This is a genomic window from Streptomyces sp. P6-2-1 (genome assembly GCF_050613165.1).
Classification (GTDB): domain Bacteria; phylum Actinomycetota; class Actinomycetes; order Streptomycetales; family Streptomycetaceae; genus Streptomyces.
Genome location: NZ_CP192513.1, coordinates 6,361,417 through 6,416,849, shown reverse-complemented (window position 1 = coordinate 6,416,849; position 55,433 = coordinate 6,361,417). Strand labels below are relative to the sequence as shown.

53 protein-coding genes, 1 pseudogene and 1 riboswitch (2 of these 55 only partly in view) are annotated in these 55,433 nt (G+C 73.6%); of the genes and pseudogenes, 18 read left to right on the top strand and 36 right to left on the bottom strand.

The features are described from left to right. From ACQYWQ_RS27075 to ACQYWQ_RS27055, 5 genes and pseudogenes are all read right to left on the bottom strand, one after another. Positions 1-323, bottom strand: partial view of a DsbA family oxidoreductase gene (locus tag ACQYWQ_RS27075; RefSeq protein ID WP_431038231.1) — the 5' portion only. The gene continues 316 nt to the left of window position 1, outside the view; the window shows 323 of its 639 coding nt (coding positions 1-323); it begins with the start codon at positions 321-323; its stop codon lies off the left edge, out of view. A gap of 138 nt (positions 324-461) precedes the next feature. After that, complete coding sequence (locus ACQYWQ_RS27070; RefSeq protein ID WP_431038229.1) at positions 462-884, bottom strand: winged helix-turn-helix transcriptional regulator; 423 nt, start codon at positions 882-884, stop codon at positions 462-464. Further along, the gene (locus tag ACQYWQ_RS27065; RefSeq protein ID WP_431039370.1) at positions 881-2,014 is read right to left on the bottom strand and encodes an MBL fold metallo-hydrolase; all 1,134 of its coding nucleotides are present in this window, start codon (positions 2,012-2,014) and stop codon (positions 881-883) included. The genes ACQYWQ_RS27070 and ACQYWQ_RS27065 overlap by 4 nt, the downstream gene beginning before the upstream one ends. 301 nt (positions 2,015-2,315) lie before the next feature. Further along, positions 2,316-3,128: an SGNH/GDSL hydrolase family protein gene (locus tag ACQYWQ_RS27060; RefSeq protein WP_431038227.1), complete on the bottom strand. Its 813-nt coding sequence runs from the start codon at positions 3,126-3,128 to the stop codon at positions 2,316-2,318. A gap of 193 nt (positions 3,129-3,321) precedes the next feature. Continuing rightward, positions 3,322-4,049: pseudogene (locus ACQYWQ_RS27055) on the bottom strand (M23 family metallopeptidase). A gap of 2 nt (positions 4,050-4,051) precedes the next feature. Continuing rightward, a riboswitch (cyclic di-AMP (ydaO/yuaA leader) is annotated at positions 4,052-4,229 on the bottom strand. A 357-nt stretch (positions 4,230-4,586) separates the two neighbouring features. On the opposite strand from ACQYWQ_RS27055, the gene ACQYWQ_RS27050 reads away from it, so the two are divergent. Further along, the gene (locus ACQYWQ_RS27050; RefSeq protein WP_431038226.1) at positions 4,587-5,423 is read left to right on the top strand and encodes a tyrosine-protein phosphatase; all 837 of its coding nucleotides are present in this window, start codon (positions 4,587-4,589) and stop codon (positions 5,421-5,423) included. Positions 5,424-5,478: 55 nt separating this feature from the next. Here ACQYWQ_RS27050 and ACQYWQ_RS27045 read toward each other — a convergent pair whose 3' ends face one another. The 18 genes from ACQYWQ_RS27045 to ACQYWQ_RS26960 form a co-directional block, all read right to left on the bottom strand. Further along, the gene (locus ACQYWQ_RS27045; RefSeq protein ID WP_431038224.1) at positions 5,479-5,727 is read right to left on the bottom strand and encodes a DUF6126 family protein; all 249 of its coding nucleotides are present in this window, start codon (positions 5,725-5,727) and stop codon (positions 5,479-5,481) included. Beyond that, on the bottom strand, positions 5,727-6,335 hold the full coding sequence (locus ACQYWQ_RS27040) for a helix-turn-helix domain-containing protein (RefSeq protein WP_431038222.1): 609 nt from the start codon (positions 6,333-6,335) through the stop codon (positions 5,727-5,729). The genes ACQYWQ_RS27045 and ACQYWQ_RS27040 overlap by 1 nt, the downstream gene beginning before the upstream one ends. A 76-nt stretch (positions 6,336-6,411) precedes the next feature. Beyond that, positions 6,412-7,842, bottom strand: coding sequence for an aspartate aminotransferase family protein (locus tag ACQYWQ_RS27035; protein WP_431038220.1), 1,431 nt, complete (start codon positions 7,840-7,842; stop codon positions 6,412-6,414). Continuing rightward, positions 7,839-9,734, bottom strand: coding sequence for a 1-deoxy-D-xylulose-5-phosphate synthase (gene dxs / locus ACQYWQ_RS27030; protein WP_431038219.1), 1,896 nt, complete (start codon positions 9,732-9,734; stop codon positions 7,839-7,841). The genes ACQYWQ_RS27035 and dxs overlap by 4 nt, the downstream gene beginning before the upstream one ends. Before the next feature lie 160 nt (positions 9,735-9,894). Beyond that, the gene (hpnH, locus tag ACQYWQ_RS27025) at positions 9,895-10,917 is read right to left on the bottom strand and encodes an adenosyl-hopene transferase HpnH (RefSeq protein ID WP_007819823.1); all 1,023 of its coding nucleotides are present in this window, start codon (positions 10,915-10,917) and stop codon (positions 9,895-9,897) included. 5 nt (positions 10,918-10,922) lie between these two features. Beyond that, positions 10,923-11,597, bottom strand: coding sequence for a 1-hydroxy-2-methyl-2-butenyl 4-diphosphate reductase (locus tag ACQYWQ_RS27020; protein ID WP_431038217.1), 675 nt, complete (start codon positions 11,595-11,597; stop codon positions 10,923-10,925). After that, the gene (gene shc / locus ACQYWQ_RS27015; RefSeq protein ID WP_431038215.1) at positions 11,597-13,576 is read right to left on the bottom strand and encodes a squalene--hopene cyclase; all 1,980 of its coding nucleotides are present in this window, start codon (positions 13,574-13,576) and stop codon (positions 11,597-11,599) included. Before shc ends, ACQYWQ_RS27020 begins: the two co-directional genes overlap by 1 nt. 156 nt (positions 13,577-13,732) lie before the next feature. Next, positions 13,733-14,878, bottom strand: a complete 1,146-nt coding sequence (locus ACQYWQ_RS27010; protein ID WP_431038214.1) for a polyprenyl synthetase family protein — start codon at positions 14,876-14,878, stop codon at positions 13,733-13,735. Continuing rightward, positions 14,875-16,281, bottom strand: a complete 1,407-nt coding sequence (hpnE, locus tag ACQYWQ_RS27005) for a hydroxysqualene dehydroxylase HpnE (protein WP_431038213.1) — start codon at positions 16,279-16,281, stop codon at positions 14,875-14,877. Before hpnE ends, ACQYWQ_RS27010 begins: the two co-directional genes overlap by 4 nt. A 127-nt stretch (positions 16,282-16,408) precedes the next feature. After that, a complete protein-coding gene (gene hpnD / locus ACQYWQ_RS27000) occupies positions 16,409-17,347 on the bottom strand; it encodes a presqualene diphosphate synthase HpnD (RefSeq protein ID WP_431039369.1) in 939 nt (312 codons plus the stop codon). Positions 17,348-17,355: 8 nt separating this feature from the next. Beyond that, positions 17,356-18,285, bottom strand: a complete 930-nt coding sequence (gene hpnC, locus ACQYWQ_RS26995; RefSeq protein WP_431038212.1) for a squalene synthase HpnC — start codon at positions 18,283-18,285, stop codon at positions 17,356-17,358. A 453-nt stretch (positions 18,286-18,738) separates the two neighbouring features. Further along, positions 18,739-19,491 (bottom strand): ABC transporter ATP-binding protein, encoded by a 753-nt coding sequence (locus tag ACQYWQ_RS26990; RefSeq protein ID WP_431039368.1) that lies wholly within the window; start codon positions 19,489-19,491, stop codon positions 18,739-18,741. Positions 19,492-19,516: 25 nt separating this feature from the next. Continuing rightward, positions 19,517-20,428: an ABC transporter permease gene (locus tag ACQYWQ_RS26985; protein ID WP_431039367.1), complete on the bottom strand. Its 912-nt coding sequence runs from the start codon at positions 20,426-20,428 to the stop codon at positions 19,517-19,519. A gap of 156 nt (positions 20,429-20,584) precedes the next feature. Next, complete coding sequence (locus tag ACQYWQ_RS26980) at positions 20,585-21,472, bottom strand: glycosyltransferase family 2 protein (protein ID WP_431038210.1); 888 nt, start codon at positions 21,470-21,472, stop codon at positions 20,585-20,587. Positions 21,473-21,577: 105 nt separating this feature from the next. Continuing rightward, on the bottom strand, positions 21,578-22,357 hold the full coding sequence (locus tag ACQYWQ_RS26975) for a CDP-alcohol phosphatidyltransferase family protein (RefSeq protein WP_431038208.1): 780 nt from the start codon (positions 22,355-22,357) through the stop codon (positions 21,578-21,580). Further along, complete coding sequence (locus ACQYWQ_RS26970; RefSeq protein ID WP_431038206.1) at positions 22,335-23,396, bottom strand: iron-containing alcohol dehydrogenase family protein; 1,062 nt, start codon at positions 23,394-23,396, stop codon at positions 22,335-22,337. The genes ACQYWQ_RS26975 and ACQYWQ_RS26970 overlap by 23 nt, the downstream gene beginning before the upstream one ends. Further along, complete coding sequence (locus ACQYWQ_RS26965; protein ID WP_010266797.1) at positions 23,384-24,136, bottom strand: sugar phosphate nucleotidyltransferase; 753 nt, start codon at positions 24,134-24,136, stop codon at positions 23,384-23,386. Before ACQYWQ_RS26965 ends, ACQYWQ_RS26970 begins: the two co-directional genes overlap by 13 nt. After that, complete coding sequence (locus tag ACQYWQ_RS26960; protein ID WP_431039366.1) at positions 24,133-26,031, bottom strand: DUF5941 domain-containing protein; 1,899 nt, start codon at positions 26,029-26,031, stop codon at positions 24,133-24,135. Before ACQYWQ_RS26960 ends, ACQYWQ_RS26965 begins: the two co-directional genes overlap by 4 nt. Before the next feature lie 428 nt (positions 26,032-26,459). On the opposite strand from ACQYWQ_RS26960, the gene ACQYWQ_RS26955 reads away from it, so the two are divergent. Both ACQYWQ_RS26955 and idi read left to right on the top strand, forming a co-directional pair. Further along, entirely contained in the window at positions 26,460-27,371 is a 912-nt protein-coding gene (locus ACQYWQ_RS26955) for a cation diffusion facilitator family transporter (RefSeq protein ID WP_431038205.1), read from the top strand. Between the two features lie 130 nt (positions 27,372-27,501). After that, positions 27,502-28,098: an isopentenyl-diphosphate Delta-isomerase gene (idi, locus tag ACQYWQ_RS26950; RefSeq protein WP_431038204.1), complete on the top strand. Its 597-nt coding sequence runs from the start codon at positions 27,502-27,504 to the stop codon at positions 28,096-28,098. A gap of 64 nt (positions 28,099-28,162) precedes the next feature. Here the strand turns inward: idi and ACQYWQ_RS26945 are convergent, their stop codons facing one another. Beyond that, positions 28,163-28,585, bottom strand: a complete 423-nt coding sequence (locus ACQYWQ_RS26945; protein WP_431039365.1) for an ATP-binding protein — start codon at positions 28,583-28,585, stop codon at positions 28,163-28,165. Positions 28,586-29,101: 516 nt separating this feature from the next. On the opposite strand from ACQYWQ_RS26945, the gene ACQYWQ_RS26940 reads away from it, so the two are divergent. After that, positions 29,102-30,178, top strand: coding sequence for an alkene reductase (locus ACQYWQ_RS26940; protein WP_431038203.1), 1,077 nt, complete (start codon positions 29,102-29,104; stop codon positions 30,176-30,178). A gap of 94 nt (positions 30,179-30,272) precedes the next feature. Here ACQYWQ_RS26940 and ACQYWQ_RS26935 read toward each other — a convergent pair whose 3' ends face one another. Together ACQYWQ_RS26935 and ACQYWQ_RS26930 are read right to left on the bottom strand one after the other, a co-directional pair. Then, a complete protein-coding gene (locus ACQYWQ_RS26935; RefSeq protein WP_431039364.1) occupies positions 30,273-30,692 on the bottom strand; it encodes a MarR family winged helix-turn-helix transcriptional regulator in 420 nt (139 codons plus the stop codon). Between the two features lie 37 nt (positions 30,693-30,729). Further along, positions 30,730-31,434, bottom strand: a complete 705-nt coding sequence (locus ACQYWQ_RS26930; RefSeq protein ID WP_431038202.1) for a DJ-1/PfpI family protein — start codon at positions 31,432-31,434, stop codon at positions 30,730-30,732. Positions 31,435-31,565: 131 nt separating this feature from the next. On the opposite strand from ACQYWQ_RS26930, the gene ACQYWQ_RS26925 reads away from it, so the two are divergent. From ACQYWQ_RS26925 to ACQYWQ_RS26910, 4 genes are all read left to right on the top strand, one after another. After that, entirely contained in the window at positions 31,566-32,444 is an 879-nt protein-coding gene (locus ACQYWQ_RS26925) for an SCO6745 family protein (RefSeq protein WP_431038201.1), read from the top strand. 345 nt (positions 32,445-32,789) lie between these two features. Then, on the top strand, positions 32,790-35,330 hold the full coding sequence (locus ACQYWQ_RS26920; RefSeq protein ID WP_431038200.1) for a Tex family protein: 2,541 nt from the start codon (positions 32,790-32,792) through the stop codon (positions 35,328-35,330). A 147-nt stretch (positions 35,331-35,477) separates the two neighbouring features. Continuing rightward, positions 35,478-36,260 carry an SAM-dependent methyltransferase gene (locus ACQYWQ_RS26915; RefSeq protein WP_431038199.1) on the top strand — a complete coding sequence of 261 codons (783 nt, stop codon included), beginning with the start codon at positions 35,478-35,480 and terminating at the stop codon, positions 36,258-36,260. A 25-nt stretch (positions 36,261-36,285) separates the two neighbouring features. Further along, positions 36,286-37,266, top strand: coding sequence for an FAD-dependent oxidoreductase (locus ACQYWQ_RS26910; RefSeq protein ID WP_431038197.1), 981 nt, complete (start codon positions 36,286-36,288; stop codon positions 37,264-37,266). An 85-nt stretch (positions 37,267-37,351) separates the two neighbouring features. Here the strand turns inward: ACQYWQ_RS26910 and ACQYWQ_RS26905 are convergent, their stop codons facing one another. Next, positions 37,352-37,837 (bottom strand): MarR family winged helix-turn-helix transcriptional regulator, encoded by a 486-nt coding sequence (locus ACQYWQ_RS26905; RefSeq protein ID WP_431038195.1) that lies wholly within the window; start codon positions 37,835-37,837, stop codon positions 37,352-37,354. 51 nt (positions 37,838-37,888) lie between these two features. Between ACQYWQ_RS26905 and ACQYWQ_RS26900 the strand changes: the two genes are divergently transcribed. Continuing rightward, positions 37,889-38,797 (top strand): alpha/beta hydrolase, encoded by a 909-nt coding sequence (locus ACQYWQ_RS26900; protein ID WP_431039363.1) that lies wholly within the window; start codon positions 37,889-37,891, stop codon positions 38,795-38,797. An 80-nt stretch (positions 38,798-38,877) separates the two neighbouring features. Here ACQYWQ_RS26900 and ACQYWQ_RS26895 read toward each other — a convergent pair whose 3' ends face one another. Both ACQYWQ_RS26895 and ACQYWQ_RS26890 read right to left on the bottom strand, forming a co-directional pair. After that, on the bottom strand, positions 38,878-39,732 hold the full coding sequence (locus ACQYWQ_RS26895) for an oxygenase MpaB family protein (RefSeq protein WP_431038194.1): 855 nt from the start codon (positions 39,730-39,732) through the stop codon (positions 38,878-38,880). Positions 39,733-39,854: 122 nt separating this feature from the next. Continuing rightward, on the bottom strand, positions 39,855-40,136 hold the full coding sequence (locus ACQYWQ_RS26890; RefSeq protein ID WP_431038193.1) for a hypothetical protein: 282 nt from the start codon (positions 40,134-40,136) through the stop codon (positions 39,855-39,857). Positions 40,137-40,261: 125 nt separating this feature from the next. On the opposite strand from ACQYWQ_RS26890, the gene ACQYWQ_RS26885 reads away from it, so the two are divergent. Next, on the top strand, positions 40,262-41,074 hold the full coding sequence (locus ACQYWQ_RS26885; RefSeq protein ID WP_431038192.1) for a MerR family transcriptional regulator: 813 nt from the start codon (positions 40,262-40,264) through the stop codon (positions 41,072-41,074). Between the two features lie 24 nt (positions 41,075-41,098). On the opposite strand, the gene ACQYWQ_RS26880 is transcribed toward ACQYWQ_RS26885, so the two are convergent. The 3 genes from ACQYWQ_RS26880 to ACQYWQ_RS26870 all read right to left on the bottom strand — a co-directional run bounded on the left by ACQYWQ_RS26880 (position 41,099) and on the right by ACQYWQ_RS26870 (position 45,856). Then, positions 41,099-43,276 carry a 3-hydroxyacyl-CoA dehydrogenase NAD-binding domain-containing protein gene (locus tag ACQYWQ_RS26880; protein WP_431038191.1) on the bottom strand — a complete coding sequence of 726 codons (2,178 nt, stop codon included), beginning with the start codon at positions 43,274-43,276 and terminating at the stop codon, positions 41,099-41,101. Between the two features lie 127 nt (positions 43,277-43,403). Then, positions 43,404-44,618, bottom strand: a complete 1,215-nt coding sequence (locus ACQYWQ_RS26875; RefSeq protein WP_431038190.1) for an acetyl-CoA C-acetyltransferase — start codon at positions 44,616-44,618, stop codon at positions 43,404-43,406. A 98-nt stretch (positions 44,619-44,716) separates the two neighbouring features. After that, on the bottom strand, positions 44,717-45,856 hold the full coding sequence (locus ACQYWQ_RS26870; protein WP_431038188.1) for a CaiB/BaiF CoA transferase family protein: 1,140 nt from the start codon (positions 45,854-45,856) through the stop codon (positions 44,717-44,719). A 207-nt stretch (positions 45,857-46,063) separates the two neighbouring features. Between ACQYWQ_RS26870 and ACQYWQ_RS26865 the strand changes: the two genes are divergently transcribed. The 5 genes from ACQYWQ_RS26865 to ACQYWQ_RS26845 all read left to right on the top strand — a co-directional run bounded on the left by ACQYWQ_RS26865 (position 46,064) and on the right by ACQYWQ_RS26845 (position 49,846). Then, positions 46,064-46,531: a DUF523 domain-containing protein gene (locus ACQYWQ_RS26865; protein WP_431038187.1), complete on the top strand. Its 468-nt coding sequence runs from the start codon at positions 46,064-46,066 to the stop codon at positions 46,529-46,531. Next, a complete protein-coding gene (locus tag ACQYWQ_RS26860; RefSeq protein ID WP_431038185.1) occupies positions 46,528-47,049 on the top strand; it encodes an NUDIX hydrolase in 522 nt (173 codons plus the stop codon). Before ACQYWQ_RS26865 ends, ACQYWQ_RS26860 begins: the two co-directional genes overlap by 4 nt. A gap of 86 nt (positions 47,050-47,135) precedes the next feature. Continuing rightward, positions 47,136-47,915: a methyltransferase domain-containing protein gene (locus ACQYWQ_RS26855; protein ID WP_431038184.1), complete on the top strand. Its 780-nt coding sequence runs from the start codon at positions 47,136-47,138 to the stop codon at positions 47,913-47,915. Positions 47,916-47,936: 21 nt separating this feature from the next. Then, entirely contained in the window at positions 47,937-48,584 is a 648-nt protein-coding gene (locus tag ACQYWQ_RS26850; protein WP_431038183.1) for a class I SAM-dependent methyltransferase, read from the top strand. Between the two features lie 47 nt (positions 48,585-48,631). Continuing rightward, positions 48,632-49,846 (top strand): saccharopine dehydrogenase family protein, encoded by a 1,215-nt coding sequence (locus ACQYWQ_RS26845; RefSeq protein WP_431038181.1) that lies wholly within the window; start codon positions 48,632-48,634, stop codon positions 49,844-49,846. Positions 49,847-49,921: 75 nt separating this feature from the next. Here ACQYWQ_RS26845 and ACQYWQ_RS26840 read toward each other — a convergent pair whose 3' ends face one another. Next, a complete protein-coding gene (locus ACQYWQ_RS26840) occupies positions 49,922-50,782 on the bottom strand; it encodes an alpha/beta fold hydrolase (protein ID WP_431038179.1) in 861 nt (286 codons plus the stop codon). 76 nt (positions 50,783-50,858) lie between these two features. Then, positions 50,859-51,551, bottom strand: a complete 693-nt coding sequence (locus ACQYWQ_RS26835) for an endonuclease V (RefSeq protein ID WP_431038178.1) — start codon at positions 51,549-51,551, stop codon at positions 50,859-50,861. A 157-nt stretch (positions 51,552-51,708) separates the two neighbouring features. Between ACQYWQ_RS26835 and ACQYWQ_RS26830 the strand changes: the two genes are divergently transcribed. Further along, complete coding sequence (locus ACQYWQ_RS26830) at positions 51,709-52,122, top strand: SsgA family sporulation/cell division regulator (protein ID WP_431038176.1); 414 nt, start codon at positions 51,709-51,711, stop codon at positions 52,120-52,122. Between the two features lie 73 nt (positions 52,123-52,195). Here ACQYWQ_RS26830 and ACQYWQ_RS26825 read toward each other — a convergent pair whose 3' ends face one another. Next, entirely contained in the window at positions 52,196-52,963 is a 768-nt protein-coding gene (locus tag ACQYWQ_RS26825) for an SDR family NAD(P)-dependent oxidoreductase (protein ID WP_431038174.1), read from the bottom strand. A gap of 118 nt (positions 52,964-53,081) precedes the next feature. Between ACQYWQ_RS26825 and ACQYWQ_RS26820 the strand changes: the two genes are divergently transcribed. Further along, the gene (locus ACQYWQ_RS26820) at positions 53,082-53,936 is read left to right on the top strand and encodes an SDR family NAD(P)-dependent oxidoreductase (protein WP_431038172.1); all 855 of its coding nucleotides are present in this window, start codon (positions 53,082-53,084) and stop codon (positions 53,934-53,936) included. 306 nt (positions 53,937-54,242) lie between these two features. Next, a complete protein-coding gene (locus ACQYWQ_RS26815; protein ID WP_431038170.1) occupies positions 54,243-55,229 on the top strand; it encodes an acyl-ACP desaturase in 987 nt (328 codons plus the stop codon). A gap of 51 nt (positions 55,230-55,280) precedes the next feature. On the opposite strand, the gene ACQYWQ_RS26810 is transcribed toward ACQYWQ_RS26815, so the two are convergent. Continuing rightward, positions 55,281-55,433, bottom strand: partial view of a WhiB family transcriptional regulator gene (locus tag ACQYWQ_RS26810; RefSeq protein ID WP_431039362.1) — the 3' portion only. The gene runs 117 nt beyond the window's last position; only the last 153 of its 270 coding nucleotides appear in the window; the start codon falls outside the window, past its right edge — the gene reads right to left on this strand; it ends in the stop codon at positions 55,281-55,283.

Sequence of the window (55,433 nt, the reverse complement as noted above, 5' to 3'; positions counted from 1 at the left end):
ACGAGGCGGTGGGCGTCGAAGGTGTTGCAGGGGCGGGCCCGGTCGAGGCGGTACGTGAGCCCCTCGGCCGCGGCCTGCGCGCTCACCCCGGCGAGCAGTCGCGCGGCCTCGTCGGGCCGGATGCCCTGCCGTCGCCACATGCGCGCGGGGATGGTCTCGTCGGTGACGCGGAGGGCGGCGGGGTCGAGTTCGAAGCTCCGCCAGCGGACCCGTACCCGCTCCGGCGCGTCCAGGGCGGCGAGCGCCCGCTCGAAGCGGCGCTTCCCGATGAAGCACCAGGGGCAGACGACGTCCGTCCAGATGTCGGCAGTGATCTCGTTCACGCGAAGGACGGTAGAGCTGCGGGCTCACCCCGGGTAAGCCCCTACCTACAGGTAAGCCCCCTCCCCCGGCGTAGGCGCGCTGGCGAGGGAATCAGGGGACGGGGAGGGCGTGACGCACCTCACAGTCCCCTGTCTCCCTCAGTGCTCCCCCGCCCCCGCGTCGTGGCACCGCTGGGCGGTCACGATGTCCGGGGTACGGGTGGCGATCCAGTCGACGAGGCTCTGCAACGGGACGGCGAGTTCCGCGCCGAGCGGGGTCAGGGCGTAGCTCACCTTCGGCGGCACGACGGGCTCCACCTCACGGTCCACGAGGCCGTCGCGGCCGAGGACGCGGAGGTTCTGCGAGAGCATCTTCTCGCTGATGCCGCCGATGCGGTCCCGCAGTTCGTAGAAGCGCAGCGGGCCCGCCCGCAGCGAGGCGAGGATGAGCACGCCCCACCGGCTCGTCACGTGGTCGAGGACCGTGCGTCCCGGGCAGTCGCCGCGAAAGGCGTCGCCCTCGGCGGGGACGGCGCCCGGAAGCGGGGCCGCACCGGGACGCGGGGCAGGGGCCGTGCTCACCGGTCGGCGGCGAGGCCGAGCGGCGGGCCCTGCGTCGGCTCGCCGTCGGTGCGCGGGGCGGCGTCGACGGGTACGGAGGTCTCCCAGTGCCGCCTGAGCGGGAGCGAGACGGCACGCCACCACGGCTCGGCGGGCAGCTCGCCCGCGGGCTCGAAGGGCTGGCCCGGGCGCGGGAAGGCGATACGGGAGCCGGAGGCGTCACCGAGGTCCTTCGTCCACTCGGCGGGCTCGGCCCACGGGTGCGGCGCGAGGTTGAAGGTGCCCCAGTGGATCGGCAGGAGGACGCCGCCGCCCAGGTCCCCGTGGGCGCGCAGCGCCTCGGCGGGGGTCATGTGGATGTCGGGCCAGTACTCGCTGTAGGCACCGAGCTGGATCATCGTGACGTCGAAGGGGCCGTGCGCGCGGCCGATGTCGGCGAAGCCGGGGAAGTAACCGGTGTCCCCGCTGTGGAAGACACGGTGCTCGGACCCGGCGACGACCCACGAGGCCCACAGCGTGTGCTGCGTGTTGCGCAGGCCGCGGCCGCAGAAGTGCCGGGCGGGCGTCGCGGTCAGCCGCACCCCGGCCAGCTCCGTCGACTCGTGCCAGTCCAGCTCCCGTACGAGCGCGTCGGGCACGCCCCAGCGCTCCAGATGGGCGCCGATGCCGAGCGGGACGACGAAGGTCGTGCCGCGCGCGGCGAGCGCGCGGATCGAGGGCAGGTCGAGGTGGTCGTAGTGGTCGTGCGAGATGACCACGGCGTCGACGCGGTCGAGCGCGGCGAGCGGGAAGGGGGCGGGGTGCAGGCGCTTGGGCCCGGCGAAGGAGAAGGGGGAGCAGCGCTCGCCCCACACCGGGTCGAAGAGGATGCGGGCGCCGTCGATCTCGGTGAGCACCGAGGAGTGCCCCGCCCAGGTGACGCGCAGGCCGCCGCGCGGGGGGCGCGCGAGGTCGGCGAGGCTCGTGGGGTGCACGGGGAGGACGCCCGAGGGGGCGCGGCGGGCGCGGTCCTCGGAGCGGAAGTAGGTACGGAGGAGTTCCTTGCGGTCCGGCGTGGGGGCGCCGCCCGTCGTCTCGCCCGCGGGGCCCTCCGGGTTGGTGAAGACGCCCTTGGCGGGGTCGAAGTGCGGGGAGCGGCGGATACGGGCCATGCGGGCGCCGCTCGGGTCGGCCCCGAAGGCCAGCGGCGTGGGAAAGCGGCGGGTGGGGGGCACGGGTGTCTCCTCGGGTGCGGGATTCCGGGGCGGTACGTGTCAATACTCGGCCGGTGTCGTGGCTCGGCGCCCGCCGGGTGGGCCTTGCGGGGGCTCCGCCCCCGAGCCCCCGCTCCTCAAACGCCGGAGGGGCTGGATTTCGTTCCGCCGGAGGGCACGGATGCGGCCGGGCTCGCTCGCGTATCCGCCGGAGGGTCCGGGGGCCCGCCCCGCCGGCGGAAAAGGGCCCCGTCCCCGGCTACAGCGGGAGCAGGTCCGGGCGCTTGGCGTGGACGTGGTCGCCCGACGACTCGCCGCGCAGGCGGCGGCCGATCCAGGGGACGAGGTACTCGCGGGCCCAGGCGATGTCGTCGCGGCGCTCCTCGAAGGTGCCGCGCGGGCGCAGCGGGGGCCAGGGCTGCTCGGGGTCGGCGGGAACGTCGAGGCCGAGCAGCTGGGCCGCGCGCAGGGCGACGCGGGTGTGGCCCTCGGGGCCGAGGTGGAGCCTGTCGCTGTCCCAGGCGCGGCGGTCGCGGACCGAGCGCAGGGCCCACAGGTCCAGGACGAGGCAGCCGTGGCGGTCGGCGACGGCGCGTACGTGCGCGTTGTACGTGGCGATCTTGCCCCGCAGGTGGCGCAGGACAGGCGTGTCACGCGTGTCGAAGCCGGTCGCGATCATGACGGTGCCCGCGGCGGCGGAGAGCGTCCCGACGGCCTTCTCGAAGCGTTCGGCGAGGTCGTCGGGGTCGGTGCCGGGGCGCAGGACGTCGTTGCCGCCCGCGACGAAGGAGACGAGGTCGGGGGCGAGCGCGGCCGCGCGGGGCACCTGGTCCTCGGCGATCTGGTCGAGGAGCTTGCCGCGTACGGCGAGGTTGGCGTAGCGGAAGGCGGAGCGCTCGGGGAGCCGGTCGGCGAGCTGGACGGCGAGGCGGTCGGCCCAGCCGGTGAAGAGCCCGTCGGGCCCGGGGTCGCCGACGCCCTCGGTGAAGCTGTCGCCCACGGCCACGTAGGACGTCACGGTGCCCTCGACGGGGAGGGCCTTGCTGCTGGGAATCCTCGCTTCTCGTGCCACCTCGGCATCCTTCACCTTTACACCATACTTACGCCACCGTAGGGAGGGGGTGACACGGAGTGAGAAAGACCACCGGTCAAGAAAGACCCAACTATGGAATAAACAGGACTCCTTGGGGGTCGTGTCCCGAAACGGCCGTGGCGGCCCGCCCCTTGGGCAAGGGGCGGGCCGCCACGGTTCGCGCGGGTGCGGCTCAGGCGTTGACGCCGTGCTGCGCGAGGAAGGTGAGCGGGTTGATGTCGCTCCCGTACGCGGGGCCGGTGCGGATCTCGAAGTGCAGGTGCGGCCCGGTCACGTTGCCGGTCGCGCCGGAGAGGGCGATCTGCTGGCCCTCGGTGACGCTCTGGCCGGCCGAGACCTTGAACGCCGAGAGGTGGGCGTACTGGCTGTAGTGCCCGTCGGCGTGCTTGATGACGATCTGGTTGCCGTAGGCGCCGCCCCAGCCCGCCGTGATGACCGTGCCGGAGGCGACGGCCTTGATCGGGGTGCCGGTGTTCACGGGAAGTCGGCGCCGGTGTGGCCGTGCGACCACAGGCTGCCGTTGCGGCCGTAGCCGCCGCCCTTGACGCCGTCGACGGGCGCGGTCCAGCCGGTGCCCTCGGTCGCCTTCTTGGCGGCGGGGGCCGGGGCGGCCGCCTTCTTCACGACGAGCTTCGAACCGGGCTTGATGATGCCCGGGTTGGCGCCGATGGTGCCCTTGTTCTGCTCGTAGAGCTTCTTCCAGCCGCCGGAGACCTTCTCCTTCTTGGCGATCTTGATGAGCGTGTCACCGGCCTTGACGGTGTAGGTGGTGTCCTTCGCGGGGCTCGCGGCGTGGGCCCCGCCGATGGCGGTGAGCGGGAGTGCCACGGCTGCGGCACCGGTGGTGCCGAGCAGCGCGAGGCGACGGGTGAACGAGCGGCGGTTGGCCGTGGCGGACATGCGGGTTCCTTCTCCGTCGCCTGCGGGGTGAGCTGTCGGGTTCGGGCTGGAGCTGCCCGGCCACCGGCGCGGCGCGCGCGGCGACTTCACCCCGAGCCGTCCCACGGGGACCAGGGACGGCGTGAAGCGTGCGGGTCCCCCGCTCCTGCCGGTACGGGTGTGAGTGAGCGTGAGAGTCCGGGGCGGCGGCAGGATTCGGCGTTCCGACCGGACTGGTGGCGACCGTAAAGGCAACGCGACACGCCGGACAAGCAGCCCCTTTGCGGTGCACATCACATTTAGTGATCCATTGCGCGGATTTCCGTCACTCTCCGTAGAAACGACCCGATACGGACAGAACCGGACGTACAGCGCTCGCTGCGGAAACGGCCCGCCCGGCCCGCGGCCCCCTCCCGGCACCGTCCGTCACCGCTATGACGCTGCTCACCTCGGCGTTCTCCGCGGCTCCGGTACCTTGCCGGGCCCCGCGGTCCGTGCCAGTCTCGGCACCGCGAGCCCGCCGACGAGCCGCGCCGGCGGCCCACCGGAAGGAGTCCCGTGACGCAGCCGTCCCCGGGGACCGCGCCCGAGCCCGTCGTCACCGCGCAGGCAGGGCCGGAAGAGCCCGTGCTGAGCGCCGTCCGCAACTTCCGCGACGTGGGCGGGCTGCCCACGCACGACGGCCGCCGCACCCGCGGCGGCGTCCTCTTCCGCAGCGGCCACCTCGCCCATGCGACCCCGGAGGACACCGTCTTTCTCTCGGGGCTCGGCCTCCACTCGGTCTTCGACTTCCGCAACGCCGCCGACCGCGCCCTCGAAGGCCCCGACGTCGACCTGCCCGGCGTGCGCAACGTGCACCTGCCGCTCAACGACCCGGCGGAGGGCGCGGAGTTCTGGCGGATCGTGCGCGACGGCGAGGTGGACCAGCTGCGGGCCGCGCTCGGCGAGGGACGCGCCGAGGCCCGTATGGAGGCGAGTTACCGGCAGCTGATCAAGGAGCGCACCGCCGAGCACGGGCGGCTGCTGCGGGCGCTCGCCGAGGACAGCGTGCCCGCGCTGCTGCACTGCGCGGCGGGCAAGGACAGGGCGGGCACCTCGATCGCGCTCGTGCTGCTCGCCGTGGGCGTCGAGGAGGAGGCGATCGAGGAGGACTACCTCAAGTCGAACGCGCGCCACCGCCGCTACCGCGTCTCGCGCGGCAAGGACGCCGCCCCGCCGACGACCCCCGAGGTCGCCGAACTCCTCGACCCGCTCTTCGCCGCCCGGGCGAGCTACCTGCGCGCGGCCTTCGAGACGATCGACACGCACTGGGGCGGCAGGGACCGCTACTTCGGCGAGGTCCTGGGCCTCGACGACGCCCTGCGCGAGCGGCTCCGGGAGCGGCTCGTGGAGTAGGCGGACACAGAACAACGGGGTGCGTCCCCGCCGGGGGGCGCACCGCCCGCCTCCCTCACTGGTTCTTCGCGCCCAGCACGAAGAGCAGGTAGAGGAAGGCGGCGACGCCGTGCGCCGCGACGACGTAGACGAAGACGCGGACCCACAGGCCGGTGGGGATCTTGTCCTCGACGAAACGGCGGATGGTGCCGTTCTCGCCCGGCGCGGCCTCTTCGCCGCCGCCCTCCGGCCCGACCCCGCTGTCGCCCTCCGGCAGCACCCCGCCGCCGGTCTCCGGCCTGACCCCGCTGTCGTTCTCTGGCATTACGCGCCTCCTGGGTGGACGTCGCCGAGGCAGAGCGCGCCGTGCGGGCTCTGCAAGAGCGTGTGGACGAAGAGGAGCACCGTGCCGTCCGGGTCGGCGGCGGCGATGCGGTGCGGGGTGAGCGAGTCGAAGTGGGCGCTGTCACCCGGTCCGAGCAGGTGCGCGCTGTCGCCGAGGCGCAGCCGCAGGCGTCCGGTCAGGACGTGCAGCCACTCCTCGCCCGGGTGCACGCGCACGATGTCGCCCTGACTGCCGTACGGGACCCGTACGCGCAGCGCCTGCATCGCGCGGCCCGGGCCGCCGGCCTGCCAGTACGTCCAGCCGCCCGCGTCGGTGGGTTCCATCGCGCCCGCGCGCACGACCGATCCGGGTCCCGCGGGGGTCTCGCCGAGGAGTTCGGAGACCGTCGTACCGTAGGTACGGGCCAGTGCGAGCAGCATCGGCAGGCTCGGCTGCCTGCGGCCGGTCTCCAGGCGGGAGAGGTGGGCCGGGGAGAGATTCGCGGCCTTGGCCGCGGCCTCCAGGGTGAGGCCCGCGCGGCGGCGCAGTTCCCGCAGGTGCGGGGCGACGGCGAGTTCTTCGGGCGGGCCCCCGGGCTCGGTGCTCATGCCTCCATTCAGCCACCGTCATGCCTCTCGGGCAAATTTCTTGCCCGAGAGGCAAAAGCGCTCGGCGGCGCCGTGCTCAGCGGTGGGCCACCGCCTGCTTCACGATGTTCTTCGCGAAATCGCCCATGAGCCCGCCGTTGTGCGCGTCGTCCATGACCGCGGTGAAGGCGTCCACGAAGCGGTCCGCGTCCTTCTCGTCGATCACGAGCGGCGGGATGAGCTTGATGACTTCGAGGTGGTCCCCGGAGACCTGCGTGAGAATGCGGTGCTTCTGGAGCAGCGGCACCACGACCATCTGCGCGAACAGGCCCTTGCGCGCGGCCTGGAGCATCGCCCAGCGGCTGCGCAGCTTGAGCGAGTCGGGGCGGCCGAACTCGATGCCGATCATGAGGCCGCGTCCGCGGACGTCGGCGAGCATCTCGTACTTCGGGATCAGGTCGGTCAGGCGCTGCTTGAGGTAGTCCCCCGTGCGGCGCGCGTTCGCGACGATGTTCTCGTCCTCCATGACGTGCAGCACGGCGAGACCCGCGGCCATCGCCTGCGCGTTGGCGCCGAAGCTCGCGGAGTGGACGAGGACACGGTCCATCGAGGAGTAGACCTTCTTGAAGATCCACTCCTTGCCGAGCGTCGCGCTCACCGGCACGTAGCCGCCCGAGAGCGACTTCGCGACGCACACGAGGTCGGGTTCGACGCCCTCCTCGTGCTGGTAGGCGTAGAAGTCCCCGGTGCGCCCGAGACCGGTCTGCACCTCGTCGGCGATGAGCAGCGCCTTGTGCTTGCGCAGCAGGTCCTGCGCGGCCTTGAGGTAGCCGGGCGGGGTCTCGGTCACGCCCTTGCCCTGGATCGGCTCGATGATGAGCCCGGCCACGTCGCCCTTGCGCAGCTCGCGCTCCAGCGCCGAGAGGTCCCCGACGGGGAGCGCCGTGTCCGGGAGCAGCGGCGCGAAGCCCTCGCGGAAGCCCTTCTCGCCGTTGACCGAGAGCGAACCCGTGGTGAGGCCGTGGAAGGCGTGGTCGTAGAAGAGGACGCGCTTGCGGCCGGTCGCGAAGCGAGCGAACTTGAGCGCCGTCTCGACGGCCTCGGTCCCGCTGTTGCCGAAGAAGACCCGGTCCAGGTGCGGGCTGTGACTCAGCAGCTTCTCGGCGAGCAGCCCGGGCAGTGGCTGGCAGTCGAAGCGGGTGAGGTCGGCGAGCTGGGCGTCGAGCACGTCGTGCAGCGCCTGGCGGACGACGGGGTGGTGGCGGCCGAGCCCCATGACCCCGAAACCCGCGAGCATGTCGAGGTAGTCCTGCCCCTGGTCGTCCCAGAAGTGGGCGCCCTCGCCGCGCTCGTAGTACTTGTCGAAGCCGATCGTGTGCAGCATGCGCGGCAGCTGGTGGTTGAGGTGCTTGGTGTGCAGCTCGTAGCGCTCGCGGCCGCGCGCGGCGAGCAGGCCGTTGAGGTCGAAGCCCTTGCCCCGCGCGCCCTCGCCCTCGGGAGCCGCTGCGTCCGTCGTGCCGGTGGTCATCCTTGCGTCTTCTCCTTACGGGCCAGGTGGGCCCCGATGCGTCCGGCGATCTCCACCGGGGTGAGGCCGAGGTCGGCGAGCAGCTCGCCGCGCTTGGCGTGCGGCAGGAACTGCTCGGGGATACCGAAGTGGCGTACCGGGACGTCGACTTCGGCGTCGGCGAGGGCCACGGAGACCGCGGCGCCGACCCCGGAGGTACGGCTGTTGTCCTCGACGACGGCGACCACCCGGTGCCGCGCGGCGAGCGGGGCGACGGCGGCGTCGACGGGCTTGACCCAGCGCGGGTCCACGACGGTCGAGCGGATGCCGCGCTCGCGCAGGAGCGCGGCCGCGGCGAGGCACACGGGCGCCATGACACCGACCGAGACGAAGAGGACGTCGGCCTCCTCCTCGTCCCCCGCGTCCTCGGCGAGCACGTCGAGTCCGCCCTCGCGGCGCAGTGCCGGGAGGTCGGCGCCCACCGTCTCCTTGGGGAAGCGCACGAGGGTCGGGGCGTCGTCGACGGCGACCGCCTCGCGCAGCTGGGCGCGCAGTTCGCTCGCGTCGCGCGGGGCCGCGATGCGCAGCCCGGGCACCACCTGGAGCACCGACATGTCCCACATGCCGTTGTGCGAGGCGCCGTCGGTGCCGGTGACCCCGGCCCGGTCCAGGACGAAGGTGACTCCGCACTTGTGCAGCGCGACGTCCATGAGGAGCTGGTCGAAGGCCCGGTTGAGGAAGGTCGCGTAGACGGCGACGACGGGGTGCAGTCCCCCGGTCGCGAGTCCGGCGGCCGATACGGTGGCGTGCTGCTCGGCGATGCCGACGTCCCAGATCCGCTCGGGGAAGCGCTCGGCGAAGGGCGTGAGGCCCACGGGGTCGAGCATCGCCGCGGTGAGCGCGACGACGTCGTGCCGCTCCTCGGCGATCCGTACCAGCTCCTCGCCGAAGACCGCCGTCCAGGAGGGCCCCGCGGAGGGCGTGAGCGCCTCGGCGGTGAGCGGGTCGATCGCGCCCACCGTGTGGAAACGGTCCGCCTCATTGGCGAGGGCGGGCTCGTAGCCGCGGCCCTTCTCGGTGATGACGTGCACGATGACGGGCCCGCCGAAGCGCTTGGCGCTGGCGAACGCCGATTCCAGGGCCGCGATGTCATGGCCGTCGATGGGGCCGAGGTACTTCAGGCCGAGGTCCTCGAAGAGGCCCTGCGGGGCGAAGGCGTCCTTGAAGCCCTTCTTCGCGCCGTGCAGCGACTCGTAGAGCGGCTTGCCGACGACCGGGGTGCGGTCGAGCACCTCCTTGCCCCAGGCCAGGACCCTCTCGTAGCCGTCGGTGGTGCGCAGCGCCGCGAGGTGGTGCGCGAGGCCGCCGATCGTGGGCGCGTAGGAGCGCTCGTTGTCGTTGACGACGAGGACGAGGGGGCGGTCCTTGGCCGCGGCGATGTTGTTGAGCGCCTCCCAGGCCATGCCGCCCGTGAGCGCCCCGTCCCCGGTGACGGCGACGACGTGGGTGTCCTCGCCGCGCAGGTCGCGCGCCTTGGCGAGCCCGTCGGCCCAGCCGAGCACGGTCGAGGCGTGGCTGTTCTCGATGACGTCGTGCGCGGACTCGGCGCGCGAGGGGTAGCCGGAGAGGCCGCCCTTGGAGCGCAGCTTGGAGAAGTCCTGCCGCCCGGTGAGGAGTTTGTGCACGTACGCCTGGTGCCCGGTGTCCCACAGGACGCGGTCGTGCGGTGAGTCGAAGACCCTGTGCAGGGCGATGGTCAGCTCGACGACCCCGAGGTTGGGGCCGAGGTGGCCGCCGGTCCTGGCGACCGCCTGGATCAGGAACTCCCGGATCTCCGCGGCCAGTTCGGGCAGCCGGTCGCTGCCAAGGGCCTTGAGGTCGCGCGGCCCCCGGATGCTTTCGAGCAGTGTCACGTTCGGGCCCTCTCTCTTCGGACGTCCGGCCCGGTCGGGTCGGCGGGATACGTGCGCGGGGCCGCGCGGCGCACCGGAGCGCCAGGCACGGGGCCCCGGCCTCGCAGTGCGAGGCCGGGGCCGCGTGGTGGCCTCTCGGAACGGGCGCGGCCCGTCACGGTCAGGAGCGGTTGCCCGCGATCGTTTCGCGGGCGGCGCGCAGCGAGGCCTGGAGGGAGCCCATCGTGGCCATGACGGCGGTCGGCTCGTAGCCGCAGTGCGCCATGCAGTTGTCGCAGCGCTCGTCCTTGCCGCGCCCGTACTTGTCCCAGTCGGTCTCCTCGATGAGCTGCCGGTACGTGGGCACGTAGCCGTCGCTCATGAGGTAGCAGGGGCGCTGCCAGCCGAAGAGGGAGTAGTTCGGGATCGCCCAGGCGGTGCAGTCGAAGTCCTGCTTGCCTTCCAGGAAGTCGAGGAAGAGCGGCGAGTGGTTGAGGCGCCAGCGCTGCCGGTTGCCGCCGGCGAACGCCTTCTTGAACAGCTCGCGGGTCTGCGTCACGCCGAGGAAGTGCTCCTGGTCGGGAGCCTTCTCGTAGGCGTAGGCGGGCGAGATCATCATCTCGTCGACCTGGAGTTCGTCGTTGAGGAAGTCGAGCACCTCGATGACGGTCTGCGGGGTGTCGGTGTTGAAGAAGGTCGAGTTGGTCGTGACGCGGAAGCCGCGGCGCTTGGCCTCCTTGATCGCCGCGACGGCCTCGTCGAAGACGCCTTCCTTGGCGACCGACTCGTCGTGCCGCTCCTTGAGGCCGTCGATGTGCACGGCGAAGGCGAAGTACGGCGAGGGGGTGAACTTCTCGATCTTCTTGCGCAGCAGCATCGCGTTGGTGCAGAGGAAGACGTACTTCCGCTTGGCCACCAACTGGCGCACGATCTCGTCGATCTGCGGGTGCATGAGGGGTTCGCCACCCGCGATGGAGACCATCGGGGCGCCGGACTCCAGGACAGCGCCGACGGCCTGGGCCACCGGCATGCGCTGCTTGAGGACTCCCGCAGGGTGCTGGATCTTGCCGCAGCCCTCGCACTTCAGGTTGCACGCGAAGAGCGGTTCAAGCTCGACGATGAGCGGGAACTTCTCCCGCTTGCGGAGCTTCTGTTCCATCAGATACGTCCCGATCCTGATGGTCTGGCGAAGCGGCATGGCCATCTGGCTCACCTCCTGGGGAGCAGAAAAGTACGGTGCCATTCAGAGAAAGCAGGGAGGACGGCACGGAGTACACGGAAGGCAGATATTCCCCCGCTCACCGTGCCGATACGGACGAGTTCGTGTTCCGGTGCGTCCACCACCACCCGGACGGCGGCCACCGGCCGGGTGGTGGTGGCGGACACCGCGCGGGCCGTGCGCAACGTCGCGGCGGACTCCATGTCCACAGCGACGGCACCCGTCTCGCGCAGCGTCGCCCGCTCGGGGCCGCGCACCACGTGGTCCGATCCGGCGAGCACACCTGTGTGCACGGTGCGCCCCGGGATGGTACGGGCGAGCGCGGCGGCGAGCACTTCGCTCGCCGTACACGAGGTGGAGCCGGCCGCGTCCTCGGTGCGTTCGGCGACCACGAGGTCGCCGGGGTGCATTCCGGGGACGAGCCCGGCGCAGAACCCGGTGGCGAGGACGGCGGTCGTGGGGGGTGCGGCCCGGAGCGCGCGCTCGACGGCGCGCTCCGCGGCCCTGGGCCCCATGCCCGTGCGCAGCACGGACACCGCGCCGCCGGCCTGCCGCAGGGTGCGGCCCCCGCCGCTGCGCAGCGCGAAGTGCTCGATGCCGAGCGCGCAGGCGACGAGCAGCGGTGCTGATCCGGGATCGGTCCCGGTTCCGGGGGCCTGTGCCATCAGTTCTCCCCAGGGCCAGTGCCGTTGAGGTAACGGCCGAGCGCCGTCACGGGAAACACCTGCCGGTACAAGTGGTAGTTGATGGTGAAGTCCCAGGGGAAGCCGGTCCCGGTGAACCAGGGTTCGTCCCAGGTGCCGTCCTCGGTCTGGGTCTCGACAAGGTACGCGATTCCGCGGCGCACCTCTTCCGAGTCCCGCTCACCGGCCGCGAGCAGCGCGAGCAGCGCCCAGGCGGTCTGCGAGGCGGTGGAGTGCCCGCGGCCGTGCCAGGCGGTGTCCTGGTACGAGCGCAGGTCCTCGCCCCAGCCGCCGTCCTCGTTCTGCACCTGGCCGAGCCAGGCGACGGAGCGGCGGATCGCCGGGTGCGAGGCGGGAATGCCGGCCGCGACGAGCGCGGGGACGACGGCCCCGGTCCCGTACACGTAGTTGACGCCCCAGCGGCCGAACCAGGAACCGTTGCTCTCCTGGTTCTCCAGCAGCCACTGGACGCCGCGCCGGGTGCGCGGGTGGTGGGCGAGGCCCTCCTCGGCGAGCATCTCGACGACGTGCGCGGTGACGTCGGCGGACGGCGGGTCGATGACCTCGCCGAAGTCGCTGAACGGCAGCCGGTTGGGGAAGGGGCTGGTGTTGTCGGCGTCGAAGGCGCCCCAGGCCCCGTTCTTCGACTGCATCCCGGCGTTCCAGTCGACGGCGCGGCGCACGGCCTTGTCGACCCGCGTCGCGTCGGGGTGGGCGACGCGGCGCAGCGCGAGGACCACCTCGGCGGTGTCGTCGATGTCCGGGTAGTTGTCGTTGTGGAACTCGAAGGCCCAGCCGCCCGGCGGCAGGTCGGGCCGGCGCACGACCCAGTCGCCCGGGCGCACGATCTGCTCGGCGAGCATCCAGTCGGCGGCCTTGATCATCTGCGGATGGTCGGCGGCGACGCCCGCGTCGGCGAGCGCGACGGTGGCCAGGCAGGTGTCCCAGACCGGGGACTGGCAGGCCTCGATCATGCGGGCGCCGTCCTCGCGCCAGACCGCGAAGCGGTCGAGCGATTCGAGTCCGGCGCGCAGCACGGGGTGGTCGAGGTCGTAGCCGAGCAGGTGCAGGGCGATGATCGAGTAGACCGCGGGGGGCTGGATGCCGCCCCAGCAGCCGTCGTTCTCCTGGCGCTCGACGATCCAGGTGGCGGCGGCGCGCATCGCGGCCTCGCGCACGCGGCGCGGGGCGACCTTGCGGTAGCCGTGGAGCATCTTGTCGAGCTTGTGGAAGACGTTGTCCCAGCTGGCCACGGGCGGCGCGGGCTGCGCCGGGTTGGGGTCGGCAGGGTCGGTGTGCAGCTCTTCGAGCGCGAAGGGCGCGGGCCGTACCGGGCGCTGGGCGCACACGACGGTGAGGGGCACGATCGTCTGGCGGGCCCAGCAGCCGAAGTCGTAGATGTTGAGCGGGGCCCACTTGGGGAAGAACATCAGCTCCGGAGGCATCTCCGGCAGGTCCTCCCACTTCCACCAGCCGAAGAGGGCGAGCCAGATCCGCGTGAAGACCCGGGCGCGGGCGACCCCGCCCTGGGCGCGGACGAAGGCGGACGCCTTGCGCATGTGCGGCGCGTCGGGGCTGTCCCCGGCGAGGCGCAGCGCGACGTACCCCTCGATGGTGGCCGACAGGTCGCCCGGACCGCCGTAAAAGGTGTTCCAGGTGCCGTCCTCCTGCTGCTCCCCACGGATGAAGAGCGCGGCGGCCTGGGTCGTGGCCTCGTCCCTGATGCCGAGGAACTGCCGCAGCAGGAGGTCCTCGGCGTCCATAGTGACGTTGGTGGCGAGATCGCCCTTCCACCAGCCCTCGTCACTCTGCCGGGCGAGGAGGAAGTCCACGGCTCGCCGGGTGGCGCGGGCGGTGGCCTCGTGGGCTTCACTCGCCTCGGGGCTGAGGTGCAAAGGAGCACTGGCCGTGGTAGCCGGGGGCGTCGCCGCCCCGGTGCTTCCATCGGTCGTCGCTGTCATGGCTTCCCCTTCGTGCAGTCTCGATCATCTGCTGTGGGTCCGCCGTCGGCCGGAGCCGCGGCCCGCCCGGCGTCCGCCGGCAGGGGGCGGGGACGTCGGGCGGGCCGCACCGGTCGGCGACTGCGCGTCATCGCTGGCATGTCCGTCTGATGGTGATCATCTCTTTCGTACGACGACGAAGTCCGCGAGCGCCACGAAGGACGCCCGCACGTGGGGAGGCATCGGGACGCTGTCGAGGGCCCCGATGGCGATGTCGAACTGCCGGCGTGCCTCCTGCGAGGTCCACTCGCGGCCCCCGGCCTGCTCGATGAGGGCGGCGCGGGCGGCGAACTCCTCCTCCGAGAAGGAGTCGGGTCCGGTGGCCGCCGCGTCGGCGGCGAGCAGTTCGGCGAGCTTGTCGGAGGCCGGGCCGCCCGCGGCGAGCGCGGCGACGACGGGCAGCGACTTCTTGCGCTGGCGCAGGTCGCTCCAGGTCTGCTTGCCGGTGGCCTCGGGGTCGCCCCAGATGCCGAGGAGGTCGTCCACGGCCTGGAAGGCGAGCCCGAGGTGGTAGCCGTAGCGCTCCAGGGTGTCGGCGGTGTCCTCGTCGGCGCCGCCGAGCACGGCGCCGATGGAGGCGGCGCAGGCGAGCAGGGCACCGGTCTTGTTGCCCTCCATCTCCAGGCACTCCTCGACCGTGACGCGGTCGCGGTGCTCGTAGGAGATGTCCTGGGCCTGACCGTCGATCAGGGCGCGCGTGGCACGGGTGAGGCGGCGGGTGGCGCGTCCGGCCTCGGGGGTGCCGAGTTCGAGGAGGACCTCGTTGGCGAGGGCGAAGAGCGCGTCACCGACGAGGATGGCCTGCGCGGGGCCGTGGACCTTCCAGACGGTGTCGCGGTGGCGGCGCTGTTCGTCGCCGTCCATGAGGTCGTCGTGCAGCAGGGAGAAGTTGTGCACGAGTTCCACGGCGACGGCGCCCGGCACGCCGGTCTCGGCGCTCGCCCCTGTGACCTCGGCGGAGATGAGCGCGAGGGCGGGGCGCACGGCCTTGCCGCCGTCGCCCGACGTGGGCCTGCCCTCGGCGTCGGTCCAGCCGAAGTGGTAGGCGGACACCGTGTTCATGGGCGGCGCGAGCCGGTCCACGGCGGACCGCAGCACCGGCGTGACGAGGGCACGGCTGCGCTCGACGAGCGCGGTCACGTCCGGGGCGTCGGCGGCGGCTTCGGCCGAGGGCACAGTCGGCACGTTCTTCTCTCCTCTGTTCGCGGTGCTGGTCTTGGGGGTGTTGAGCGGCGTCCGGTCGGCCGGGGCCTGGGTGCTCATGCCGCCTCCTGGAAGTGGAAGAGGTGCGCGCCGGTGCGGCCGAGAGCGGCGAGCGCCGCGCGTGCCGCGTCGCTGCCGCTGCGCACGGCGCCCTCCATCGTGGCGGGCCAGCCGGTGTCGGTCCACGCCCCGGCGAGGTAGATCCCGGGGGCGCGGGTGGTGTTGCCGGGGCGCAGGCGCTTGCCTCCGGGGGCCGGGTCGAAGGTCGCCGTGCGTTCCCTGGTGACGAAGAAGTCGCGGATTCCCGCGCCGCGCGTGGCGGGCAGGAGTCGCTCCAGCTCGGGCAGGTAGCGCTCGCGCAGGGTGCTGACGGGCGCGTCGATCTCCTCGCCGACGGCCGACTGCGAGAGCGCGAGGTACTGGCCCGGCCCGGTGAGCCCGGAGGGCGCGGTGCGGTCGAAGACCCACTGCACCGGGCTGCCGAGCGCGGCGAAGAAGGGCCGGCGCAGCACCTTGCGGTCGTAGATGACGTGGACGTTGAGGATGGGTGAGGTGCCGAGCGCGGTGAGGTGCTCGGGGTGGTCGAGCGCCCCTTCGGGCAGCAGCTGGTGGGCCTCGTGCTGGGCCGTGGCGAGCACGACGGTGTCCGCGTCGAGCACGGCGTCCTCGGTGCGTACCCGCCAGCCGCCCCCCTCGGCGGCCTCGACGGCGCTCACCCTGGCGCGCAGCCGGGTGGTGACGCCGGCCTTGTCGAGGGCGCGGCGGGCGAGGGTGTCGTGGAGTTCGCCGAGCGGGACGCGGGCCCAGCCGATGTCGGCGGCGCCCGGCTCGGTGAGCAGCCCGGTCCTGAAGACCTTGGCGGCGAGCGCGAGTGACGAGTCGTCGGCGCGGGCGTTGAGCGTCGCGACCCCGACGAGGTCCCACAGGGCCGCGATGGTACGGGGGCTCTGCCCGTGCTCGCGCAGCCAGCTGCCGAAGTCGCGCCGGTCGAGCGCGGGGTCGGCGGGGTCGAGGCGGCGCAGCGCGAGCGCTGCCCGCGCCACGGACGCCCGCTCCTTCAGGCTCAGGTGGGGGTACGTGGCGAGGCCGCCCGCGAGGTGCAGGGGCACGGGTGCCTGGGTGCGCCGCAGTCGTCCCAGGCGCCAGGTGTCGGCGTCGAGGACGGGTACGTCGAGCCGGTCCTGCACGGGGGCGAGGTGAGCGGCGTCGATGCGGTGCAGGAACTGCTGGTAGGCGGTGCAGCAGCGCAGGTAGACGTGCTGGCCGTTGTCGACGGTGAGGTCGCCGCGCCGGAAGGAGAAGGCGAGTCCGCCGAGGCGGGGCCTGCCCTCCAGGAGGCTGACACGGACACCGGCGTCGGCGAGTCCGAGCGCGGCGGTCACTCCGGCGAGTCCGCCGCCGATGACGACGGCGTGCCCCACGCCGCCGGTGGGGGTGGTGGCTGAATCGGCCTGTTCGGTCATGCGTCCTCCCTGCCCGCCCCCGGGGTGGTGGCGTGCGCAGTGAGGGACGCGGACCTCAGCCCGGAGGTTGCCCGGTCGTGACCGGGTACGGGCGCTTTCGCGCGGCCCTGCCGCGCTGCCCTGCGTGTCATGGTTGTCCCCCGGCTCTCTGCCGCGCCGCTGCCTTGGCGTCGACCCCGGCGAGACCGCGCACGGCGACGTACGCCTTCTCACGGGCCGGCAGCGAGACGCGGCCGCGCAGCACGGCGTCCGGGTCCTGCTCGATGCGGTCGAGGAGGCGGTGGTAGATCCCGGCCATCGCCGAGACGCAGGCGCCGCCGCGCCGGTCGAGCATGGGAAGCAGCCGGTAGCCCTCGTCGAAGAGCGCGCGGGCGCGCCGCACCTCGAAGTGGACCAGGCCCGGGAAGTCCGCGCCCTCGGGCAGCGTCGCCGAGCCGAAGCCCGCGGAGCAACCGAATTTGTCGAGGTCCTCCGCCGGCAGGTAGGTGCGGCCGTTGCCCGCGTCCTCGCGCACGTCGCGCAGGATGTTGGTCAGCTGGAGCGCGAGGCCGAGCGTGTTGGCGTACTCGGGGGCGCGCACGCGGTCGCGCGCGCCCACCCGTACGCCGAAGATGCCGAGCGAGAGCCGGCCGATCGCCCCGGCGACGCAGCGGCAGTAGTCCGCGAGTTCGTCCCAGGTGCGGTAGGTGCGGCCCTGTACGTCCATCAGGACGCCGTCGATCAGCTCGTCGAGGGCGCCGAGCGGCACGGGGAAGCGCCCCGCGGTGTCGGCGAGCGCGACGGCGACCGGGTCGGTGTCGTCCTCGGCCACGTCCTTGGCCCGTACGCGCTCCAGGAGTTCGCGGCACTCGTTCAGCCGTCGCGTCTTCTCCTCCGGCGCCAGGGTGCCGTCGCCGATGTCGTCCACGCGGCGTGAGAAGGCGTAGACGGCCGACATGGCGCGGCGCTTGTCGCCGGGCAGCAGGCGGATGCCGTAGGCGAAGTTCTTCGCCTCGGCCCCTGTGACGCTCTCGCAGTAGCCGTAGGCGGCGTTCACCGCGGCGGGCAGTACGCCCTGCTCCTTCATCGTCGGACTCACCCCTCTCCTCGCAGTACTGCTCCCATCTCGCGCAGCAGCCGGGCCTTGGTGGGCTTCGGCGTGGTGGCGAGTACGTCGTTGCCCGCGTCGGCGATCGCCGCGAGGGCCGCCCGGCCCCCTGCGACGAAGCCGGCGAGCAGGAGCCGCAGGCGGCCGCGCACGCTCGCGACGAGGGGCAGTCCCTCGTCGAGCAGGGCGCGGGCGCGGTCGGCCTCGAAGGCGATGAGGGCGCGGACCTGCGCGCTCGCCCGGGGGGCGGCGAGGTCCGTCTCGGTGACGTGAAAGCGCGTCATGTCCTCGGCGGGCAGGTAGACGCGGTCGCGACGCAGGTCCTCGGCGACGTCCTGGAGGTGCTCGACGAGCTGGAGCCCGGTGCAGACGGCGTCGGAGCGGCGCAGCCGCTCGTCGCTCTCGGTGCCCGTGAGGCCGAGGACGAGGCGCCCGACCGGGTTCGCCGACAGCTCGCAGTAGGCGGCCAGTTCGTCCCAGGTGGCGTAGCGGCTGACCTTCTGGTCCTGCCGGTTGGCGCCGATGAGCGCCTCGAAGGGATCGGGGATCAGGCCGCAGCGGCGCACGGTGGGCCGCAGGGCGCGCAGGAGCGGGTGGTGCGGCGTCCCGGTGGAGCGGAAGACGCGGGCGAGGTCCGTCTCCAGCGCGTCGAGGAGGACGAGCCTGTCGTCGGCCTGGTCCTCGGGGACGTCGAGGTAACGGGCGTCGGCACCGCCGGGGGCGAGATCGCCGTCGCCGATGTCGTCGACGAGGCGCGCGAAGCCGTAGACGGCCATGAGGTCGGCGCGCCAGGACTTGGGCACGAAGAAGGGCGCCACCGGGAAGTTCTCCGCTCCGGCCTTGCCGAGCGTGGCGTTCTCCGTCGCGGTGGCGTGCGCCGCACCGGTGCCGGACGCCGCGACCCGGGGGGCGCTCATCGGCGGCCGCCCGTCGCGGGGACGGCGGGTACAGCGTGGAGGCGGAGGTCGTCCGTAGCCAATGCCGTCACATCTCCCGTTCTACACTGCGCACACAAAAGTCACTATTTCGGACACGCCGCCCGGCCGCCGCCCAGGCGTTTCGGTGCAGCATGTCCCCCTGTGCGGTATCGCACCACTCGTCGCGATTCGGCACCGGCACAGCTTACGTTGTACAACTCAACCGCTCGCGGCGGGGTGTTCAGCACGTCACAAGAACACACCGATTGCCGTCAACCTTCCCGACCCGCGACTTAGTTGACTGATCTTTGACCCGCTCGGCCGTGCCCGGGGAATAATCCGCGCACCCCGCCGGGACACGACGGAACCCCTGCCGGATTTGTCCGGCAGGGGTTCCGCTTTTGCTCCGGATGCCACGAAGAAGGGATGAAAAGCGCCCTTACGGCATTTCAGCTATTTACTGGTGAACTTCTCGTACTCCTTCATCACCTCGGCCGTGGGCCCGTCCATCCGCAGCTCCCCGTGCTCCAGCCACAGCACGCGGTCGCACGTGTCGCGGATCGACTTGTTGTTGTGGCTCACGAGGAAGACGGTGCCCGCCTCCTTGCGCAGCTCCCTGATCCGCGCCTCGGAGCGCTTCTGGAAGGAGCGGTCACCGGTGGCGAGGGCCTCGTCGATCATGAGGACGTCGTGGTCCTTGGCCGCCGCGATCGAGAAGCGGAGCCTGGCCGCCATGCCCGAGGAGTAGGTGCGCATCGGCAGCGAGATGAAGTCGCCCTTCTCGTTGATCCCCGAGAAGTCCACGATCTCCTGGTAGCGGGCCTTGACCTCGTCGCGGCTCATGCCCATCGCGAGCCCGCCGAGGATCACGTTGCGCTCGCCGGTGAGGTCGTTCATGAGGGCGGCGTTGACGCCGAGCAGCGAGGGCTGCCCGTCCGTGTAGACCTTGCCGCTCTCGGCGGGCAGCAGCCCGGCGATGGCCCGCAGCAGCGTCGACTTGCCCGAGCCGTTGGAGCCGATGAGCCCGATGGCCTGGCCCCGGTACGCGGTGAAGGAGACCCCGCGCACGGCGTGCACCTTGCGCACTCCGGGCGAGTCGCCGCGCTTGATGATGCGGTTGAGCGCCGCCGTGGCGCTGCCCTTGCCGCCCTTGGCCCCGTGCACCCGGTAGACGATGTGCAGTTCGTCGGCGATCACCGTGGGCATGTGCTCACGGCCCGCGTTGCGTCCCTCAGCCACGGCCGTACCTCTCTTCCGCCTTCCAGAAGTACACGAACCCGAGGGCCCCGACGACGACCGCCCAGCCCAGCGCGAAGGCCCACACGTGCGGCGGCAGGTAGCCGCTGCCGTAGCCGTCGATGAGCGAGTACCGCATGAGGTCCATGTAGATGGCCGTGGGATTCCACTGGAGCACGTCGCTGACCCAGCCCGGCACGTCCTTGTCCGCGAGCATCGCGGGCAGGCTGAACATGACGCCCGACGCGTACATCCAGGTGCGCATCACGAACGGCATGAGCTGCGCGAGGTCGGGGGTCTTCGCCCCGGCGCGCGCGAAGATCAGCGCGAGCCCGGTGTTGAAGACGAACTGGAACACGAGCGCGGGGATGACGAGCGGCCACCGCATGTTCGGCCAGCAGCCGGTCGCGAAGAGGATCACGACCAGCACGATCATCGAGTACAGGAGCTGCTGGAGCTGCTGGAGCGAGAAGGAGATGGGCAGCGAGGCACGCGGGAAGTGCAGGGCGCGGACCAGGCCCAGGTTCCCGGAGACGGCCCGTACCCCCGCCATCACCGAGGACTGCGTGAAGGAGAAGATGAAGACGCCGGTGACGAGGAAGGGGATGTAGATGTCCTTGTCGATGCCCTTCCGCGCCCCGAGCAGCAGCCCGAAGATGAAGAAGTAGACGAGCGCGTTGAGCAGCGGTGTCGCGACCTGCCACAGCTGGCCGAGCTTCGCCTGGCTGTACTGGGCGGTGAGCTTCGCCCGCGAGAAGGCCAGGATGAAGTGGCGACGGCCCCACAGCTCACGGATGTACGCGCGCAGCCCGGGCCGGGCGCCGCTCACCGTCAGCCCGTACTTCGCCGCCAGCTCGGGGCGGCTGAGCCCTTCGTCGGGCGAGGGCGGGAGCGTGGGTGGGCTCACCGGGGCGCCCTTCTCCTGCGTTGTGTCACTCACGGGGGAACCTTCGTCTGCGGAGATCTGCGGAAATCTGCGGGGACCGCGGTCCGCCGGTGCCCCGGGCGCGAGCGCGCCCGGGGCACCGGTACCGCCGGGGTACGTCGTGTGCGGGACAGCGTGTCAGATGATCGGCGGACGGCCCAGCCGGGTGAGCCGCCACACCGTGCGCCAGCGCATCGGGCGGCGCGGGCCGCAGCTCTTCGCCCAGCCCTCGCGGAAACCGCCGAACCAGGCCCGTAGCGCCGCGCCGTTCGGCCGCCGCGCGAGCGTGAGCAGGAGCCACACGCCGAGGTAGACGGGGACGAGGGGCAGCGGGAGGTTGCGGCGCGCGAGCCAGACCCGGTTGCGGGCCACCATGCGGTGGTAGACCGCGTGCCGCGAGGGGGCCGTCGTGGGGTGCAGGAGCACCATGTCCGCCCGGTAGTCGATCGACCAGCCGGCGTCGAGGGCGCGCCAGGCGAGGTCGGTCTCCTCGTGCGCGTAGAAGAAGTCCCCCGGCAGCAGTCCGGCCTCGGCGAAGACACGGGTGCGGACCGCGTTGGCGCCGCCGAGGAACGTCGTGACCTCGGAGGAGCGCAGCGGGTCGGAGGCCCGCAGCCGCGGTACGTGGCGGCGCTGCGTGACGCCGGTCTCGGGATCGGCGATGCGGAAGCTGATGATGCCGAGCTTCTCGTTCCCGGCGAACGCCTCGCGGCACAGCTCCGCGGTGTCGGTCCGTTCCAGGAGCCCGTCGTCGTCGAGGAAGAGGAGGATGTCGACCTCGCGCCCGGCCGGGCCGAACGCCTCGATCCCGACGTTGCGGCCCCCGGGGATGCCGAGGTTCTCCGGCAGCTCCACGGTGCGGACGCCCTCGGGCACCTCGGGGACCGGGGAGCCGTTGCCGACGACGACGACCTGGACGGGCTCGCCCTCCTGCTTGGCGACCGAGTCGAGGAGCAGTCGCAGCTCCTCGGGCCGGTTGCCCATAGTGATGATGACGGCGCCCACCGTCGGCGCGGACTGACTCATGCCTGCTTCCTCTTCCTTCTCGCGCCCCTGGGTCCAGGATCTCCCTGCGTCCGGGACGCGGCGCTCATATCGCTCGTCGCACGTGTTCGCCCGTCACGAACCGCTTCACTTCAGCCGGCTCGATGCGAGGATCGACACGAGGTGCAGCAGCGTCTGCACGAGCGCGATGGCGGCGAGCACGGCGATCCCGAGGCGGGTGAAGAAGAGGTCGCCGCGGATCTGGTCGATCACCGCGAGCACGATGATGAGCAGCGAGGCCTCGATGCCGAGGATCAGCCGGTGGAACTGGAGGGCCGCCGCCGCCTTGCGGGCGAAGGCCACCTTCGTGGAACGCGGCTCGGCGGCCGCCTCCTTGACGACGGGCAGCCCGCCCTGGTGCCGGGCGACACCGACGAGGTCGGTCTCGGACTTGATGAGGATCGCGCCGAGCGCGGCGAGCGTGCCGAGGAAGGCCCACAGCCAGTCGATGCGGCCGCTGCCGAAGACGTCGGCACCGCGCAGCCCGAAACCGACGAGCACGGCGGCGTCGGTGAGGTAGGCGCCGACCCGGTCGAGCCAGACCCCGCTGAGCGAGAACTGCTTCTTCCAGCGGGCGACCTCGCCGTCCACGCAGTCGAGGAGCAGGTAGAGCTGGGCCATGACGGCCCCGAGCACGGCCCCCGGGATGCCCGGCCACAACAGCGCCGGGCAGGCGAGGACACCGAAGAACGTCATCAGGTAGGTCAGCTGGTTGGGCGTGACCTTGGTGTTCACCAGGTACCGGTCTATGCGCAGGGAGATCTCGCGCATGTAGATCCGGCCGGCCCAGTGCTCGCCGCTGCGTCGGTCCTTGACCCCGGCGGGGTGGACGACGGGGCGGAGTTCAGCTACCGATGGCCTTGGCATAGTCGGCGTACGCGTCCTTGATCTGGTCTGTCGACAGGTTGAGGTGTTCGAGGATCGTGTAGCGGCCCGGTCGGGTCTGCGGGGCGAACTCGACGGCCTGGACGAATTCGTCCGCGGAGAAGCCGATGTCGCCGGGCAGTACGGGCTGGTGGTGGCGGCGCAGCACCTCGGCCATGTACCCGGCCTGCTCGCCCGCGCCGCGCAGGTGCATCGCGAAGACCGCGCCCATGCCGCACTGCTCGCCGTGGCTCGCCGCGCGCCTGGGGAAGAGCAGGTCGAAGGCGTGGTTGATCTCGTGGCAGGCGCCGGAGGCGGGGCGCGAGTCCCCGGCGACCGACATCGAGATGCCGGTCATGACGAGGCCCTCGGCGAGCGTCTGGAGGAAGTCGTCCTGGCTCACGTCGCCCGGGTGGCGCAGGATCGCCTCGCCCGCCTGACGGGCCATCGCGGCGGCGAGCCCGTCGATCGACTCGCCCGTGACGCGGTGGGACAGCTCCCAGTCGGCGACCGCGGAGATGTTGGAGATCACGTCGCCGATACCGGAGCGCACGTAGCGGGCCGGGGCCTCGCGGATGACATCGAGGTCGATGACGACGGCGATCGGGTTGGGCACCCCGTAGGAGCCGCGGCCCGCGTCGTTGTCGAGGGTCGCGACCGGGGAGCAGAGCCCGTCGTGCGAGAGGTTCGTGGCGACGGCGACGAGCGGCAGCCCGATGCGCGCGGCCGCGTACTTGGCGCAGTCGATGATCTTGCCGCCGCCGAGGCCCACGACCGCGTCGTAGTGCCCCGACTTCATGGCGTCGGCGAGCCGGATCGCGTCGTCGAGTGTGCCGCCGCCCACCTCGTACCAGCTCGCGCCCGGCAGGGCCGGGGCCAGCCGCTCGCGCAGCCTGGCCCCGGAACCGCCGCTGATCGCGATGGCGAGCTTGCCCGACGCCGAGATCCGCTGGTCGCACAGGACGGTCGCGAGATCGTCCAGGGCGCCGGGGCGGATGTCGACGGCGAGCGGCGAGGGAATGAGCCGCGTCAGTACCGGCACGCGATCTCCCGCCCCTTGGCCAGGTCCTCGTGGTTGTCGATCTCGACCCAGCTGACCTCGCCGATGGGGGCGACATCGATGGTGAAGCCGCGGTTGACCAGCTCCTGGTAGCCGTCCTCGTAGTAGAGCTGCGGGTCGCGCTCGTACGTGGTCCTGAGCGCGTCGGCGAGCTGCTCGGCCGCGTCGCCCTCGATGAGCGTCACGCCGATGTACTCGCCGGTCGCCTCGGCCGGGTCCATGAGCTTGGTGATCCTGCGGACGCCCTTGCCGGGCTCCACGACGACCTTCATCTCCTCGTCGGCGAGCTTCTTCACCGTGTCGAGCGCGAGGATGATCTTCTTGCCCTCGCCGCGCGCGGCGAGCAGCGTCTTCTCGACGGAGACGGGGTGCACGGTGTCACCGTTGGCGAGGATCACCGAGTGCTTGATCGCGTCGCGGCCGCACCACAGGGAGTAGGCGTTGTTCCACTCCTCGGCCTTGTCGTTGTCGATCAGCGTGATCTTCAGCCCGTACTTGGCCTCCAGGGCCTCCCTGCGGGCGTAGACGGCCTCCTTGCGGTAGCCGACGATGACCGCGACCTCGGTGAGGCCGATCTCGGCGAAGTTGCCGAGGGTCAGGTCGAGGACCGTGAGACTCTCCTCCTGGCCTTCGGGCCCGACCGGCACCAGCGCCTTGGGCAGGGTGTCGGTGTACGGGCGCAGACGCCTTCCGGCGCCGGCCGCGAGCACGAGGCCGATCATGCGGGTTCTCCTTCGTCGTGTACGGCGGGTGCCCCTGCGGACACCCAGAAGCGGATGCTCTCGAAGAGCACCACGAGGGCCACGAGCACGGCCAGGACCGTGAGCGCGGTGGCGAAACCGCTCCCGCCGAGTACCGCGGCGAGGAGGGCGACCAGCAGGGTCCTGCCCTCGTGTCCGGCGATGGCCTGGGTGAGCCAGCGGGGCGGAGCGCCGGTGCCACCGCGGATGCGGTACACCGTGTCGTAGTGATGGTAGGCGACCGCCGCCACCAGCCCGAAGGCCGCGGGAAGCGCGCCGTGCGTATCGCTGCGCGCCGCGAGCAGCAGGATCGTGCCGTACTCGGCGGCCCGCAGGAAGGGCGGTACGAGCCAGTCGAGCGCGCCCTTGAGGGGGCGCGAGACGGCGAGGGCCGAGAGGAGGACGTAGACCCCGGCGCCGAGCACCGGCCAGGCGGAGCCGTACGAGGTGAAGGCCGCGCTCGCGGTGACGGCGGCGGCGCCGAGCAGCGCGGACACGGGCACGACGATCCCGGGCAGGGCACGGCCGAGCGGGCGCAGCACGCGGGCGACGAGCCGGGCGAGCGGCCCCGAGTCGGCGAGGTCGGCGAGCGCCTGGGCGGCGCGGTCGGTGCGGACGGCCTTGCGGGTCACCGAGCGCAGGAGGCGCCCCGCGGTCGTGTAGCAGGCGGCGAGGCCGCAGCCGATGAGCAGGACGACGAACGTGATCCGGGGCGTGGTGCACGCGGTGAGCACGGCGATCATCGCCCAGCGCTCGCCGATGGGCAGCACGATCATGCGGCGCAGCCACACGGTCCAGCCGACCGAGTCGAGCTTGCCGGAGAGCGCCGCTGTCGGGCTCGTGTTCGCGGCGGCGTCGTGGTTGGCCTCGTTGAAGGAGAAGTCGATGACGTGGCGGCAGGTCTGGAGGACCATCGCGCCGAGCGCGAGCGCCCACACGTCGTCCCCGCCGCGCGCGGCACCGAGGGCGAGGCCCGCGTAGTACGCGTACTCCTTGGCGCGGTCGAAGGTCGCGTCGAGCCAGGCGCCGAGCGTCGAGTACTGGAGCGAGTAGCGGGCGAGCTGGCCGTCGGTGCAGTCGAGGACGAACGAGGCGAGGAGCAGCGCGCCTGCCGCGATGTACCCGGAGCGCGTCCCTGTGGCCGCGCAGGCCGCCGCGATGAGCGCGGTGAGCAGTGAGGCGGTCGTGACCTGGTTCGGGGTGAGGCCGCGGCGCGCGCACCAGCGCGCGATGTAGCGCGAGTACGGGCTGATGAAGTGCGTGGTGAAGAAGCCGTCGCGGGCCTTGACGGCCGAGCGGAGCCTGATCGCCTCCTCGTCGACGGCCTCGACGGACTGCCGCGCCTCGTTGCGCTCCTGCGGGCTCGCGGGGACGGCGGCGACGAGCGAGCCGAGGTCGGGGCGGTGCACGGCGGTGCCGTCCGCGTCGAGGAGCCCGGCGAGCCTGTCGGGCAGCGGGCCGCCGGTGTCCGCGTCGGGCAGGACCTCGGTGCCCGGCCCTCCGCCCTCGGCGGGCATCGGCTGGCGCAGGGGGTGCGCGGGCGCGAGCGGGGCTCCCTGGGCCGCCGGGGAGGCGCCGCGTACGGCGGTGTCGAGCGCGCGGGCGAGCGCGGGGCGGGCCTCGGGCCGCGCGGTGACGGCGCCGGGCACGGCGGCGGCGGGGAATCGGGGGTCGGTGAGTCCGAGACGCAGGGAGTGCGTGTGGCCCACGAACCGGGAGTCGACGAGCGCGACGCGTTCCCCTGCGGGGACACGCGCGAGCACGCTCGGGGTCTGCGACGGCTCGGTGACGACCCGCACCCCGAAGCCGAGCGCCCGCAGCTCACCCTCCAGGGGGGAGCCGGGCACCGGCGGACCGGTGAGGATGGCGGTCGACAGAGGAACTCACTCCTTGGGGGCCGGCCCGGCGCCGGGCCGGGCAGCGAAGGGGGTGACAAGCGCCGCGGACCACGCCGGGGGGAGCGTGAGGGGCGGGCGTCGGCTGAGGTTATCGGATGCCGTGTACCGGGGGTTCACCACCCGTTCACGGTCCGAGGACGGCCGGGACGCGTGATCATCATGCGCGATCCGTGCCGGGTTCCCAAAAGCGTGGGGCGTATCCGGACGAACGGTGCCGACATTCCGCCAGGGGCCGACAATTCGCCACAAGCGTGCATAACCTGGGCCCCTCCGGCCCTTGAGGAGCGGGGCAGGGAGCATCGCCCCGCGGAAGCCGCTGGTCAGCACAATGACAACGGTGTTCAGCCTCGTGTTGCTCCGCGCCCGGAGGTAAGGGTTCACTAACCGCGAGAGAAGGGGAGGATCTCATGGGCCACGATCACTCGCACGGCACCGCCACGCACGCCCACCGCGGCCGCCTCCGCATCGCCCTCGCGCTGACCCTGGCCGTGATGGTCGTCGAGATCGTGGGCGGTCTCCTCTCCCACTCGCTCGCGCTCGTCGCCGACGCCGCGCACATGGCGACCGACGCGCTCGGCCTCGGCATGGCGCTGCTCGCCGTGCACGTCGCGGCGCGGCCGCCGAGCGACACGGCGACGTTCGGGTACGCGCGGGCCGAGATCCTGGCGGCGCTCGCGAACTGCCTGCTGCTGCTCGGGGTCGGCGGGTACGTCGTCTACGAGGCGGTGCGGCGCTTCATGGAGCCCGCGCAGACCGACGGCTCGCTCGCCCTCGTGGTGGGTGTCGTGGGTCTCCTCGCCAACTGCGTCTCGCTCGGGCTGCTCCTGCGCGGCCAGGAGGAGAGCCTCAATGTGCGCGGCGCCTTCCTGGAGGTGATGGCCGACGCGCTCGGTTCGCTCGCCGTGATCGTCTCGGCGCTCCTCGTATGGCTCACCGGGTGGCCGTACGCGGACACGATCGCCTCGCTGCTCATCGGGCTGATGATCGTGCCGCGCACCTGGCGGCTGCTGCGGGACACGCTCAACGTGCTCCTGGAGGCGGCGCCGCGCGGGGTCGATCTCGCGGAGGTGCGGGCGCACATCCTCGGCACGCCCGGGGTGTGCGCGGTCCACGACCTGCACGCGTGGACGATCACCTCGGGGATGCCGGTGCTCTCGGCGCACGTCGTCGTCGACTCCGGCGTACTCGACTCGGTCGGGCACGAGAAGATGCTCCACGACTTGCAGGGCTGCCTCGGCCACCACTTCGACGTCGCGCACTGCACCTTCCAGCTGGAGCCCGCCGGGCACGCGGAGCACGAGGCGGGCAGCTGTCTGTAGCGGCCGAGCGGCGGCTCACCGGCCCGGTTCCCCGCCGCGCCGGGGGCGGCCACGACGCGTGGACGGGCGGTTGCGGGAGGCGCGTGCGGCGTACGGCAGACTTGGGGCAAGCCAGAAGCGAAGGATGCGCATGCCGATCTCATCAGCCACCGCGGCCGACAGTTCCTCCCCCACCACCAGCACCGAGGAGATCCTCCTGGAGCTGGTGGACGAGAGCGGGACCACCATCGGTACGGCGGAGAAGCTCGCCGCTCACCAGCCCCCGGGCCAGTTGCACCGCGCCTTCTCCGTCTTCCTCTTCGACCGCGAGGGGCGGCTGCTGCTCCAGCGCCGCGCGCTGGGCAAGTACCACTCCCCGGGCGTCTGGTCGAACACGTGCTGCGGCCACCCCTACCCGGGCGAGGCCCCCTTCGCCGCCGCCGCGCGCCGTACCTTCGAGGAGCTGGGCGTCGCGCCCTCGCTGCTCGCCGAGGCGGGCACGGTCCGCTACAACCATCCCGACCCGCTCTCCGGGCTCGTGGAGCAGGAGTACAACCACCTCTTTGTGGGGCTCTCGCCGAGCGAGCTGGCCCCTGACCCCGAGGAGATCGCCGAGACCGTCTTCGTGACGCCGCGGGAACTGGCCGAGCGGCACGCCAGGGACACCTTCTCGACGTGGTTCCCGACCGTGCTGGACGCGGTGCGCCCTGCGGTGCGGGAGCTGACGGGCGGTACGGCGGGCTGGTGAGCCCCCGCCGCGGAGGGCCGCGCGGTCGCGGTCCGCGCGCCCGCGGCCCTCACGTGCGCGGCCCTCACGTACGCGGCGAGAGCGGCAGGAGCGCCCAGCAGACCTTCCCGCCGCGTGCGGTGTGCTCGACGTCGCAGGCCCCGCCCTCCTCGCGGACGATCTCCCTGACGAGGAGCAGCCCGCGCCCCCCGGTCTGCGCCGCGTCCGCCTCCAAGGCCGTGGGCCGGTAGGGATGGTCGTCCTCGACGGCGACCCGTACCCAGTCCGCCCCCGCAGCGACCTCGACGGCCAGCTCGGGCGAGACGACGGCCGCGTGCCTGACCGCGTTGGTGACCAGTTCGGAGACGATGAGCAGCAGGCCCTGCGCGAGGTCGGGGGCGAGCGGGACGCCCTGGCGGCGCAGCAGGTCCCGTACGGCGTGCCTGGCCTGCGGCACGGAGACGTCGACGGCCGGGGCGGTGAAGCGCCACACCCCTTCCCAGGGCATCGGCCCGGCGCCCCCGCTCCCGTCTGTGTCCCTGCCCGGCTGGTCGTCGTCGCGTTCGGTAGTCACCACGCGCCCGAGTGTCGGACCTCGCAGGTCCGTACCACCCCGCTGACCGCAAATGGCCGGGGATCGACAGACTTCGACCGTCTTCGGTCATGCGTTGAACGATACGAGCCACAAGATGCACGGTCCGGATCGCCGGTGCGCCCTCACCGCCGCGCGGGCCGCGCACCGCGCCCGGGTCCGCCTCCGCTCCGATCCCGGCCTGGTTCCCCACCGATCCCGGCCCGGCCTCCCCCCACCGATCCTGTGCCCGATTCCGGCCCGATTCCGGCCCGATTCCGGGCGTCAACTTGTCCGGTCAGCTTTCTATTCCTCTCCCACCACATCCCGGCATGACGCGATAACTTCGCTTGCCACAGACCGACTTGGCGTACCAAGCGTCCATCACCTGCTTGCCTCTCGCGCGTCCGGGCCGTTTGATGGGCCGGACAGCAATAAGCCGAGGAGCATCCCATGTCGCAGGTCTTCGAGCCCTACTCCCTCGCCGGCACCACGCTGGCCAACCGCATCGTCATGGCCCCCATGACCCGCAGCCGCGCCGAAGCGGAGAGCCGTACCCCGACCGAGCTGACCGCTCTCTACTACGGGCAGCGGGCGAGCGCGGGGCTGATCGTCACCGAGGGCACCCAGCCGTCCGCGACAGGTCAGGGCTACCCCGCCACGCCCGGTATCCACACCGACGGGCAGGTCGCCGCCTGGCGCCGGGTGACCGAGGAGGTGCACGCCAAGGGCGGCGTGATCTTCCTCCAGCTCATGCACACGGGACGCATCGGGCACCCCAGCCTGACCGGGCTCACGCCGGTGGCTCCTTCGGCGGTGAAGGCAGCGGGGCAGGTGTTCACCGGCGAGGGCCCGCAGGACTTCGTGGAACCGCGCGCGCTGACCGGCGAGGAGATCGAGGAGACGATCGCGGACTTCGCGGGCGCGGCGCGCCGTGCGATCGAGGCCGGTTTCGACGGCGTCGAGATCCACGGCGCCAACGGCTACCTGGTCCACCAGTTCCTGGCGCCCGGCTCCAACCTCCGCACCGACGCGTGGGGCGGCGGTCCCGAGGGGCGCATCCGTTTCGCTGTCGAGGTCGCCAAGGCCGTGGCCGGGGCGATCGGCCCCGAGAGGGTCGGTTTCCGGATCTCGCCCGGCAACCCGTTCAACGACATCGCCGAGACCGACCCCGCGGACCTGGAGGCCACGTACACCGCGCTCGTCGGCGCGCTCGCCCCGCTCGGCCTGGCCTACCTCCACCAGATGGAGGCGCCCGGCGTGCGCGACCTGCTGCTGCGCCTGCGCAAGCAGTGGCCGGGGACCTTCGTCCTCAACCCCTTCACGGACGGGGCCCCCACGGGGCCCGAGAGCCTGAAGCTCGTCGAGGACGGCACCGCGGACCTCCTCGCCTTCGGCGCGCTCTTCCTCGCCAACCCCGACCTCCCCGCGCGCCTGCGGGCGGGCGGCCCCTTCAACACCCCGGACGTGGCGAGCTTCTACGGCGGGGACGCCCACGGCTACACGGACTACCCGGCGCTCGACGCCTGACCCCCGCGCCGGGCGGGACCGCCTGCCGGCACCCGGCCGGGGCCCACGGGTCCCGGCCCGCCGAAGGCCGCCCCGCCCGGCGGCCCGCCCCCGCTCAGCACTTCCCGTCCGGCTCCACCCGCCGCGACAGGCCCTCCTCCAGGCGCTCCAGGACCCGTACGCTCTCCGCCTTCTCGTCCTCGCCGAGCCCCTCGGTCAGCCAGGACTCCAGCACGTCCCACAGCTCCTCGACGCGCCGGCGCACGCCGAACGAGGCGACGGTGGGCTCCACCAGGACCGAGCGCCCGTCGGTCGGCGAGGGCACGCGTCGTACGAAACCGGCCTGTTCCAGGCGGCGTACGGTGCGGGTCACGGTCGCCGCGTCGGCGCCAAGGATCTCGGCGAGGTCCACCTGCCGCAGCCTGCCGCGCTCCCACAGCTCCAGCATCACGAGTTCCTGCCCCACGTGGAGCCCCACCTCGCGCAGCAGCTGTCCCGCCAGCATCCGGTGCAGCCGCGCCACCCGCACGACCATCGCGCCGAGCGGCGCGCGGCCCGTCCCCGCCGCTGCCTCACCCATCCCGCCGCCCCTCGCTCACCGCCCCAGGCCGGGCCGCCCGCACAGGACTGTACGTCCCGTCGTCGATGGCGGGCCTGCGGCCCGCGCGCAGCCGCGCGACGAGCGCGGCGGGGGCCTTCGCCGGGGACCCCGCGTCGTAGGGCGGCCCGGGGTCGTACTCGGTGGCGAGCTGGACCTGCTCCGCGTGCTCCCTGCCCGCGAGTTCGCCGACGAGCGCGAGGCCCATGTCGATGCCGGCCGAGACGCCGGCGGCGGTCACGTACTTGCCGTCGCGCACGACGCGCTCGGCCACGGGCTCCGCGCCGTACGTCGCGAGCACGTCGGGGAAGAGCCAGTGGGTCGTGGCGCGCCGCCCGCGCAGGAGACCCGCGGCGGCCAGGAGCAGGGAGCCCGTGCACACCGACGTCGTCCAGCGCGAGCGCGCGTCGACGGCACGCAGCCAGCCGAGGAGCGCGGGATCGGACATGTGCGTGCTCTGCCCCGGGCCGCCGGGGACGAGCAGCACGTCGGCATCGGCGACGTCCTCGTACGCGTGCGTCGCTTCGAGGACGACCTCGCCTCGGTCGGCGCGTACGGGGCCCGGGCGCTCGGCGACGAAGACGGTGCGGGCCCCGGGCACGCGGCACAGCATCTCGTACGGGCCGATCGCGTCGAGCGCGGTGAACCCCTCGAAGAGGGCGAAGGCGAAGAGCGGCACGGGGGCTCCTGTGGGCGGGGGCGCGGGTACGGCGTCGATTCTGGGGGGCGGGGCCCGGGGCGGGCAATGACGGGCAGGCCGCCTTTCCGGCCCGCACCCACCACGTACCTACCAGTAGGTAACGTACGGGTATGAGCGAACCGACCCGCACCCCGCTGCCCGAGCGCGCCGCGCGCCGCTGTCACAACGCCGTCAATCCGCTGCACTCCTTCCACTACTTCTCGCCCGAACTCGCCGAGGAGATGGGCCGGCTCGGGCTCGGCGACGCCTCGGCCGTCTACCTCGCCACGCGCGCCGCCGCCTTCGGGCAGGTCGGGGCCGGGGTCGTGACGGCGAGTTTCTACAACTTCTCGCCGGAACTCGTCGCCCGGCACGTGCCCGCCGTCTGGGGCACGGCCTTCCCCGGCGTCGTGCTCCAGGCCCGACTGCGCACCGTGGACCGCTCGTTGCGGCGGCTCCTCGGGGACGAGGCCGTGGAATCGGCGGAGATGAAGGAGGCCGCGCGGCTCGCCCTGCGCGCCACCGAGGCGTGCACCCCGCAGGGCCGCCCGCTCTACGCGGCACACGCGGACCTCCCCGTGCCCGAGGAACCGCACCTCGCGTACTGGCACGCCGCGACGCTCCTGCGCGAGCACCGGGGCGACGGGCACGTCCACACGCTCCTGCGCGCCGGGCTCGGCCCCGTCGAGGCGCTCGTGACACACACGGCGACCGGACGCGGCATGGTGCCGCGCTTCGTCCTCGCGAGCCGTGGCTGGCACCGCGCGGACTGGGAGGCGGCCGTCGCGCGACTGCGCGAGCGCGGGCTGCTCGACGCGGAGGGCGAACTGACCGAGGCGGGCGAGGCGCTCCGCGCGCATGTCGAGGCCGAGACGGACGCGCTCGACCAGGCCCCGTACGAGTACCTGGGCGCCGAGGACGTCGCCCGCCTCACCGATCTCGCGAAGGGCTTCACCCGCGCGGGCATCGGGGCGGGGGCCTTCCCCGCGGGGATCTTCGGCAAGGGGTAGTGCCCGGGCGCGGACGGCCTCGCGCGTACGGTGCCGGGCCCGGTGATCACCGCGGGTTCACCCCCGCGGCCCCGGGCAGCCCGGCCCGTACTCCGGGCAGGGAACTCCCCCCGCGACACCCCCGGAAGGAGGGCGCCGTGTTCCGCGCCCTCGCCGACGCCCCGCGGCGGACCGGCTCCGCCGTCGCCACGTCGTCACGCTGCCGTTCCGTGCCCTCGACCGGCTCTTCGGCCGCGCCCCGGGCACCGCGCGCCGCGCCTGGGCCCGCCGACCCTGCCCCGCCGCCCGGGCGCCGCCTGCCAGAATGGGCCCCAAGCTTCGCAAGTCAGAAGGCGGTACGGGAACGTGACGACAGCCCGCACGGGGTCCACCGAATCAGCGTCCATCGAAGGACGCATTGCCGAGGAACTCGGAGTTCAGGAGCGGCAGGTGAGGTCGGCCGTCGAACTGCTCGACGGCGGCTCGACGGTGCCCTTCATCGCGCGCTACCGCAAGGAGGTCACGGGCACGCTCGACGACGCCCAGCTGCGCACCCTGGAGGAGCGGCTGCGCTACCTGCGGGAGCTGGAGGAGCGGCGCACGGCGGTGCTCGAATCCGTACGGGAGCAGGGCAAGCTCACCGAGGAGGTGGAGGCCCGTATCCTCGGCGCCGACACGAAGGCGCGCCTGGAGGACGTCTACCTCCCCTTCAAGCCCAAGCGACGCACCAAGGCGCAGATCGCCCGTGAGGCCGGGCTCGAACCGCTGGCCGAAGGGCTGCTCACCGACCCCTCGCGGGAGCCCGCCGAGGTGGCCGCCGCGTACGTCGACGCGGACAAGGGCGTCGCGGACGCGCAGGCCGCGCTCGACGGGGCGCGTGCGATCCTCTCGGAGCGGTTCGCCGAGGACGCCGACCTCATCGGCGAGCTGCGCGAGCGCATGTGGACGCGGGGCAGCCTCTCCTCGAAGGTCCGTGAGGGCAAGGAGGAGGCCGGAGCGAAGTTCTCCGACTACTTCGACTTCGCCGAGCCCTTCGCCAAGCTCCCCTCGCACCGCGTCCTCGCGCTGCTCCGCGGCGAGAAGGAAGAGGTGCTCGACCTCACCCTGGAGCCCGAGGAGCCGCCCGCCGAGCCGGGCGCCCCCTCCTCGTACGAGGGTGTCATCGCGCACCGCTTCGGGATCGCGGACCGGGGCAGGCCCGGGGACGCGTGGCTGCGCGAGACGGTCCGCTGGGCCTGGCGCACCCGTGTCCTCGTCCACCTCGGCATCGACCTGCGTCTCAGGCTCCGTACGACGGCCGAGGACGAGGCCGTCTCGGTCTTCGCCGCGAACCTGCGCGACCTGCTGCTCGCGGCGCCCGCGGGGACCCGCGCGACGCTGGGGCTCGACCCCGGGCTGCGTACCGGGGTGAAGGTCGCCGTCGTGGACGCGACGGGCAAGGTCGTCGCGACCGACACGATCTACCCGCACGCCCCGCGCAACCGCTGGGACGACGCGCTCGCGACCCTCGCGCGCCTCGCCGAGCGGCACCACGTCGACCTCATCGCGATCGGCAACGGCACCGCCTCGCGCGAGACCGACAAGCTCGCGGGCGAACTCATCGCGGCGCGCCCGGAGCTGAAGCTCACGAAGGTCGTCGTCTCGGAGGCGGGCGCCTCGGTCTACTCGGCCTCCGCCTTCGCCTCGCAGGAACTTCCCGAGCTGGACGTCTCGCTGCGCGGCGCGGTCTCGATCGCGCGCCGCCTCCAGGACCCGCTCGCCGAACTGGTCAAGATCGACCCGAAGTCGATCGGGGTCGGCCAGTACCAGCACGACCTGAGCGAAGTGAAGCTCTCGCGCTCGCTCGACGCGGTCGTCGAGGACTGCGTCAACGGCGTGGGTGTGGACGTCAACACCGCGTCCACACCGCTCCTCTCGCGCGTGTCGGGGGTGAGCGCGACGCTCGCCGAGAACATCGTGCGGCACCGCGACGAGAACGGTCCCTTCAGCTCCCGCACGGAGCTGAAGAAGGTCGCGCGGCTCGGCCCCAAGGCGTACGAGCAGTGCGCGGGCTTCCTGCGCATCCGCGGCGGCAGCGACCCGCTCGACGCGTCGAGCGTGCACCCCGAGGCGTACCCGGTCGTGCGCAGGATCGCGAAGGCGACGGGTGGTGACGTGGCCGCGCTCATCGGCGACACGGGGACGCTGCGCTCGCTGCGCCCGGACGCGTTCGTGGACGGGACCTTCGGTCTGCCGACCGTGACGGACATCCTGCGCGAGCTGGAGAAGCCGGGGCGCGACCCGCGGCCCGCCTTCCGCACGGCGACCTTCAAGGAGGGCGTCGAGAAGCTCTCCGACCTGGAGCCCGGGATGGTCCTGGAGGGCGTCGTGACGAACGTCGCCGCCTTCGGGGCCTTCGTGGACATCGGCGTGCACCAGGACGGGCTCGTCCATGTCTCCGCGCTCTCACGGGAGTTCGTGAAGGACCCGCGCGAGGTCGTCAAGCCCGGCGACATCGTGAAGGTCAAGGTCCTGGACGTGGACCTCCCGCGCAAGCGGATCTCGCTGACGCTGCGGCTCGACGACGAGATCGGCGCGGAGCGCGGCGGGCGGCGCGGGGGCGGTGGCGGTGGCCGCCAGGAGCGCGGACCGCGCGGGGCGCAGGGGCAGGACGGCGGCGGCAACGGCGGCGAGCGGCGCGGGGGCGGTCAGCGGCCGCCGCGGCAGCGCGGTGGCGGCGGTGCCGGTACGGGGGGTGCGGGGCGTTCCGGCGGTACGGGGCGTTCCGGCGGCTCGGGCGGGCCCGCGCCCGTCAACTCGGCGATGGCGGACGCGCTGCGGCGCGCGGGTCTCACGGGTGACGGCCAGGGTGGCGGCCAGGGTCGCAACCAGGGCGGTCAGCGGCGCGGCGGCCGCTCGGGGCGCTGAGTCCCGTACGGCGGTGAAAGGGGGCGGCTCCCGTACGAGCCGCCCCCGTCCCCTGCCCTGCGTATTGCCTTCGACTTCCCCTGTAGTCACCCGTGTTCGGACAGAATGAGTCCACAGTGATCACTCGGGCGCTCTGGAGGGGCCGTCATGGGCGAAGGACAGACCGGGATCGACACGAGCAGGCCGCACCCCGCACGGGTCTACGACCGGCTGCTCGGCGGCAAGGACAACTATCCGGTCGACGAGGCGGTGGCGGCGCAGTTGCCGCCGGAGGCGGCCGAAGGAGCGCGGCAGAACCGGGCCTTCATGCACCGCGCGGTGCGCTGGCTCGCGCGCGAGGGCGTCGACCAGTTCCTCGACGTCGGCACCGGCATACCGACCGAGCCGAACCTGCACCAGGTGGTGCAGGAGGTGAACCCGGCGGCGCGCGTCGTCTACGCCGACAACGACCCGATCGTCCTCGCGCACGCGCAGGCGCTGCTCGTCTCGCGCCCCGAGGGCGCGACGCACTACCTGCCCGCCGACGCGCGCGAGCCCGGCGGACTCCTGGCCCACGCCGCCGAGCACCTCGACCTCTCGCGCCCGGTCGGTCTCTCGCTCATCGCGATCCTCCACTTCCTTCCGGACGAGACGGGCGCGTACGACATCGTGCGGACACTCACGGACGCGCTCGCGCCCGGCAGCCACCTCGTCCTGACCCACTCCGCGTACGACCTCTTCCCGCGCGAACTCGAAGCCTCGGCCGCGGAGTACGCGAAAGGCGGTATCGCGATGGCGCTGCGCGACCACGCGGCCGTGAGCCGCTTCTTCGACGGGCTCGACCTCGTGGCCCCCGGGCTCGTCACGGTCACCGAGTGGGACGAGGGCGGCGCCCCCGCGCTCGACGTGCCGCGTGGCGGGCTGTACGCGGGGGTGGGCCGGGTGCGTTGAGCACCCGGCGGTACGGTCTTGGGCCATGACCTCACCTTCCGTCGCCGTTTCCGCTCCGGTCCGCGTCCTCGGCTCGGGGGTGATCGGGCTCAGCACGGCGCTGGAGCTGCGCGGCGCCGGGTACGAGGTCGAGATCTGGGCGGAGCGGCCCGCCGCACGCGCCACCTCGGCCGTCGCGGGCGGCCTGTGGTGGCCGTACCACATCGAGCCGGAGGAACGGGTCGGCGCGTGGGCCCTGGAGACGCTCGCGGTGTACGGGGAATGGGCGGCCGATCCCGGGCGCACCGGCGTGCGGCTCCTCGACGGCGTGCACGCGGAGACGTCGTTCGGCACGCTGGGGCCGTGGGCCGCCTCCGTACCGGGCCTGCGCACGGCGACCGCGGCGGAGTCCCCGCACTCCCCCGGGCTCTTCGGGCGGCTGCCCGTCATCGACATGCCACGTCACCTGGCCTGGCTGGAGGAGCGGCTGCGCGCGGCGGGCGGTCGCCTCGTACCGCGCACGGCGGTCTCGCTCGCCGAAGCGGCCGAGGGGGCCCGCGCGGTGGTCAACTGCACGGGTCTGGGGGCGCGTTCGCTCGTGCCCGACGAGGCCGTGCATCCGGTAAGGGGCCAGCTCGTCCTCGTCGAGAACCCCGGTGTGACGACATGGTTCACGTCCACGGCGGGCGGTGGAGCGCGCTCGGTCTACTCCATCCCGCAGCCGTACGGTCTCCTCCTCGGCGGCACGGCCGAGGAACACGACGACAGGGAGACCCCGGACCCGGCCACCGCGCGGGCGATCGTCCGCGACTGCGCCGCGCTCCGCCCGGAGATAGCGGGCGCCCGCGTCCTCGCCCACCGCGTGGGCCTGCGCCCGGCCCGCACCGGCGGCGTGCGCCTCACGGCGGAACGCCTCCGGGACGGCACCCCGGTCGTGCACGACTACGGGCACGGCGGCGCCGGGGTGACAGTGGCCTGGGGGTGCGCGCGGGAGGCGGCGGGGCTGGTGGCGCAGGCGCTGGGCTGACCCGCGGCGCCGCCGGGCCCGCACGGCTCGCGGGCACGGCTCGCCCGCGCTCCCGTGCTCGCGCCCGTCGCCGCGCCGGAGTCGTTCACCCCGCAGGCGTCCCCGCGCCCTCCCCTTCCAGGCTGGCGCGCAGTCCCGCCAGGGCGCGGGCGACGACAGCCACCGTCGCCGGGTCGAGCGCCGGGTCCAGCAGTTCGGCGAGCGCGGTGGTGAAGGTCGTTTCGGCGGCGTCCACCAGGTCGCCGCCCTCGGGAGTCAGATCGAGGAGCGCGGATCTGCGGTCCTGCGGGTTGGGGCGCCGGCGCGCCCAGCCGCGGGCCACGAGCCGGTCGGCGACTTTGCTCGCGGCGCCCGCGCCGATGACGAAGGCGGTGGCCAGCTCGCCCACGCGGGCGCCCGGCCTGGCGCGCAGCAGACGCAGGGCCTCGAACTGCGCGGTCGTCAGGCCGTGCCGGGCCTGGAGGCGGTCCCCGATCGCGTTGTAGAGGCGGGTCTCGCAGCGCACGAGGTCGTCGAAGAGCGCGGGGAGCGGGCCCGAAGAGGCGCCGTCCTGCGCCGATTTACCTTCCATAGAAGGTAGTGTACGGGGAATACATTCCTCGGCATGCACTGGGAGACCTTCATGAGCAGGGAACAACGGACGCGCGTCGACGCGCTGTTGCGGCATCCCGCGCCGGAGGGACCGCGTTCCATCGAGGAGCGGCGCGCGGGCTTCGCGGCGCTCATGGCCCGGATGCGGGTCCCGGACGACATCGTCACCGCGCCCACGAGCCTCGGCGGACTTCCCGCCCTGCGCGTGGACCCGGCGGACGGTCCGCGCGGCGCGGCGACGATCCTCTACCTCCACGGCGGCAGCTGGCTCATGGGCTCGCCGGAGACGGCACTGTCGCTGACGGGCGCGCTCGTCTCGGCGACAGGGCTGCGGGCGTACTCGCTGGACTACCGGCTCGCGCCCGAGCACCCCTTTCCCGCGGCGATCGAGGACACCGTGACCGCCTACCGGGCGCTGCTCGACGCCGGTACGGAGCCGGGGGCGATCGTCTTCGCGGGCGATTCGGCCGGGGGCGGGCTGACCGTCACGGGGTGCTTCGCCGCCAGGGACGCGGGACTGCCGCTGCCCGCGGCGCTGCTCGCCTTCTCCCCGGGTCTCGACGCGGCCGGCACGGGAGCGAGCAGGCGGTCCCGGGCGGCGGCCGACCCCTTCCTGACCCACGAGGGGCTCCAGGCCAACAGCGTCCTCTACCGCGCGGGCGCCGACCCCGACCAGCCGCTCCTGAGCCCCGCCGTGCACGGCGACCTGACGGGCTTTCCCCCCATGCTCCTCCAGAGCGGCACCCACGAGATCCTTCTCGACGACGCGACCCGCCTCGCCTCGCGGGCCCGCGAGGCGGGCGTGGACGTCGTCCTCGACGTGGTCGCCGACGTGCCCCACGTCTTCCAGGCGTTCAGGGGCGAGCTGGACGAGGCCGACGAGGCCCTGGAACGCGCGGCGCTCTTCGTGCGGCAGCGGGTGCGGGGCTTCGGGGGCTGAGGAACGAGCGGGCGGGACCGGGCCGCGGCGGCCGGGGCGCGGCGGCCGGGGCGCGGGCCCGCACGGCGACGCCCCGGCGCCTACGCCCGGCGTGCCCTCCGCCGGGCTCCGCACGCGTACGGCAGATAGCGGAGGTGCTCGGGGAGGGCGGGAACGAGGAGGCGGAAGGCTGTCGCGAGGCGGCGGAGGCGGCGTTCCTGGGCGCGGGACCAGGGGAGGCCGAGGGCTTCGCGGGCGTCGGCGGGGAGGAAGCCGATCGTCAGGAAGCGGCGGGCGCGCAGCGCCGCGGGGAGCAGGAGGGGCCACAGGGCGCGCAGCGTCAGGCGCAGGGCGAGAGGGCCGCGGTCGGGGGCAGGGACCCGGGTATCGGTGGCGAGGAGTTCGCGAGCGACCGCGGTGTGCTCCACCTCCGTGGCGAGCATCCGGCGGTAGTACGGCCAGAACTCCTCAGGCGTCGCGGGCATGTCCCGCTCGCGCAGCCCGAGCAGGCGCCCGACCCGCAGCCACTCCGCGTACAAGGCGCGGTCCTGCTCGGGCGTGAGGGGGCGGACGAGGAGGGCGAGACCGCGCCGGTTGACCGGGTATCCGGTCGCGTGCACCCACGCGTACGTCTCGGGGCGCAGCGCGTGGTAGGCGCGGCCCCGGGTGTCGGTGCCGCTGATGTCGCGGTGCAGGCGGCGCAGTCTGCGGCCCTCGGCGCGGGCCGCCTCGCCCCCGTACACCCACAGCAGGAGGGAGTCGAGCGAGCGGGCCGCGCGGCCCCAGGGGTCGGTGCGGAAGACCGAGTGCGTGTCGACGCCCGCGCCGACGGCCGGGTGGGCGACCTGGAGGAGCAGCGCGGAGGGGAGCATGAGCAGCGTCCGCACGTCCCCCGCGAGGCTCCACAGCACCCCGCCGGGCGGTGGCGGCTCGGGCGGCGGCGCGCTGGGCGGCACGGGGGCACCTCTTCTTCGGCGGGACGGGTGCCTCCAGGGTATGCGCCGGTGGATGCGCCGGTGGACACGCGGATCCGCGAGCGTGCGGATCGGGGGCGTGCGGATCGCGAGCGTGCGGGGGGTCAGGCGCCCCGGGCGGCGAGGAGTGCGGCGAGTTCCGACGCGCGGTCGCGCAGCTCGGCCTCGGCGCGCACCCTGGCCGCCTCGCGCCGGGCCTGGTCGGTGTGGCGGCGGCCGCCGGGCGGAGGCAGGGGGCCCGGCGCGGCGACCACGATGCCGGCGAGGAGCGCGGCGGGCGCCGCCGTCTCGCGTACGCCCCAGCGCTCGCGTCTGCGGACGGAGAGTGCGCGGGCGAGGAACAGGGCCGTGGCGATCAGGAGCGATCCCGCGAGGAGCAGGTGCATGTCCCAGGGCTACCCGGCCCGCACGGCCGCGCAACCTCCGGTGACGGGCCCGATCTTCACAACATCGGTGAGACAGCAATAGTGTTCCACCGGAGAAACGCACCGCAGCCCCGGGGAGAAGGATCGTGGCAGTCACCCGCACCGCGCGCACACCGGCGCCGGGCGTCCCCGAGCCGGACACGGAGGACGCCGAGGACGCCGAGAACACGGAGGACGCGGAGCGCACGTACACGGTCGACGAGCTGGCCGCCCGCGCGGGCCTCACGGTCCGTACGGTGCGCTTCTACGCGACGCGCGGGCTGCTCCCGCCGCCCCGGATAGGGCCCCGTCGCGTCGGGCTCTACGGCCCGGGGCACCTCGCACGCCTCGCGCTCGTCGACGACCTCCAGCGGCAGGGCCTCACGCTCGCGGCGATCGAGCGGTACGTGGCGCGGCTGCCCGCGGAGACGACGGCGTACGAGCTGGCGATCCACCGTGCGATGGTCGCCTCCTGGCTGCCGGACGCGGCCGTGGAGTGCGGGCGCGCGGAGGCCGAGGAGCGGATCGGGCGGCGCCTGGGCACCGATGAGCTGGAGCGGCTGGCCGCGATGGGGGTGCTCACGCCGGTGCCGGGTGCCGGGGAGCGGTACGTGCTCGACACCGTGCTCGTCGGGCTCGCCGTGCGCCTCCTCGACCTGCCGATGTCGCGCGAGGCGATCGCGGCGGCGCGCGAGGTGCTGCTGCGCAACGCGGCGCGGACGGCGCACGAGCTGAGCGAGGTCTTCCGGGGCGAGGTGGGCGTGCGGGAGGCGGGCGAGGCGCGCTCGCTGTCGGCGCACATGCAGCCGCTCGTGCTCCAGGCGCTGCTCACGGCCTTCCAGCGCTCGCTCAACGAGGAGCTGCGGGGCGCCTTCCCACTGGGCGGGAACGGACGGGAGGGGGAACCGGACGCGGGCTGACCGGCTCCCCTCCCCCGTACGGCGTCAGTCCTCGTCGAGGTACGGCTGACCGCGTTCCGCCCTGGCCACGAGCGAGGCAGGGGGCGCGAAGCGCTCGCCGTAGCGCGCGGCGAGTGCGCGGGCGCGGGCCACGAATCCGGGCAGGCCGCCCTCGTAGCCGTTGATGTACTGGAGGACGCCGCCGGTCCAGCCGGGGAAGCCGATGCCGAGGATCGAGCCGATGTTGGCCTCGGCGACGGAGCCGAGCACGTGTTCCTCGTCGAGCAGCCGCGCGGTGTCGAGCGCTTCCGAGAAGAGCATGCGCTCCTGCATGTCGCGGAAGGGGATCTCGGTGCCCGGCTTCGTGAAGTGCTCGCGCAGTCCGGGCCACAGCCGCCCGCGCCTGCCGTCCTCGTACTCGTAGAAGCCCGCGCCACCCGCGCGCCCGGGGCGCCGGAACTCGTCCACCATGCGGTCCATGACGGCGTCGGCCGGGTGCTCCGCCCAGGTGCCGCCCGCGGCCTCGACGGCGGCGCGGCTCTCGTCGCGGACCTTGCGCGGGAGGGTGAGGGTGAGTTCGTCGACGAGCGAGAGGACCTTGGCGGGGTAACCGGCCTGCGCGGCGGCCTGTTCGACGGAGGCGGGCTCGATGCCCTCGGCGACCATCGCCAGGCCCTCCTGGATGAACTGCCCGATGACGCGCGAGGTGAAGAAGCCGCGGGAGTCGGCGACGACGATCGGGGTCTTGCCGATCTGCCGTACGAGGTCGATCGCGCGCGCGAGTGCTTCGTCCCCGGTGCGTTCGCCCTTGATGATCTCGATGAGCGGCATGCGGTCGACGGGCGAGAAGAAATGCAGCCCGATGAAATCGGCCTGCCGCTCGACGCCTTCGGCGAGGGTCGTGATGGGGAGCGTCGACGTGTTGGAGCACAGGAGCGCGTCGGGCGCGACGACGTCCTGGATCTCCTGGAAGACCTGGTGCTTGAGCGCGGTGTTCTCGAAGACCGCCTCGATGACGGTGTCGCAGCCCGCGAGGTCCTTCGCCTCGGCGGTCGGCGTGATGCGCGCGAGGAGTCCGGCCTTCTCGGCCTCCGTCCTGCGCCCCTTCGCGACGGCCTTGGTGAGCAGCTTCTCGGAGTACGCCTTGCCGCGTGCGGCCGCCTCCGGGTCGACGTCCTTGAGCACGACGTCGATGCCCGCCCGGGCGCACGCGTACGCGATGCCCGCGCCCATCATCCCGGCGCCGAGCACGGCGACCTTCGCGGCCTTGCGGCGCGGCACTCCTTCGGGGCGCGCGGTGCCGGAGTTGACCTTCTGGAGGTCGAAGAAGAACGCCTGGATCATGTTCTTGGCGGTCTGCCCGGTGACGAGCCCGGTGAAGTAGCGGGCCTCGATGGTCTGCGCGGTCTCGAAGTCGACCTGGGAGCCCTCGACGGCGGCGGCCATGATGGCGCGCGGGGCCGGATAGGGGGCGCCGCCCGTCTGCTTGCGGAGGTTGGCGGGGAAGGCGGGGAGGTTCGCGGCGAATTTCGGGTGCGCGGGGGTGCCGCCCGGGATGCGGTACCCGGGGCGGTCCCAGGGCTGCGCCGACTCGGGGTGCGCGTCGATGAAGGCGCGGGCCTTGGCGAACAGGTCGTCGCGGTCGGTGGCGAGTTCGTCGATCAGTCCCTTCTCCAGGGCGCGGCGCGGGGTGTGCTGGGTGCCCTGGAGGAGGAGGGTGAGGAGTGCGTCGGCGATGCCGAGGAGGCGCACGGAGCGCGTGACGCCGCCCCCGCCGGGGAGCAGGCCGAGGGTGACCTCGGGGAGGCCGATGCGGTAGCCGGGCGCGTCGAGCGCGACGCGGTGGTGGCTCGCGAGGGCGAGTTCGTAGCCGCCGCCGAGCGCCGCGCCGTTGATCGCGGCGACGACGGGCTTGCCGAGGGTCTCGATCCGGCGCAGGGCGCCCTTGAGCGCGAGCGAGTCGGCGAGGACGCGCGCGGCGTCCTCGGGCCGGGCCGCCCGCAGGTCGCGGAGGTCGCCGCCCGCGAAGAAGGTCTTCTTGGCGGAGGTGAGGATGATGCCGCGGACGCTGTCGCGTTCGGCTTCGAGGCGGTCGGCGGTGGCGATGAGCGCGGCGCGGAAGGCGGCGTTCATCGTGTTGGCGGACTGGGCGGGGTCGTCGAGTACGAGGGTGAGGACGCCGGTGTCGTCGAGTTCCCAGCGGAGGGGCGGGGCGGGGGTCATGGTGGCTCCGTGTGTACGAGGAAGGGCCGGGCTGCGGGCCGCGAGGGTCGCCGGCCCGCCGGGGGCGCGCCGTGTCCACCCGTTCCGCCCGTGCGGAACGACTGCCCACGGCGACACCGCGGAGCGGTCAGAGGCGTTCGATCACGGTGGCGACGCCCATGCCGCCGCCCACGCAGAGGGTGGCGAGGCCGTAGCGCTGGTCGCGGCGTTCGAGTTCGTCGATGAGGGTGCCGAGGAGCATCGCGCCGGTGGCGCCGAGGGGGTGGCCGAGGGCGATGGCGCCGCCGTTGACATTGACGCGGTCGAGCGGGATGTCCATGTCGCGTGCGAAGCGCAGGACGACGGCGGCGAACGCCTCGTTCATCTCGAAGAGGTCGATGTCGGCGGCGGTGAGCCCGGCCTTGGCGAGGGCCTTGCGCGAGGCGGGCGCGGGGCCGGTGAGCATGATCGTGGGGTCGGAGCCCGAGACGGCGGCCGAGAGGATACGGGCGCGGGGGCGGAGCCCGTACCGCTGCCCGACCTCCTCGCTGCCGATCGCGACGAGCGCCGAACCGTCCACGATCCCGGAGGAGTTGCCCGCGTGGTGAACGTGGTCGATCCGCTCGACCCAGTGGTACTTCTGGAGTGCGACGGCGTCGAAGCCGCCGAGTTCGCCGATGTCGGCGAAGGACGGCTTGAGCTTCGCGAGGCTGTCCGCCGTGGTGCCGGGGCGCAGGTGCTCGTCGCGGTCGAGCACGACGAGGCCGTTGCGGTCGCGCACGGGCACGACGGAGCGGTCGAAGCGGCCCTCCTTCCAGGCGGTGGCCGCGCGTTCCTGCGAGAGCGCCGCGTACGTGTCGACGTCGCGGCGGGTGAAGCCCTCGATGGTCGCGATGAGGTCGGCGCCGATGCCCTGCGGGACGAAGCCGGTCTCCAGGTTCGTCAGGGGGTCCATCGCCCAGGCCCCGCCGTCCGAGGCCATCGGGACGCGCGACATCGACTCGACGCCGCCCGCGATCACGAGGTCCTCCCAGCCCGAACGGACCTTCGCCGCCGCGAGGTTGACCGCTTCGAGCCCGGAGGCGCAGAACCTGTTCTCCTGCACCCCGGCGACGGTATCGGGCAGCCCGGCCGCGACCGCCGCGATGCGCGCGATGTCGGAGCCCTGGTCGCCGAGCGGCGAGACGACGCCGAGCACGATGTCGTCGATCGCCGCGGGGTCGAGCCCGGGCAGGCGCTCCTGGAGGGCGTGCAGGAGTCCGACGACGAGGTCGATGGGCTTCGTGCCGTGCAGGGAGCCGTTGGCCTTGCCGCGGCCCCGGGGAGTGCGGAGGGTGTCGTAGACGTACGCTTCGGTGGGCATGTCGACCCTTTCGGGAGGTTTCGGTGCTCCGCCGGGGACTCCGCTCCTCACGCTCCGGAGGGGCTGGACGGTGGCGGGGCCGGATTGTCGACGGGGGCTCAGTCGTGGCGCTCCGCGAGGTCGGGCACACCCCAGTCGTCCGCCACCGCCGCCGTGTCCGCGCCCGGCGCGAGGAGGGGGCCCGGTGCCGGGGCCGGTGTTGCCGAGAAGCGGGGGGCCGGGGCGGGTTGCGGGGCGCCTTCGGGGCCGGGGACGAAGGTGTCGCGGACGGCGAGGTGCGGGTGGTGGGGTGCTTCGCGCAGCGAGAGCACGGGCGCGACGCAGCCGTCCGAGTCGGCGAAGACCTTCGTCCACTCCGCCCGGGTACGGGACTTGAAGGCGGCCGCGATGCGTGTGCGCAGCTCGTCCCAGCGGTCGAAGTCCTCGCGTGCGGGCGCGGTTTCGGCGATGCCGAGACGGGCGACGAACTCGTGGTAGAAGCGCTTCTCCAGGGCGCCGACCGCCATGTACTGGCCGTCGGCGGTCTCGTAGCAGCCGTAGAAGGGACTGCCGCCGTCGAGCAGGTTGCTGCCGCGCCTGTCCTGCCAGCCGCCCGCCGCCATGAGGCCGTGCAGGAGCGTCGTGAGGTGGGCGGCGCCGTCGACGATCGCGGCGTCCACGACCTGGCCCTCGCCCGTGCGCTCGGCGTGCCGCAGCGCGGCGAGGAGGCCCACGACGAGGTAGAGGGAGCCGCCGGCGAAGTCGCCGAGGAGGTTCGCGGGGAAGGCGGGGGGTTCGTCGGGGCGGCCGCTGAGCGCGAGGGCCCCGGTGGGCGCGAGGTAGGTGAGGTCGTGCCCGGCGCGGTGGGCGAGCGGGCCTTCCTGGCCCCAGCCCGTCACGCGGCCGTAGACGAGCCGGGGGTTGGCGGCGAGCGCCTGTGCGGGGCCGACGCCGAGGCGCTCGGCGACGCCGGGCCTGAAGCCCTCGACGAGGAGATCGGCGCGGGCCGCGAGCGCGAGCACCGCCGCGGCGCCCGCCTCGCTCTTGAGGTCGAGTTCGACCGAGCGCTTGCCCCGGTTGGTGAAGTCGCGGGCGGGGTCCATGCCGAACATGCCGCCGCGCTCGGGCCTGTCGACCCGTACGACGTCCGCGCCGAGATCGGCGAGGAGCATCGCGGCGAAGGGCCCGGGGCCGAGCCCCGCAAGTTCCAGGACCCGCACCCCGGCGAGGGGCCCGCCCCGCTCCGCTGTTCCGCTCATCCGCACGACTCCCGGCCTTGTGACACAACTGATGTAACACCGGCGATGCTATGAACGGCGCGGTCCCGGCACAAGCCCCGGGAAAGCAAGCGCTCAGAATGGCGCACGGAACGGGCGGACCGGGGGCGCGTACGGGCGGGACGCGAGGTGCGTACGGGCGGACGAGGGGCGCGTACGGGCGGGACGCGAGGTGCGTACGGTGGGGGCGTGGAAACCGGGACCGAGCCTTCCCCCGTCCTCGTGAGCGCCTGCCTGCGCGGCGTCCCCTGCCGCTACGACGGGCGCGACAAGCGCGTGGAGGCGCTCGGCGAACTCCTCGCGGGGCGCCGCGTCGTGGCCTTCTGCCCCGAGCAGGCCGGGGGCCTCCCGACGCCGCGCCGCGCGGCCGAACTGCGCGGCGGGGACGGACACGGGGTGCTCGACGGCTCGGCGAGGGTCGTGGACGACACGGGGAGCGATGTGACGGCCGCGTTCGTGGCGGGCGCCGCACGCGCCCTCGCCACCGCCCGCCGCACCGGCTGCGCCGATGCGGTCCTCATGCCGCGCAGCCCCTCGTGCGGCGCGGGCGAGGTCCACGACGGCACGTTCGGCGGGACGCTGGTGCCGGGCGAGGGCGTGACGGCCGCGCCGCTGAAGCGGCACGGCATCGCCGTACGGGAGGCGCCGGGCGTATGAGCGGCCCCGGGCCCGTCCGCACGCGCCGCACCTCGCGCGTCCTGCTCACCGATCCGGAGGGGCGCCTCCTCCTGCTGTGCGCCCGCGACCCGCGCACGCCGGGCGCGGCGTGGTGGTTCACGGTGGGCGGCGGCATCGAGGCGGGCGAGTCGCCCGTGGCGGCGGCGCTGCGCGAAGTGGAGGAGGAGACCGGGCTCGTCCTGTCCCCCGACCGGCTCGGCCCCGTGGTGTGGACGCGGCACGCCCTCTACACCGTGGACGGCGTACGGACCGACCAGGACGAGGAGTTCCGCGTGGTCGTCCTGGACGCGGCCGAGACCGCCGCCGTACGTGTCGACACGCGCGAGGCGACGCACGGCCACCGCTGGTGGAGCGCGCGGGCCCTCGCGGCGACGGCGGAGACCGTGCGCCCACGCGGGATGGCGGCCCGCCTGCCCGTACTGCTCGCGGCCGGGGCACGCGGCGACTGGCCGGTGGCGGAGCATCTGGGGGACGTGGACGAGGACGTGGACGAGTAGCGGGGGTAGCGTGGTCCGGGTTCCGCGGGCGGCCGCACCGGCCGCCTTCCTCGGCGCGGAGGATTCCCCGACGGAGGGCCCCGTCCATGACAGACCTGTTCGAGCGTGCCGTTCCTGACCCGGCCGCTTACCTCGACCGGCTGGCGGCGACCGACGCCGCGCGTTCCTACAAGGGCGTCATTCTCGACGCGCTGGGCGCCCGGCCCGGTGCGACGGCGCTCGACCTGGGCTGCGGTTCGGGGGCGGATCTCGGCCCGCTCGCCGAGGCGGTCGGCCCGACCGGCAGGGTCGTCGGCGTCGAACTCCTCCCCGGCCTGGCCGAACGGGCGCGCGAGCGCACACGGGCCACGCCGCACGTCGGCGTGGTGGCCGGCGACCTCCACGCCCTGCCGTTCCCGGACGGCTCCGCCGACCTCGCCCGTACCGACCGGGGCCTCCAGCACGTCGTCGACCCCGCCCGCGCGCTCGCGGAGATCCGGCGCGTGCTGCGCCCCGGCGGCAGGCTCGTCATGGGCGAGCCCGACTGGGACTCGCTCGCGATCGACCACCCCGACCTCGGCCTCGCGCGCGCCTACACCCGCCACGTGACGGACCGGATCGTGCGCAACGGGGTCATCGGGCGGCAACTGCCGCGGCTCGCGCGCGAGGCGGGGTTCTCGGTGCGGCGCGCCGTCCCCGTCACCTCCGTCTTCCGCGAGGTCGAGGCCGCCGACCGGGTACTCGGTCTCCGGCGCACCACCGAGCGCGCGGTGTCGGCGGGATACCTGAACGCCGCCGAGGCCGAGCGCTGGCTCGGCCACCTCGCCGCGGAGCCCTTCTTCGCCGCCGTGACGCTCCACGTCGTCGTCGCCGTGGCCACCGCGTAGGCCGGGCCGTACCCTCGGCGGATGACCGAACACGCGAGCCTGCCGGCGACCCGTACCGCCTATGATGCCGTCGCTCCCCTCTACGCGCGGCTCTTCGGCGAGTCGCTGCGTGAAGCTCCCCTGGAACGCGCCCTGTTGAGCGCCTTCGCCGAGCTGGTGCGCGCGGCCGGGGACGGTGAGGTGGCCGACCTCGGCTGCGGGCCCGGGTACGTGACGGCCCACCTGCACGGCCTCGGGCTGCGCGCCTTCGGGGTGGACGCCTCGCCCGCCATGATCGGGCTCGCGCGCGAGGCCCACCCGGGGCTGCGCTTCGAGGTCGGCTCGATGGCCGCCCTCGACCTCGCGGACGGCTCGCTCGGCGGCGTCCTGTCGCGATGGTCGCTCATCCACACCCCGCCCGCCGAAGTACCGGCGGTTCTGGACGAGTTCGCCCGCGTCCTCGCTCCCGGCGGGCACCTGCTGCTCTCCCTCGCGGCGACCGACGGGCCCGCGCACGAGACGCAGTCCTACGACCACGCCGTGACCACCGCCTACCGCTGGTCCCCCGACCGCCTCGCCGCGCTCCTCGACGCGCGCGGGCTGCGCCGGACGGCCCGTACGGTCATGGAGCCCGAGCCCACGGACAAGCGGCAGTTCCGTACGGTCCAGTTCCTCGCCCGCAAGGCGTAGGCGCGGGCGCCGCGCGCTCGCGGGGCCGGACTGCGAGAGTGGGGGGCATGGAGCCGAACCAGACCAGTGCCCCGCAGTCCGGCCGTCACCGCGACGCCGCCCGCGAGTTCGACCTCGTCCTGTACGGAGCGAGCGGCTTCGTCGGCGCCCTGACCGCCGCGTACCTCGCCGACCACGCGCCGCCCGGGCTGCGCTGGGCGCTCGCGGGACGCGACGGGGCGAAGCTGGAGCGCACGCGTGCCTCGCTGGGGCTCGCGGACGTGCCCGTACTGACCGCGGAGGCGGGGGACGCGAGGGCGCTGCGGGAACTCGCCGCGCGGACCCGGGTCGTGGCGACCACGGTGGGCCCCTACCTGCGGTACGGGGACGCGCTCGTGGGGGCCTGCGCGGACGCGGGCACGGACTACGCGGACCTCACGGGGGAGCCGGAGTTCGTCGACAGGAGCTACCTGCGGCACGAGGCGCGGGCGCGGGCCACGGGGGCACGGCTCGTGCACGGCTGCGGTTTCGACTCGGTACCCGCCGACCTCGGCGTGCTCTTCACCGTGGGGCGGCTGCCGGAGGGGGTCCCGCTGCGGGTCGACGGCTTCCTGTCGGTCGACGCGGCGCCCTCGGGCGGCACGGTCGACTCGACGCTGACCGCGCTGGGGCGCCCGCTCGCGATGGCCCGCGCGGCCCGCGAACGCGCGGCCGTCGAACCGGCGCCCGCGCCTGGCCGCCGTATCAGCGCCCCGCCCGGACCGCCCCGCTACGTGGGCGAACTCGGCGCCTGGGCGCTCCCCCTGCCCGTGCTCGACCCGCTCTTCGTGGCGCGCTCGGCCCGCGCCCTGCCCCGCTACGGCCCGGACTTCCGCTACCGCCACCACGTGACGGCCCGCAGCCTCCCCGCCGCGCTCGCCGGGCTGACGGGCGCGGCGGCCCTCCTCACGGCCGCGCAGCTCCCGCCCCTGCGCCGCGCCCTGTCCTCCCGCCTCGCCCCGGGCACGGGCCCCGGCGAGGAGCGCCGCGCGCGCAGCGCCTTCTCGCTCCGCTTCATCGGCGAGGGCGGCGGCCGCCGCGTGTACACGGAGGTGCGGGGCGGTGACCCGGGCTACGACGAGACGGCCCGCATCCTCGGCGAGTCGGCCCTCAGCCTCGCCCTCGACGACCTCCCCGCGTCATCGGGCCAGTTGACACCCGCGGTCGCGATGGGCGAGGCGCTGACCGGGCGGCTGCGGAGGTCGGGGCTCATGGTGCGGGAGGCGGCACGGCGGGAGGGCTGAGGAGGCGGCGGACGCGGCGCGCGTGGGCGGGGCGCCGCGCCTCGTACGGTGTGCGGCACCGCCCCGCGCGGCCTCTCACCCCGCCAGGAAGTCCCGCAGTCTCCCGAGCAGCGCCTCCGGCCGGTGGAGCGGGATGATGTGGCCCGAGCCTTCGACCAGTTCACCCGTCACGTCGTCCGCGCAGCCGCGCAGCTGCTGCTCCAGCGCGCCGCCGACGGGGTGGGCGCCGAGGGCGAGGGCGGGGACCGTGAGGCGGGTCGAGGCGACCGCTTCGGCGATGCGGGCGGCGCTCTCCGGGAGTGCGCGGTAGTGGGCGAAGGCGGCGCGCAGCGATTCCCTGCCCGTGTAGGCGCGCACGAAGGCGTCGCGGGCCCACGCGGGGACGCCGTCGCCGAGGGTGCCTTGCGTCAGGAACCAGTCGATGTAGGCCGCCTCGTGGCCCTCAAGGACCGTTTCGGCAAGCCCCGGCACCGCGTGGAAGCCGAACCACCACGGGGGTCCTCCGGCGAGGAAGTCCTCGGCGCCGGGGAGCCGTCCGAGCAGCGACTCCATGACGACGAGCCGTCGCACCAGGGCGGGGCGGCGCAGGGCGAGGAGGAAGGCGGGCGGGGTGCCCGCGTCGATGCCGACGACGGCGGCGGACGGCACGTCGAGCGCGGCGAGCAGCGCCTCCGCGTCCTCGGCGAGCGTGGCGGCGTCGTACCCGCTCTCCGGCGCGTCGCTCCCCCCGAGCCCGCGCAGGTCGGGCGCGATGAGCGTGTACCGGTCGGCGAGGCCCGCCATGACGAAGCGCCACACCTCCCACGTGTGCGGGAAGCCGTGCAGCAGGAGCACGGCGGGCCCGGAGCCCGCGAGCGCGACGTTGAGCGTGACCCCGTCGACGGGGACGCGGCGGAGGGTGACGTCCTCCTGAGCGAGAGGGCGGGGTGCGGTCATGCGGCGGACTCCCGGGCGGTGAGGGCGGGTTCACCCCCCACGCTAGGGCCTCGCCGGGACGGCGCGCACCCCCGGCTCAGCCCGCCACGGCCTCCCTGAGCGCCGCCCTGCACAGCGCGTCGGCGCGGCGTGTCGTCTCCGGGAGGCGGTAGCGCGGGGTCAGGGCGAGGGTGTGGGCGCAGGCCGTGTCGAGCGTGACGCGGTGGCCCGCCGAGACGTAGACCGGCTTGACGCCGGTGCGGGTCCGCAGCGCGGCGCCGACCTCCTCCGTGCCGTCCAGGAGCGGGGCACGGGCGCCGCGTTCCTCGCCGGGCGCCTCGTACGTGAAGAGGAACGGGTTCTTCGCGACGCCGAAGGCGGGCAGCCCGGTGAGGACACCGAGGTGGGCCGCGAGCCCGAAGCGGCGCGGGTGGGCGATGCCGTACCCGTCGCAGACCACGAGCCCGGGAGCGACGGGCAGCCGCTCCAGTGCCGCGAGCACGGCGGGGAGTTCGCGGAAGGCGAGGAGTCCCGGCACGTACGGGAACGAGACGCGGCCCACCGCCGTCGCCTGCCCGATGACGGTGCGGCCCCCGGGATCGAGGACGACGGCGGCGGCGGCGACGAGGTCGCGCGCGTCGTCGTAGGCGACGTCGACGCCGGTGACGGGGACGGAGCCGGGCGCGGGGCCCGGCTCCTCGCGGTCGCGGCGCGCGCGCAGCGATTCCTGCGCGGCGCGCGCCTCCGTCTCGGTACGTGGCCAGTCGGCGGGTGTGCGCAAGATCTCCACGCGCTCATCATGGGCCCCGTGACCTGCGGGTACGCGGTTCCCGGGGACGCGGTGACGAAGTTCACTGCACCCGTCCGGCCACTGAATGGGGGCTTCCGGCGTCTTTACCTCATGTACGGCCGCAGGTCCCGCCCGTCGACAACCAGGGGAGCAGGCGTTGTCCCTCACCATCGAACAAGCTGTCCAGGCCCACGTCGTGGCCGCCGCCGCCTTCTTGCCCACCGTCGAGGCCACGTTCCACTACGACGCCCGCGATCCCTTCGCGGTCCGCGTCGACTTCCCCGCCGCCGCCACGCTGGAGGGTACGGAGGTGAGCTGGACCTTCGCGCGCGAACTCCTCAGCGACGGGCTCACGCGGCCCGCCGGTGACGGCGACGTGCGGGTGCGCCCGCACGGCTGGGAACAGCTGATCGTGGAGTTCCACGCCCCTGAGGGCATGGCCGTCGTGCACCTGCCGAGCGCCGAGGTGCGCGGCTTCCTGGAACGGACTGCCGCGGTCGTCGTTCCCGGCGAGGAACGGATCACGGTGGACCTGGACAGGTGCCTGGCGGCGCTCATGCGGGAGGGGTGAGGGGGCGCCGCACGGGGCCGGCGGCCCGGGCTCCCGCCCGGCGCCCGCACCGCGCCCTCCTTTGCGGCCCCGTTCAGTCCCGCACCACGGCCGCCCCGACGCGCCCGCCGTCCACGTCGAGCACCGTGCCGTGCACGAAGCCCGCTTCGTCGCTCGCCAGGTAGACGACGGCCGCTGCGATGTCCTCGGGCCTGCCGTGGCGCCCCGCCGGGGTGCCCTCCATCATCACGTCGCCCGCGAACTCCTCGCCCTCGGGAAGCGGCTCGTGCACGACGCCGGGCGAGACCGCGTTGACGCGGACGCCGCGCGGGCCGTACTCGGCGGACCAGGCGCGGGTCAGGGTCTCGACCGCGCCCTTGGTCGACGAGTAGAGCGAGCCGACGCCGATGCCGAGGCGGGCGATCCAGGAACCGAGGTTCACGATCGTGCCGCCGCCCGCGGCGACCATCGCGGGCGCGAGCGCGGCGGTGAGGAAGTAGGGAGCCTTGACGTTGACGGCGTAGACGCGGTCGAAGATCTCCTCGTCGACGGTCTCGGTCGAGTTCGGCGGGTAGATCCCCGCGTTGTTGACCAGGATGTCGACCCGTCCGCCGAGCACCCGCGTGGCCTCCTCGGCGAGCGCCCGCGAGGCGGCGGCGCTCCCGTTCAGGTCGGCGGCGACGAAATCGGCCGCCCCTCCGGCCGATCGAATCGCTTCGACGACCTCCTTGCCCCGCTCGGCGCTGCGCCCGCTGACCACGACGTGCGCACCCTCGGCGGCGAGCGCCCGCGCGGTCGCACGGCCGATGTTGCTGGTGGAACCTGTGACAAGGGCCGTCTTTCCGGCCAGTCGTCCGCTCACGGAATGCTCCTGGGGTGTCGCGGGAAACGTAAGAATGGATTACGCGGTCCACTGTGCGTCGGCAACATTGGACTGTCAAATCCAGTTTCGTACTCCGTCCGGGTGGAAGCGTGGACGCATGACACCCGCGCAGCGCACTCGTACGTGGTTCATCACAGGAGCGACCTCGGGACTCGGCCGCGCCCTCGCCCTCGCGGCACTCGAAGCGGGCGGGACGGTATTGGGCGGCTCGCGCCGCCCCGAGCGCTTCGCCGCCCTCGTCACCGCCCACCCCGGGCGCGCCTTCGCCACGTACCTCGACGTCACGGACACGGCGGCGGCCCCGGCCGCGATCAGCGGCGCGCTGGCACGTCTCGGGCGCGTCGACGTCCTCGTGAACGCCGCCGGGCGCGGGCTCATCGGCGCGGCCGAGGAGAGCGGCGACGCGGAAACGCACGCCCTCATGGACCTGCACTTCCACGGTCCCGCCGCGCTCACCCGGGCCGCGCTGCCGCACCTGCGCGCGCAGGGCTCCGGGTGGATCGTGCAGATCCGCAGCATGGGCGGGCGCGCGTCCTTCGCGGGCGTGGGCGCCTACGCGGCGACGACATTCGCTCTGGAGGGCTGGTCCGAGGCGCTCGCCCAGGAAGTGGGGGACTTCGGGGTACGGGTGCCGCTGGTCGAGCCGGGCGCCTTCCGTACGGGCTTCGCCGCCGAGGGCACGCTCGCGGGCAGCGCCCCGCTTGCCCCGTACGAGGGCATCATCGGCCCGGTGTGGCGGGCCAACGCGGCGAGCGACGGCACGCGGCCGGGCGACCCGGCGAAGGCCGCGGCGGCCGTCCGCACGGCGCTCGCCGCCGCCGCACCGCCCCTGCGCCTCCCGCTCGGCGCCGACGCGCACGACCTCCTGGCGGCCCGCGCGGAGGCGGAGGCACGGGAGCGGGAGCGGTGGCAGGGGGTGGGAAGGGGAACGGGGGTGACGCGAGGAGAGTAGGCGGGGCGCGGCACGGGCGCACACACCACGGGGGCCCGGGGCGCGGCGGGGCCCGGTCACGGCGGGGCCCGGAGCGCGACGGGCCCCGCTCCGGGTGGGCGCGGGGCGGAGGCGCAGGTCGCGGCGGGCGCGGCGACACTCCCGGAACCGCCGGGGCGCGTGCCGCGCACACGCGTTCCTCGCGCAAGGCCCTTACATCTCATTAACCTACGGTGTCGTAACCTACGGGTCCGTAGGTAGTCGCGTGCCCCGCGCCCCCGGCCCCGCCTGCGTCCGCTCTGTCACCCTCCGTCCCCAGGAGAATCCGTGAGTCTGGTGTCCCCGCGCCGCTCCCCCGACGACCTCAGCAACGGCTGGACCGACCGCCGCCTGCTGCACGCCCTGGAGGAGGTGGTGGAGCGGGAGCTGAACCGTCACCTCTCGGTGACGAAGGACTGGATGCCGCACCACTACGTGCCGTGGGGCGAGGCCAGGAACTTCCCCGAGTTCTTCGTGGACGGGGAGCCCTGGGCGCCGGAGCAGTCGAAGGTCACCGAGGTCGGCAGGACCGCCCTCGTCGTCAACCTCCTGACCGAGGACAACCTGCCGAGCTACCACCACGAGATCGCCGCGCTCTTCGGACGCGACGGCGCCTGGGGCACGTGGGTGCACCGCTGGACCGCGGAGGAGGCCCGGCACGGGATCGTGATGCGGGACTACCTGCTTGCGAGCCGCGCCGTCGACCCCGACGCGCTGGAGCGCTTCCGCATGGACCACATGAGCGCCGGCTTCGAGTCCGACAACCGGCACTCGATGCTCCACTCGGTCGCCTACGTCGCCTTCCAGGAACTCGCCACGCGCGTCTCGCACCGCAATACGGGCCACCAGTCGGGCGACCCGGTGTGCGACCGCATGCTCGCGCGCATCGCGACCGACGAGAACCTGCACATGGTCTTCTACCGCAACCTGCTGCGCGCCTCGCTCGACCTCGCGCCCGACCTCGCGCTCTCCGCGATCCGGGACGTCGTCGTCGACTTCCGCATGCCGGGCCACGGCATCCCCAACTTCGGCCGCGCGGCCGCGCAGATGGCGATCGGCGAGGTCTACAACCTGCGCATCCACCACGACGACGTGATCTCCCCCGTGCTGCGCTACCTCAAGGTCCTCGACCGCGACGGGCTCGGCCCCGAGGGGCTCAAGGCGCAGGAGGAGCTGGGCTACTTCATGGGCGAACTCGACGACAAGGCCAGCGCCTTCGACGAGAAGCTCGCGGCACGGAAGGCGCGCCTGGCCGCCAAGGCGGCGCAGGACTGAGCGGCCGGTACGGGCGGTACGGGTCGTCGCACGGCCCGTACCGCCCCCGCCTCACGCTCTCCGCAGCCGCCGCAGCCGCCCGCGCTCCTTCTCCGAGAGGCCGCCCCAGACGCCGTAGCGCTCGTCGCGGGCGAGGGCGTGTTCCAGACAGGCGCGGCGGCTCGGGCAGGAACGGCAGACGCGCTTGGCGTCCTGAACCGAGCC

Coding starts and splice junctions, on each gene's coding strand:
- ACQYWQ_RS27010 (WP_431038214.1), bottom strand. CDS start 14,878: ATGAGCACCCAGGCCCCGGCCGACCGGACGCCGCTCAACACCCCCAAG.
- ACQYWQ_RS26845 (WP_431038181.1), top strand. CDS start 48,632: ATGGAGCCGAACCAGACCAGTGCCCCGCAGTCCGGCCGTCACCGCGAC.
- ACQYWQ_RS26875 (WP_431038190.1), bottom strand. CDS start 44,618: ATGCCCACCGAAGCGTACGTCTACGACACCCTCCGCACTCCCCGGGGC.
- ACQYWQ_RS27035 (WP_431038220.1), bottom strand. CDS start 7,842: ATGACCACCGGCACGACGGACGCAGCGGCTCCCGAGGGCGAGGGCGCG.
- ACQYWQ_RS26915 (WP_431038199.1), top strand. CDS start 35,478: ATGGGCGAAGGACAGACCGGGATCGACACGAGCAGGCCGCACCCCGCA.
- shc (WP_431038215.1), bottom strand. CDS start 13,576: ATGACAGCGACGACCGATGGAAGCACCGGGGCGGCGACGCCCCCGGCT.
- ACQYWQ_RS26935 (WP_431039364.1), bottom strand. CDS start 30,692: ATGGTCGTGCGGGTGGCGCGGCTGCACCGGATGCTGGCGGGACAGCTG.
- ACQYWQ_RS27020 (WP_431038217.1), bottom strand. CDS start 11,597: ATGGCACAGGCCCCCGGAACCGGGACCGATCCCGGATCAGCACCGCTG.
- ACQYWQ_RS27045 (WP_431038224.1), bottom strand. CDS start 5,727: ATGCCAGAGAACGACAGCGGGGTCAGGCCGGAGACCGGCGGCGGGGTG.
- ACQYWQ_RS26940 (WP_431038203.1), top strand. CDS start 29,102: ATGTCGCAGGTCTTCGAGCCCTACTCCCTCGCCGGCACCACGCTGGCC.
- ACQYWQ_RS27065 (WP_431039370.1), bottom strand. CDS start 2,014: ATGGCCCGTATCCGCCGCTCCCCGCACTTCGACCCCGCCAAGGGCGTC.
- ACQYWQ_RS27040 (WP_431038222.1), bottom strand. CDS start 6,335: ATGAGCACCGAGCCCGGGGGCCCGCCCGAAGAACTCGCCGTCGCCCCG.
- ACQYWQ_RS26965 (WP_010266797.1), bottom strand. CDS start 24,136: ATGATCGGCCTCGTGCTCGCGGCCGGCGCCGGAAGGCGTCTGCGCCCG.
- ACQYWQ_RS26990 (WP_431039368.1), bottom strand. CDS start 19,491: ATGCCCACGGTGATCGCCGACGAACTGCACATCGTCTACCGGGTGCAC.
- ACQYWQ_RS26850 (WP_431038183.1), top strand. CDS start 47,937: ATGACCGAACACGCGAGCCTGCCGGCGACCCGTACCGCCTATGATGCC.
- ACQYWQ_RS26945 (WP_431039365.1), bottom strand. CDS start 28,585: ATGCCCTGGGAAGGGGTGTGGCGCTTCACCGCCCCGGCCGTCGACGTC.
- idi (WP_431038204.1), top strand. CDS start 27,502: ATGCCGATCTCATCAGCCACCGCGGCCGACAGTTCCTCCCCCACCACC.
- ACQYWQ_RS26860 (WP_431038185.1), top strand. CDS start 46,528: ATGAGCGGCCCCGGGCCCGTCCGCACGCGCCGCACCTCGCGCGTCCTG.
- ACQYWQ_RS26820 (WP_431038172.1), top strand. CDS start 53,082: ATGACACCCGCGCAGCGCACTCGTACGTGGTTCATCACAGGAGCGACC.
- ACQYWQ_RS26910 (WP_431038197.1), top strand. CDS start 36,286: ATGACCTCACCTTCCGTCGCCGTTTCCGCTCCGGTCCGCGTCCTCGGC.
- hpnD (WP_431039369.1), bottom strand. CDS start 17,347: ATGAAGGAGCAGGGCGTACTGCCCGCCGCGGTGAACGCCGCCTACGGC.
- ACQYWQ_RS26840 (WP_431038179.1), bottom strand. CDS start 50,782: ATGACCGCACCCCGCCCTCTCGCTCAGGAGGACGTCACCCTCCGCCGC.
- ACQYWQ_RS26955 (WP_431038205.1), top strand. CDS start 26,460: ATGGGCCACGATCACTCGCACGGCACCGCCACGCACGCCCACCGCGGC.
- ACQYWQ_RS26925 (WP_431038201.1), top strand. CDS start 31,566: ATGAGCGAACCGACCCGCACCCCGCTGCCCGAGCGCGCCGCGCGCCGC.
- ACQYWQ_RS26980 (WP_431038210.1), bottom strand. CDS start 21,472: ATGAGTCAGTCCGCGCCGACGGTGGGCGCCGTCATCATCACTATGGGC.
- ACQYWQ_RS26905 (WP_431038195.1), bottom strand. CDS start 37,837: ATGGAAGGTAAATCGGCGCAGGACGGCGCCTCTTCGGGCCCGCTCCCC.
- hpnE (WP_431038213.1), bottom strand. CDS start 16,281: ATGACCGAACAGGCCGATTCAGCCACCACCCCCACCGGCGGCGTGGGG.
- ACQYWQ_RS26870 (WP_431038188.1), bottom strand. CDS start 45,856: ATGAGCGGAACAGCGGAGCGGGGCGGGCCCCTCGCCGGGGTGCGGGTC.
- hpnH (WP_007819823.1), bottom strand. CDS start 10,917: ATGGCCATGCCGCTTCGCCAGACCATCAGGATCGGGACGTATCTGATG.
- ACQYWQ_RS26900 (WP_431039363.1), top strand. CDS start 37,889: ATGAGCAGGGAACAACGGACGCGCGTCGACGCGCTGTTGCGGCATCCC.
- ACQYWQ_RS26880 (WP_431038191.1), bottom strand. CDS start 43,276: ATGACCCCCGCCCCGCCCCTCCGCTGGGAACTCGACGACACCGGCGTC.
- ACQYWQ_RS26855 (WP_431038184.1), top strand. CDS start 47,136: ATGACAGACCTGTTCGAGCGTGCCGTTCCTGACCCGGCCGCTTACCTC.
- hpnC (WP_431038212.1), bottom strand. CDS start 18,285: ATGAGCGCCCCCCGGGTCGCGGCGTCCGGCACCGGTGCGGCGCACGCC.
- ACQYWQ_RS26975 (WP_431038208.1), bottom strand. CDS start 22,357: ATGCCAAGGCCATCGGTAGCTGAACTCCGCCCCGTCGTCCACCCCGCC.
- ACQYWQ_RS26890 (WP_431038193.1), bottom strand. CDS start 40,136: ATGCACCTGCTCCTCGCGGGATCGCTCCTGATCGCCACGGCCCTGTTC.